Origin of the sequence: Streptomyces sp. NPDC052396 (assembly GCF_044593195.1) — a bacterium.
Lineage (GTDB): Bacteria > Actinomycetota > Actinomycetes > Streptomycetales > Streptomycetaceae > Streptomyces.
This window is the reverse complement of the sequence record NZ_JBIUAW010000024.1, coordinates 1-56,046: the sequence shown is the minus strand read 5'-3', so window position 1 is coordinate 56,046 and position 56,046 is coordinate 1. Positions and strand designations below refer to the sequence as shown.

Here is a 56,046-nt window from a genome sequence, read left to right as displayed (position 1 = left end):
CGGCCGACCCGGGGCCGGTCCACGAACTGGACCTGGACGCCATCCGAGCCGGTCTCCTCGACGACGCCGGCGTCGACCGAGCGGTCGAGGTGGTGTGGCCGCGGCTGGTACCCGGTGACCTCGTGAAGTCGCTCCTGACGGACGCCGGCGCTCTCGCCGAGCACCTGCCCCGCCTGACCGCGCAGGAGCGGTCCCTTCTGCAGCGCGGTCCGGACGACCCGTGGACCGATGCCGATGTGCCGCTGCTGGACGAGGCCGCGAACCTGGTCGACGGCTCCCCTGAGCGGACGTACGGGCACGTCGTCGTCGACGAGGCACAGGAACTGACCGCCATGCAGTGGCGGATGATCGTCCGCCGCTGCCCGGCAAGGGCGATGACGCTGGTGGGTGACTTCGCCCAGGCAGGCCCGGTGGCGACGGCACGCGACTGGAAGGAAGCACTGAGCCCCCACGTCGGACCGCGGTTCAAACTGCACAACCTGACCGTCAGTTACCGCACCACGCAGGAGATCCTGGAGAGCGTCCGGGACCTTCTCACGCGGATCGCTCCGGACCAGAAGCCCACACGGTCACTGCGAAGCGGTGACAGCCCTCGCACCGTGACCACACCTGCGGACGGGTTGGTCACCGCCGTCGTCCAGGAACTCCGCGCCCAGAGCACCGCGCACCCGGGCGAACTTCTGGGAGTGATCTGCGCGGACACCAGGGTGAGCGAGCTGACGGCCCAGGGCATCGCTCACCACGCACGCATCGTGCCGGCGTCCGAAGCACGCGGCCTGGAATTCGACGGGGTCGTCGTCATGAACCCCGAGGAAATCATCACGAACCGTCCCGGTGGGGAAAGGGACTTGTACGTAGCCCTGACCCGGGCCACCAAGCGCCTCTGCACCATCACCGTCCAGCCCGTCTGACGGCTCGGCGCCCGCGTCATCGCGGGCGCACCCGGCGCGGTATGGACCCGGCGTACACCGCTGGGTCGTGGAAGGCCCCACCGCACTACTGCACTGGCTCCGTCGCCTATGCATCCGCTGGGAGATGCCGGCGACGACTGAGGACCCCGCCCTGATTCCAGTCCAAAGTAGGGTGGAACCCCATGTCGCGAACTCGCGCCAAGAGCAAGGAGGCGGAATGCTCGCTACCTCGTCAGCGCTGGCGGCCGGAAGGCGTCATTCGGTCGGACGGCGCTGGGATGGAACCGTTCTCGCCGTGGGCGATACCGCAGCCGCTGAATGTCGTGTCGAGCGATGGGAAGACGTCGTCGCGTTGGCAGTTGGCAACGTCCATACCGCGACGAACACGGGCAGGTCTCATACGGTGGGACTCCGGTCGGACGGCACGGTGCTGGCAACGGGGTGGAATGGCGATGGGCAATGTGATGTCGCCGGATGGCGAGGCGTCACGGCCGTGGCCGCAGGCTGGCGCCGCACACTCGGGCTGCTCACCAATGGCCGCGTGCTGGCAGTTGGCCGGAGTTCGGAAGGACAGTGCGACGTGCAGTCCTGGCGCGAGATGGTCGTCCTCTCGTGCGGTGACTGGCACTCGGTCGGCGTCCGGTCGGACGGTTCTGCACTGGCCACGGGGAACAACCGACGACGGCAGTGCGCCGTTGAAGGGTGGCGTGACCTCGCCGCCATTTCGGCCGGGTATCTCCATACCGTCGGCCTCAGAGCCGACGGGCGGGCAGTAGCGACCGGAGATAGGGCAACCGGGGCGTGCGAGGTCGATGAGTGGGAAGAGGTGGTGGCACTCAGCGCGGGCAGCTACCACACCGTTGGAGTCACTGCGTCCGGACGGGTCCTCGCAGCGGGAGACAACAGCTACGGACAGTGCGAAGTCGGCGATTGGCATGACATCGTCGCTGTGGCGGCCGGTTCAACGCACACCCTTGGCCTGCGTGCCAACGGCACAGTCGTGACCGCAGGCAACAATGCCGACAGACAGTGCGAAGTCGATGACTGGTCCGGAGTCCGGCTTCCATAAGCCCTCCGGCCGCGCAAACGCGAACTGGCATGCCGTCACCCCGGACTCCAGAAACCCCATTCTGATTCCAGTCCTTAGCGTTCAATCCAGCAGCATTACTGGCGCGCCCCCTTCTCTGCGGCTTCAGCCGCAGCACCGTTGCGGCAGCGAGTCCGGCAACTCACGCACCCTCAGCGGTTGCTGGGTACGGGAACGCTGCCGGAGTCGTCCATGCGCTTCATGATGGCGGCGGGGTATGACAACGGGCCGTGCTGCTGGTGGAGTTGCCGCGGAAGCAAGCACGAGCCGGGCGCCCCTCGCGAGGCGCCCGGCTTCAGCCCGGTGTCAGGCGGCGATCTGCTGGCGGAAGTCGGTGCTGGCCTTCACGTCGTGGCCGAGGGCCACGGACTTGCGGGGCAGATTGGCCAGCAGGTCCAACAGGACTTCGTTCCCGGTGGTGTTGTCGGGCAGGAGGCCGAAGACGTCGGGGTAGCGGTCTTCGGTGCCGGGGGTGAAGAAGTCCCCGGGGACACCGTGCGGTCCTCGTCCACCAGGGCGGGTTCGGCGCCCGGGGCCAGGGCAGGACCCGCAGCCGGTCACCGTCGGGGCGGATGAAGACACGGCCGTTGGCCAACCACGCCGCGCCGGTATCGGTTCTCACCCGGTGCTTCAGTCCGCACCCGCCTGACCTGGGCACTGAAGCACAGTGTTGCCGTGCAGCCAGGGCGAATATCGAAAGTGCGTGCGACAGCGGACGTGCCGTAGTACTCCTGGGGAGACACAAGACAGGTTCGTTCTCGTTTGGAGTCATCGATGGCTGTTCGCCGTGTTGTACCCAACATCCAATCGGAGGCCGTGCAGGAGAGCCGGGAGTTCTATGGCCTGCTGGGCTTCGAGGAGGTCATGAACCACGGCTGGATCATGACGCTTGCTTCCCTGTCCGGCCCGGCAGCGCAGATCAGTGTCATGACCAGCGACAAGACTGGGCCTGTCGCCCCCGACATGAGCGTCGAGGTGGACGACGTGGACGCTGCTTATGCGGTCATGCGGGAGAGCGGTGCGGAGATCATTCACCCCTTGCAGGACGAGGAGTGGGGCGTGCGGCGGTTCTTCGTTCGCGACCCCAGCGGACGGGTGGTCAACGTGCTGGGCCACCGCTGACGCCCCCTCCCGCTCCCTGGTGAAAGTGCTGGTCACAGCGTGCGGCCGGTGCGCAGGCGCACCGCCCCGGATCGTATGCCTCGGCGACGGCCCGGATCCGGGCGGCCGACTCCGCCTGCGACCAGCCGCGCAACTGCCGGGTACGGACAAGCAGGTGAAGGATCACATGGTCCACGGCACACTCCCCCGGGTTCGAATCCGGCGCACGGTGGAGAGCACCGCCGCCGGCCCGGGCCGACGCCTGGGCCGGGACCGCACCCGCCGCTTCCGGGGCGCGACGCCGGACAGGGAACGCCGGCATGTCCTGGTACACCGGCGGCTCGAAACGCACTTCCTGCACGGGCCTTTGAACCGTTCCCTCCGCAGCCACGTAGGAGGACAAACGTCATTGCTGAGCGAAACAGTGGGGAGGGCCCGGGATGGCCTTTGTCGGGCTGCATGGTCGTGAAACCGAGACGGCGCGACTCGTCAATCTGATCGGCGCTACGCCCGCGGGAGTTCCCACCGTGGTGGTGGTCCGCGGGGAGCCCGGCATCGGCAAGTCCTTGCTGCTGGAGGCGTTCGGACGTCTCGCCGCGGACGCCGGGTTCCAGGTGGCCGCCGTACCGGTCCGCCGCGCTCCCGCCCGCCCCCTCGCGGCGGTGGACATGGCTCTCGCATCCCTGGAGTCCATGCCGCGAGGGCAGGCGGGGACCGGCGGTGCGCCATCTCCGTCTCCCCGCCGCCTGGACGGGCTGCTGGACCGGTTCTCCGCACACACCTCACGCGGTCCGACGCTGCTGTGCCTGGACGACGCGGCCTGCATGGACCAGTGGTCCACGCGGTGGCTGCGCGCGGTCTCGGAGACAGAGTCGGCATCACCCTTGATCATCGTGCTGTCGGAGACAGCCGTCGATGTCGGCCTCAGGTACGAGCCGGCCGGTGAACTCGCGGTAGCGGCCGAGCAGTTGAACCTCGACGGCCTGTCCCCCGCAGCTCTCGTCCAGCTGGCGGCCCAGCGAGGCATCGCCCTCGGGGAAGAGCCCGCGGCGGTCTGCTACGAGTTGACCGGCGGGAACCCCGGGCTGCTGCTGTCACTGCTCGACAGCTGTGCGGGTGGAGCGCCCTCCGCACAGGATCTGCGCGGGGCGGCGGAGTGCACCGCGATGCCGGGGAACTCACGCTGGCTGCACGGCCTCGGACCGGATGCGGTGGCGCTGGCCCAAGCCGTCGCCGTGCTCAGCCAGGACACCGAGATCTCGCTGGCGGCGCGGCTCGCCAACCTGACACGGGAACAGGCCATGCGCTCACTCGACGAGCTCGTCCGGTTCGGCGTGCTCGCCAATCGCGTTCCCCTGGTGTTCCGTCGGCCCCTGGTGGGAAGCATGGTGCGTGGTGCGATCCCGGTGGGCTCCCGCACCGGGCTGCATCTGCGAGCCGCCGAGATCCTGCGTGACGGGCACTTCGGCGCCACCAGGGTCGCCCAACATCTGCTGGCCGCAGGCCCGACCGACCTCAACTGGGCCGCGCGTCAGCTGTTGGTCGCGGCCCGGCGCCTGGCCCGTACCGGCCAGGCCGACGAGGCCGCGCAGCACCTACGGCGCGTACTGCGGGAGAAGTTACCGCCCAAGATCCGCTCCACCGTGCACTGCCGGCTCGCCGAGCTGGACGAGTTCGTCGACCCCACGGGGACCGAGCGCCGGCTGGAAGGTGCCCGGGTGGAGGCCGAGGCCCCGGAGTCCGTCGGCGACTACGCGATGGCCCTCGCGGGTCTCCTCACCCGAGGCGGGCGCCCGGCCGATGCGGTGGCGGTCCTGGACGACACCTTGGGCAGCCTGGGCGCGGAAGCGCCGGCGCAGGTGTGGCGGCTGCGAGCGCACAAGGCGTTGATCTGTCTCGGCGGCCCGGGCTGGCTGTCGGGCGCGTCGGAGTCGCCGGACGCGCTGGCCGGCGCCCGGCCGGCCACGCCCGCGGCCGGTGGGGAACTGGCCGCGCTGCGGGCCGCACATGCGGTGGCGGTGGGTGTGGACCGGCCGACGGCCGTGCGGCAGGCGGGTCTCGCGCTGGCCGAGGGCCGCGCCGGATGGTGCGTGTGGCACGGCTGTTCCGCCCTGATCCACGCCGATGAACTGGCCGAGGCGTGGACAAGCTGCAGCAGCGTCCGTCCGGTCGCCGGAGCCCGGCCCGGGAAGTGGGAGCACGTGATGGCCGAGTTACTGCGGGCCCGCGTCTGCCGGGCACGCGGCGACCTGCGGGGGGTGCTCGGCGCACTGGCCCCGGTCACCGACGTGCTCCGCCCGGCCGCCGCCAGGGGCCACCTGTTGGGGGCGCTCGGCATCGCGGCACTGGTCGAGGGGCACGCCCTGCGCGGCGATGCCGACACCGCCCTCGGTCTACTGGCCGACTGTGGCCTGGACGGCGACCTGCCGGTGCGACAGGACACGGTGGCCGTGCTGAGCGCGCGAGCGGTGGCGCGGGAGAGTGCCGGTGATCTGGCCGGCGCTGTGCAGGACTGCCTGGCGGCCGGCCGGCTGCTGGACGAACGCGGCGTGCGCAACCCCGCCGTGGCACCCTGGCGTTCGCACGCCGCGCGGATGCTGACGGCACTTGGGCAGCCGGCGGAGGCCACCCGGCTCGCGGAGAGCGAACTGACGGACGCGCTGCGGTGGGGCACCCCGCGCACCGTCGGTACCGCCCGGCACGCACTCGCGGTGGCGGCCTTCGCGGCGACGGACCACCTCGGTGCCTTGGACGCCGCCGTCGATGCGCTGGCCGCTTCGCCGGCGCGGCTCGAACTGGCCGTCGCCCGGCTGGACTTGGGTGTGGCGCTCAGCGGGGCCGGCCGCCACGACGAGGCACTGCGCGAACTCGATACCGCGCTCACCCTGGCCGAATCATGCGGGGCTCCGCCGTTGGCGGAGCGGATCACGACCGCGCGCAAGCAGGCCGACGCGGCCCGCCATGAGCCCGCCGTGGACCGGCTGCTGGCCGTCTTGACCCCGCAGGAGCTGAAGATTCTCACCCTTGCCCGGGACGGCTACACCAACCGGGAGATAGCGGGAGAGCTGTTTGTCGCGCTGCGAACGGTGGAGTTCCACCTGTCCGGCGCCTATCGCAAACTCGGCATCGCGGGTCGGCGCCAGCTTCCCGAGGTGGTACCCGCCGCCCGCCCCTCGCGGTCCTGACCACCGTACCCCGAGGACCGGGTGGCCGGGACGGACGAGCGGGACACCGCGGTCTCAATGGGCCTCATCCGCCCACTCCGCGCCGAGTCTGGCCCATTCGGGCTCCTCGTCCCCCGGTGCGGACATGACGTACCGCTCGAAGGCGTCGGCTGCCGAGACCGCGTGCACCGTCTCGACAGTACGTGCCGCCAGATGGCACAGCAGGGCACGGTCCACCGGCTTCAGGCCCATGCGGTTCAGGTGGACATACAGGTAGTTGACAACTAGGCGGAAGGAGGCGAACCACTGGTCGTCGGTCACAAAGTCCTCATGACCGTGGCCGGAGCGCAGCAGTCGGTGGAAGGCGCTGAGCTGACGGGTCGGCATGCGCGGGGCAACCGCCGCTCCGCGCATCGACATCTCGCCGGACGCCAGCAGCGGATGAGCCGCGCGCTGATGACGCCGCACCATCTCGGCCCATTCGGCGACGAAGGGTACGGCGGCCCCGTCCGGTGCCGTCCCCGCCAGCGTGGCCTCCACCGCGCCCAACCGGGCAGCGAGAGCGGGCCGTTGGCGCCGGTATCGCTCGTCGAACCGCTCCCGGTACGCATCCGGGTCCCGGGTACGGGAGAGGAAGGCGTCCGCGTGCGACCGGAGCGAGAGGATCCCGCGGGCGATGGGGGCCTCGTCCCTGCGGAAGGGGATGGCCGTTGCCGCGACGGTGGTCCACATCAGGTCCAGGGCGAGCACCGGCAGGGCGGCTGTCCCGCGCAGATCTGCGTACATACGGAAGGCCATGTCGTTGGTGTCGCCGAGGAAGTCGGCAAGCAGCTCACTGGCCCGCATCGACCCCAGGACGGGCAGTCGGTGGTCGTAGGGCTGCTCCCGCACGGTGTTGTCGGGTATCCAGGGGCGCACGGGGCCCGGTTCCATCTCGAGCAGCGCGAGCCGGCGGTGCACCGGTTCCAGCTCCGCCTCGTCCAGTCGGGCGCGGGAAGGATGCTCGCGCAGATATGCCTCCATCAGGCCGGTGACCGTGGGCCGTACGGTGCGTTCCCAATCCGCCGGCTCGGTGAGGAAGTTCAGGCGCAGATGCGGGCCGCGCAGCCAGTGCCGCCCGAACCAGCCACGGGTGATGACATCGCCGACCGCCTCGAACGCCGGGCGCACCGCGTCGAGCACGAGGTCGGGCTCGGCCGGCTCGTCGTGGTGGTGCACATGGATGCTGTGCCACCGGTGCTCGGCCGGGGTCATGTCGCGGTCGCCGCCTCGGGCAGATCGGAGAGCACCCGGCCCACCAGGAAGCGCAGTTGGTTCTCCTGCCACAGGGTCAGGCCGAGCCGGTTGTTGACCAGGTGGGCGCAGCGCAGCAGGACCAGGCTGGTGGCCGGGTGGGCGGTGCCGGTCAGGTTGAGCGGTCCGGCCAGCGGTGAGTCGGCCCACTGCGAGGCGAAGCCGCCGCCGTCCTCCAGGGTGTGCAGCTCCTCGCGCAACTGGCGCACGGATGCCGCCCAGTAGGCCCGCTGGCCGCTTCCTTCTCCGATGCGTGCCTCGTGCCAGGCGCGCAGGGCGCGCTGCCGCAGTTGCGGTCCCTGCAGGTGGTATCGCTCTTCGACGCCCGGGGCCTCGGGCCCGCTGCCGAAGGGCAGTGGAGGGCCGCCGTGCCGTGCCCACTGCTCGCGCACCTCGTCGCAGAGCGCGAACACGCCGACGACGAGGTCGAAGGCGAGCAGGGCGCGTTGATCCACGGTGGTTCCGGCGGCGACCATGGACAGGGCGAGCTCGCTCGACTCATGGAAGTGCCGTTCCACGGCGGCGATGGCCGGACCGTGGCCGTAGTCATCGTGCTCCCGCTCGTAGGGCAGGAGTTCCACGCTGTTGTTGGGGCGGACGCTCTGGTCGTGACCGGAGCGGCCTTCCAGGCCGGCCAGGTCGCGGGCCACTTCGGCGAAGCGCGTCCGGTCGACGACGTCTGCCGACGGCGTGCGGGCCAGATAAGTCCGGATCCGCTCCAGCAGGTGCTGCTCCACCTGCGCCCGGTCGTCCTGGTGCCGGGGCAGCAGCCTGAGCCGCAGGTGCGGTCCGCCTTCCCAGTAGCGCAGGAAGAACCAGCGTTGTACGACCCGGTCTTCGGTCAGTTCACGCACCAGGGGGCGTACGCAGTTGGTCAGCAGGGCGTCCTGGTCCGTGTCGTAGAAGACGTGTGCGCACACCCAGTCGGCGCCGTCGGCCGCCGCGGGGTCCAGCGGCTTATGCCCGTGGGGCATGGTGTCCTCCGTTGATCTCGATGATGTACTCGGTCGCCCTGGAGCCATGGGCCCCGTGGTGCGGGAAGTCGGATGGGTCGGGCAGCGCCTCCTGGAGGAAGAGCACCTGGTTCCTGTTGCCGAGGAGGCGTTCGAAGACGCCGGTCAGCAGCGGGTTGGCGAAGTCGGCATAGAGGGGCTTGCGTGACTTCACGCGCCAGATGCTCCCGTCCAGCACGGAGCCCGGATCCAGGGCCCGTACAAAGCAGCGCGGCGGAATGCCGTGCGCGCCCAGCCATTCGGCCAGCCGCAGCAGATGGCGGCGGTCGCTCTCGCCGGCGGCGCGCGCCGGCACCAGGCTTGCCGGGAACACCCACTGGCGGCGGCTGACGGTCACCTGGCCGATCATGACGCGGGGTTCGGCGAGCAGACCGTCCACCGCGTCCAGGGAGGTGTCCCCGAACATCCGCCGGCCGGGGATCAGCAGGTTGGAGGTCGTCCCGAACGCCTGCAGCAGCAGCCGGAGCACCGGGGGCAGCCACAGTTCGGCGATCAGGTTCGGGTGGACGGGTCGCACCTCGGCGTCGCGGCTGCGTGACCACAGGACCAGGAGCCCTTGTGCCGGATCGTGCCGCACCTCCAGGTCCGCCAGGGGTATGCGCCGGTCCGGGTCGCCCAGGCTGCGTCCCTCGGGGTAGTCGATCTCGAAGGGGACGAGCGAGGTGCGCAGTCCGACGTTGCTGCCGAAGTGACGGCAGGTGTCGGCGAGGAGCACGCCGTCGGCCGGCCCCGGCCCGTCCGGTGCGGCATCGGCACCGGCACCGGCACCGGCACCGGCCTGGACGAGCAGCCGGGCGATGCGGTCCCGGCCGCGGCCATGGCCGGAGTTCACCGCGTTCACCACAAAGCGGGGGGCTTCGCCGGTGCCATGGGGCTGCCCATAGAAGGCCACCGAGTCCGGTGCTCGCATCCATGACGGCCAGCCGGCCATCAGGGCGGCCAGGCGGCCGCGGTCCGCCTCGGCCGTCTCCTCTTTCCCGGGTGGTGCCGCGGCCGCGCACAGTTCCTCGCGGGCCCGGGCGAGGGTGCGGATGCGGGGCAGGCGGTGATCGGCGAGCGCACGGTAGCCATGGGTGCCCATGCTGAGCAGCGGTGGCAGACCGGGGTCCTCGCGCAGCCACTGCTGGACCGCCCGGTGGAAGGTCAGCAGCGGCACGGCGGTGCCGGGCGCGAAGTGCTCGGTGAAAGCGTCGGCCAGCGCGACCCGGCCGGGCAGCGCGGGGTCCAGGAGGGCGTACAGGCGGCGTACGGTGTCCAGGTCGCGCAGGACGGGGGCCCAGGTGCGCCGGTCGGGCCCGGGCGGTGCGGTGGTCAGCACGGCGTTCTCGACAAAGGTGTTCTTGGCGGGCAGGTCGAGGCCGCCGGTGGCGGTCAGTTCCGCGACCTGGGTGGAGACTCGCCGCAGGTCTGCTTCGACGGCGTGCAGGCGGCGCAGGCGTTCCTGGGGGTCGGTGAGGCCGGGGTAGCCGTCGAGGTGGGCGGCGACGGTGTCCAGTTCGGCGCGGACGCCGGCCAGTTGCGGGCCGGCGGCGTCGGTCCAGGCGCGCAGCGCGCCGAGCGGATCCATGTCCTGGTCGGCGAACGGCCGTATGGGCTCCAGCAGTCCGAGCTCCACCAGGCGCCCCACATAGACGGCGGCCTGGGTCGGCGTACTGCCGGTGCGGGCGGCCACCTCCGCTTCGGTGGCGGCCCGGGTGCGGCCGGTCTCGGTGACCACGTCCACACACATCTGAACGGCCGGGGAGGCGGCAAGCGTGCGCAGGGGTTCCTCGCCACCGGGACCGAGGAACTCCCAGCGGTCCGCGGCCCGTACGGCGCTCGGATTGAGGCGCAGCCCCAGCCCTGCCTCCACGGCGGGGTGCCGGCTCAGCCGGCGGACGATCTGCTGTACCAGCCAAATGTTGATCTCCACCACGCTGCGGACCGTCATCTCCGGGGCCGGCGCGGCCGGTTCACCGGTGCTCCAGCGCATAAGCCCGCTGACCGTGAAGGTGCTGAACGGGGTGGTCTTCACGGTGATCCGCGCCAGGTACTTGGCAAGGCGCAGCGCGAGGCTTCGGTCCGGGGGCGTTTCGTCGGGCCGGGCGAGCCACTTGTCCAACTGCTCATGGAGTACCGGGCTGCTGAGTACCAGGCCGTGGCGGACGGCCGGTTCGGCGACCGCCTTGCGGAGCACGGCGTGACCGGCCCGGGTGTGATGGTCGAGGAGTTCGTCCAGTCGCGCGGTCTGCCGGCCGAGTTCGGCGGTGCGCCGTAGCCAGTCGCGCACCGCCTGTTCCAGGGGTGGCGGCAGCAGCGCGCGAACCTCGTCGTTCCAGCAGCGGGCGTTGAGCGGCCGCCGGTTGTGCACCGCCCGGCGCAGTGCGACGAGTTGGGGTTTGCCGGTGTCGGCGGTGCCGATGAGGCGGTACAGCTCGTCCGACAGCTCCGTGGTGGCGGAAGTCAGGGTGCGCTCCCCCGCCAGGACCGTACCCAACTGCCGCCACAGGTCCGGGGAGCGCAGTTCGTCCAGGGTCGCCGACGGCAGTCCGCCGATGCGCACTCCCAGCAGGTCCGGGGTTGAAAAGTCCTCTGTCATGGCTCCAGCCACCGGGTTCATGGGAACGGATGGGGGTGGGGGTTGATGTCGGCCGGGTTCATCGGGGCGGGCCGGTAGCCCAGCCGGGCGGGCAGGTCGAGCAGCCGCGGCAGCCCGTGGGTGCGGCGCATCCGGTGGCCGAAGGTCATGGGCAGCAGTCCGGGGACGATCACTTTGGCGCAGGCCAGGCGGCCCGCCCGGTGTTCGTCCGTGGTCTGGTCGACGACGATGACATCGAGGCCGAGCGCGGTGAAGCGGTCTACGGCCTCGGTCAGATCGGTCCGCAGGTCATGGCCGCGAGGGCGGCAGTCGGCCCGCTGGAACGCCTCGGTGACGGGCCGGCCCACGGGGTCGGTCATCAGGAAGTCGAACCGCTCCAGGGTGTCGGGGTGGCAGTGCAGCAGGGCGTGGTCGCGCATGTCCCGGACCAGTTCGGGATCGGCCACCATGCGGGTGATCCGCTGGTGTTCGGTGCGATGGGCGGACCTGTTCCAGCCGAGGTTGGCGGTCAGCTCCAGCATCCCGTTCAGCAGGGCCCGTTCCGGGTCGAAGTGGGCCCCGGCCGCGCACACCACGGCGGGCTCGGCGCCGGGTGCCGGGTGCACCGCCATGACCCAGACCGTGGGGATGCCGTGGTCGGGAGTGGTGACGAAGGCCATGACGCGATGGCCACCGTCCTGCCGGATCCGCTCGGCCAGTACGGCGATCCGCGGGTCGGCGACGGTGGCGAGGTCGATCCGTGGCACGGGCAGCCGCGCGTACCAGGTCAGCAGGAACGCGTCGCGTTCGGCCAGCTCGACCAGCCCGTGCAGCGCCGCCTCCTCAAGACAGCCGCCCAGGGCGCACCCATTGGACACCTCATAGGCGAGCGGCCTGGCCAGGGGGTTGCCGTGCCGGGTGCGGTAGTAGGCGTAGTCCTCGGGGACGAGCACCGGGGCGTCGCGGCCGAGGGAGTGGCCCCATACCCAGGTCAGTTCGGCATCGGGCGAGAACGGCGGGTAGGGGAAGCCCGGTTCGGCGTATCGCTCGGGCGGGTAGAGCCCCAGGCCGGCCGGATGGACGGCCTGGTCGGCGACTTCCCGGTGGGCGGCCCGCACCATGGAGCGCCGGCCGCCCGGACGGGCCCCGCCGAGCCGCTCCAGTGCCTCGGCGAGCGCCGTGCGTGTGCAGCCGGCGTAGTCGAGGTCGCGGCCGAACCCGGCTTCCTCCTCCGCACCGGGCAGGTGCACGGGGGCGGACACCATCGGGTAGCGGTAGTCGGTACGCACATCGAGCTGCCGGATCACCCCGGTGCGCCCGTCGACATAGGTGCGCACCAGGAGGTCCCAGTCCTCGGTCAGGTCCCGTGTCCGGTAGGTGTCCGGGTCCGGTTTGGGGCGGGGGGCCGTCATAAGCAGCGGTGGCCGGTCCGGGGGGAGCCGGCCGCAGTGCGGGCAGAACGGGTCGGGCAGGAAGGGGTGAACGTCCAGTGTCATGCGGGTCAGGGACAGCACGGCGACGGCCCGGTGGGTCCGCGCGGTGTCCGGATCCGCGAGGTCCGCCATGACGAGGGAGGCCGCTGTCTCGCAGGCCCAGCCCGTCAGGACCGGTGTGGCGCGGCCGGCGAGCAGACCGGTGAACCGCCGGCGCAGCGCGGCCCGTGGACTGTCCGGGCCGAGGGCCCGCTCGCGCCGGGTGTCGGCGCAGTGGGCGCAGCCCGGCCGGTCCGGGAGCACCAGCGGGCCGACGACGAGGTTGCCGAGTTCGGTGCGGACCGCGAGACGGGGCAGGTCGGGTCGCGGGGGCGTGGTGCCGGGGCTCCAGGCGTCGTCGGCGGTGACGACCGCCGTGCAGGCGGGGTCCTCGGCGGGAACCAGGGGGTGGATCCCGCAGACGGCGGTCCGGAGCGCGTCGGCGAGCAGTCCCTTGCCCAGCACGGCGATGGCGCGCCGGGTGGGCGGTGCCGTGACGGCTTCGGTCAACTTCTCCTCCTGCGGCGGTGGGGGTCCTTCAGCGGTGCCGTGTCCGGCGGGCGTCAGCCCACCGGACACGGCGGTGCCGACCGAGGTCAGCAGCAGCAACAGGAGCAGCAGCTCGCCGGCGTGCCCCTGGAGGTGCAGTTGGACGCGCCGATCTCGACCATGGCGTGACCGACGTTGACCGACTCCAGGCTCTCGCCCGGCGAGGTGGGCAGTACCTGGAGCTCGTCCGCGCTCAGGTCGGCGAGGTCGAGTACGAGGTTCGGTTCCATCGGGTCTCCTTTCTCCACGAGTGGTGGCTGGACCGGTATCGGTCCATGAGCCACTGTCCATCGCCGGCGGGCTTGCGGTCTTCACGGTGCGACCGCAGATTCGACCGCGGGCGACCCCGGGGTGGACCGCAGGGTCACCACAGGAGCGGGGGGTCGTACTGGGCGGTGGCCCTGCGCCGTCCGAGGACCAGGGTGAACACGGGTACGGTGTCGTGGCCGGCTCCGATCAGGGCCCTGATCTCCGCGTCGTCGTAGCCGTTGGTGATCCGTGCGGAGGCCCCGGCCGCCGCGGCGAGGACGCTGATGCGCTGGGCCACGATGCCGGCCTCCTGGTGCAGTACGCGGTAGCCGCGAGCGCCGAACCACCGTTCCCCTGCTTCCCGGTTGACGCTCAGAAAGACAACCGCGTCGGCCTTCGCCGTGTTCACCGACGGGGTCCGCTCGCAGAGCATGGACACCACCGCCGGCCAGTCGCGCTCCGGCTGTCGCGCCAGTGCCGGTGACGGGTCCAGCCGGTAGAGGCCGGTGGACAGGCCGGCCACACCGAGCACCAGGACATGGCAGTCCACCAGGGGCCGCAGGTCGGCGGGGGCGTGGTCCGAAGCCACCGGCTCCAGGGCGTAACGGAGCAGCAACTGGAGGTCGGCGAAGGGCAGTTCGCCGTCTTTCGGCAGGAACATCCGGCCGCCGGAGTCGCGCGCCCGCAGTGCGTCGGCGAGTTCCACGTTCGCCGGGGCCGCCGCCTCGTCGAGCGGCACCCGTGCCGGACCGGCTGCCGCGACGGGGAGATGGAACGCGCCGTCGCCGAGGGGCGCGGCTGACAGAGCTTGCTCGGAGCGTGCGGCCCGGTCCAGCGCGCAAAGGCCCGTCCACAGACGGGAGTCCGTCCGGTTGCGGCGTAGCTGGTCGGGGTGGAGGGCGGGCAGCGGTTGGCGGTCGTCCTGGCGGGTCCGGGGCGCGGTGCGGGAGCGCCGGGCCGACAGGTCGAGGACCGCGAAGGCGGATTCCTCGTCCGCGTCCACGCCGATGGCCCGGTGCACCACGTCCGCGTCGAAGCGGTGGTGCACTCGAGCGCCGATGCCCAGTGCGCCGGCGGCCATCAGCAGATTGCCGGCCGTCATGCCCGCCTCCTGCGCACACAGCCGGTAGGCGTAGTCGCGGTAGCGGAAGGCCGTCTTGCGGAAGTCCACGGCGACGGCCAGGAGGGCGTGCGGGGGTGCGGCCGTGGTCCCGGTCGCCGCCCGCAGTTCCTCGGGGATCCCGCCCTCGCGCAGCCGGGTCAGCGCATGGTGTGCGGGGTCGTAGTGGTAGCAACCCGCGGGCAGGCCGGGCGAGTTGGTGGCCGTCCACAGGTACAGTTCCACCGGATAGAAGCATCGGGCGGAGGCAACCGTGCGGTGGTGGGGCCATACCGCATGCGGTCCCAGTTCGATGCGGGCGAGACCGTAGGAGTGGTGCAGCAGTGCCGAGACGGCGGGCTCGTCGAGGGCGTCGCGGCCAGGCGGGCAGGCGGAGTTGCCCCGGCGATGGCCGGCGAAGGACCAGCGGGCGTCCCCGAGGGTGCGCGACGGTGCGCTGAGCGGGTGCCGGGGCAGGCCGCGGTAGGTCTTGGTGGGCAGCGGGTCGTCGGGGCCGCCCTCCGCGCCCTGCCCCTCGGCGAACAGTTCCTGGACGTCTTCGAAGGTGCGCCGCCAGAAGCGCAGGCCGATCGGCGGTGCGGCCGTCGGGGTGTCAGGCATCGGCCAGAACCACCTTGAGGACAAAGGGCAGTACGTCATGCACCGCCGGGTCGCGGTCGAGCGGCACCACGACCGGGCGCCACCCGCGTGCCGCCAGTGCCCGCAGCATGGCCGCGCCGTCCGGCGGCACCGGTGCGCCCGCGCGGGGGTGAGGGGCGGGCGGCGGGCCGAGGCGGGGCGGACCGGCGGGGGCGTAGGGAGCGCCGCCGTCGAGGGCCGCCTGCCGGTGCAGCAGGGCCCGTTCCAGGCCGTCGGCGAGGGCACGGGGCCCGCAGGTTACCGCGACCGGTTCGCCGTTCTGCCACCAGCCGAGCACCGGAATGCCGAGGCCGGCGCCGATGTCGGCGAGGTCTGCCGTGCCGCCGGCGGCGGACAGCATGTCCAGCAGCCCACGCTCGCGGCCGCCGGATGCCATCTCGTCGACGGCCAGGGCGACCGGCCGCACCCTGCCCGCCGCTACATCCGCGAGGGCCAGCTCGGCGCAGTGCTGGGACAGGCCGTCGGTGACCGCGGCGTCCCAGCCGAGTTCCGCGGCCAGGCCGGTACCCGTCCCCAGCACATCGGCCAACGGCACCTCGACGGCAATACGGCGGTGCGGATCCCAGCCCCACGCCATGCGGCCGGGGGCCGCCGCGGCGGCGCTCGCCGCGTACCGGGCCAGTCCGCCCAGCGCCGCCCGGCCACGGGCCTGCGCAAAGCCAAGGCCGCTGCCGAACACCCGACCGGCCCCGGGCTCCCGGGTGAGGACTTCGGTCACATTCAACGGGACCTGAAGGAAGTCCTGTTCATCGAACTCCCGGAGCACACCGGCATACGGGTCGAAGCAGCGGGCCGCCCGGCGGGAGAACTCCTCCTCGTCCAACGGGCCGGCATCGGCGAGGAGTTCGACGCGCTCGGTGAACCGCTCCCGGCTCTCGGCAGGCGCGGGACGTTCCGAGGGGTGGGGTAAGGGGCTGTGCCGGGAGGTGCGCAGCGTTTCCAGGTCGATCCGGGTCACGGTGGAGTCCTCGGCGGTGGCGATGCCGGTGACCGCCTTGAACGCCGCGAGCCCGAGGTGGGAGGCGACCACGGCGGCGGCCGGACCGGTGCAGAACTCGCCGGTGCGGTACGGGGGCCGGGCCCCCAACCGCAGCCAGGCCGACCGCCATTCCTCCCTCGCCGGCCCGAGCCAGGCCACGTCGTCCAGGACCACGCCCTGCACCAGCAGGATGTCCCGCGCCCTGCAGTGGTCGTACAGCAGCGGCGCGCGGTCGGCCGCGGGCCCCGACGCAACGTGCAGCACCACCTCGGCCCCGTCGAGCGCGGAGAGCCATCCGGGCTGCCCGTCGGCAGTGACATGGTCCAGCCGCTGCCGCGGGTCGCGCCGGAGCACCTCGGCGGCGAGCGCGGCGAGCCGGTCCAGATCGGTCGGCGACTCCTCGGTCCGTACCGCATGGACCTGTCGGGCCCCGGACCGGAGGGTGGAACAGACCAGGGAGGTGAACACCGGCCCGGATCCGACGACCGCGAACGTGCGCTCGCGGTAGGTCTGGAACCGCCGCTCGGCCGAATCCGCGTAGTAGTCGATAAAGGCGATCTCCGCCGCGTAGGTGTCCCGTTCCCCGTCGGTGAGGTCGTGCGGCAGGTCGTCGGCCGCATCGGTCAGGCAGCCCGCCTCGTGCAGCCGATCGACCAGCGTCCGCACCACCGCGCTCTTGTCCGCCGGAAGCCCGCGCACCAGGTCGTCGAGGTCGGTGACGCCGTTCAGATGCGGAGCGAGCCGGTCCAGCCACTGGTAGGCGGCTGCTCCGGTGAGACTGAGATCGGCTCCGGCGCCGAACACATGGGCGCCGTCACGCATCGGAACGTACAGCACATCGGACTTGAGTTTCGGTCGCATCGCCCGCCTCGGATTCTGCTCGGCTCGGTGAGAGCCGAGTGTTTACGCGCCGGCCGGCACGCGTCTTCCGAGGACGGCCCCAGGGTGCACCACAGAATCTCCCGGCTCGACACTGCGGAGCCGTGCGCGCCGCTTACGGCGTGACCAGGATCTTGCGGCCCTTGCCCGCCTTGAACCGGTCGAGGGCGGTGGCGTATTGGGACAGCGGCAGCCGGTCGCTGATGAAGATCTCCGGGTCGAGTACGCCCGCCGCGAAGAGTTCGGCCGCACGCTCGTAGCTGTGCAGCACCGCCATCGAACCGGTGATGGTGATCTCCTGGTTGTAGATGCGGTATGGCTCGATGGTGGCCCGCGCCGCGTAGTCGGCCACGCCGAACTGGAGGTAGGTGCCGCCTCTGGCCACCCTGCCGATGGCGTCCTGAATGGCGCGTTCACTGCCGGTGGCGTCGATGACGACGTCCCAGCCACGCGGCCGCTCCACCTCGTCGGCCGAGGTGACCGCGTTGGTGCAGCCCAACTCCCTTGCGGTGAGCAGCCGTCCGGGATTGATGTCGACCACGTCGACCGTGGCCGCGCCGGTGCGCTTGGCGAGCTCCAGCAACATCAGGCCCATGGTGCCGGAGCCGTAGATCAGCACATGGCCGGCCAGGGAGGCGCTGAGCACGTCGTAGCCGCGCACCGCGCACGCCAGTGGTTCGATCAGGGCGGCGTCCTCGGTGCGAATGTGCTCGGGCAGCCTCACACAGTTCGCGGCGGGCACCACCACATACTCGGCCGCGGCACCCGGTGTGGTGACGCCGATCGCCGCGTACCGCTCGCACAGGTTGTTGCGGCCGATACGGCAGTAGTGGCATTCATTGCAGTACAGGGACGGATCGACGGCCACCCGGTCGTCGACGGCGAGTTCGTGCACCCCGGAGCCGACGGCCACGACCTCGCCGGCGAACTCATGGCCCGGCACGAGCGGCAGACGGGGCGCGAACTCGCCCTGGAGGATATGGAGATCGGTGCCGCACAGGCCGCACGCGGCGACCTGGACCACCACCTCCCGGGGCCCGGGCGCGGGATCCTCGACGGTTTCGACGGACACCACGCCGGGCTCGCTGATGAGGGCTGCTTTCACGTGATCACTCCGAGGTTGGCTCGACTGCTCCGGGGCGGCGAGGCGCCCCGGGTTCACTTGACCGCCCCGAGGGACAGACCCTGAACAAGCTTGTCCTGGGCGGCGAATCCGGCGATGAGCACCGGAAGGGACACACAGACGGCGGCCGCGCACACCTTGGCCAGGAACAGGCCCTGGCTGGTGACAAAGCCGGTGAGGAAGACGGGCGCGGTGCCGGCCACGACACCGGTGAGGACCCGTGCGAAGAGCAGCTCGTTCCAGCTGAAGATGAACGAGATCAGGGCGGTGGCCGCGATCCCGGGAGCCGCCACCGGCGCCACGATACGCACCAGCACGGTCGGCAGGCCCGCCCCGTCCAGGGAGGCGGCCTCCAGGATCCCGGCGGGGACCTCGGCGAGGAAGGAGCGCATCATCCACACCGCGACCGGCAGGTTCATGGAGGTGTAGAGGATGACCAGGAGCCACACATTGTCGAGCATCCCCACGTTCTTGGCGATCAGATAGACCGGCAGCAGGCCGGCCACGGCGGGCAGCATCTTCGTCGACAGAAAGAAGAACAGCACGTCGGTCCATTTGCGTACGGGCTTGATGGACAGCGCGTACGCGGCGGGGATGGACAGCGCGAGTACCAGGAGGGTCGACAGGACGCTCGCGGTCAGGGAGTTGAGGAGGGGCGGCCATGGGGAGACCCCGGTACTCGCGCCGAAGAACTCGCGGTATCCCTGCAGTGTGAGGGGGGCGGCGACGCTCGGCGGGTTGGTCGCCGCGTCGGACTCGCCATGCAGCGAGGTGAGCACCATCCAGGCGAACGGCAGGAAGAAGCACAGGCCGCACACCCAGGCCACCAGGCCCCATATCCCCCGGCGCAGCCGGACGTTCCTCATGTCTCCTCCTTGAACAGGGACGAGACCGTGCGCAGCGCGAGGGTGGCGACGACCATGGTGCAGGCCACCACGAGGACGCCCTCGGCGGATGCCTGGCCGTAGTCATGTGCCTGGTAGAAGGTCTCGTACACGGTGTAGGGCAGGTTGGCGGTGCCGAGGCCGCCGGAGGTGAGGGTGAACACGGCGTCGAAGTTCTGCACCACATAGACGGAGCCGAGCAGGGCGGCGAGTTCCAGGTAGCGGCGCAGATGCGGGAAGGTGAGGTGGCGGAAGACCTGCCAGGGGCCGGCGCCGTCGATGCGGGCGGCCTCCATGACCTCCGGCGACCGGCTCTGCAGCCCGGCCAGCAGGATGAGCATCATAAACGGCGTCCACTGCCAGATCAGCGACACCTCCACGGCGGTCAGCGGCAGCGCGGACATCCAGTCGGGCTGCGGTGCGTCCTCGCTGCCGAACAGGTGCCACAGCCAGGTCAACGAGCCGTTGATCAGCCCGTAGGCGGCGTTGTAGAGGGCGTGTTTCCACAGCAGCGCCGAGGCCACCGGGACGACCAGGAACGGGGCGATGAGCAGGGTCCGCACCATGCCGCGGCCGGGGAAGCGGCGGTCCAGGAGCAGCGCGAGACCGAGGCCGAGCAGCAGGCTGACAAGGACCACGACAACCGTGAGGGCGACGGTGGTCACCAGCGCCGAGCGCAGATCCGGGTCGGTGACGGCTGCCTTGTAGTTGCCGAGGCCGCCGAAACCGCGGTGCGCCGGGTCGAGCGCGTTCCAGCGCATAAACGAGATCACCAGCGTTCCCACGAAGGGAAGTTGGGTGACGGCGACCAGGAAGACCAGGGCGGGCAGCAGGGGCGCACGGCGGGCCCAGGCTCCGCGCGGCCGCCGTACGGTACGCGCCTGGTGCAGCCCTGGGTCTCGTCCTGTGCGGACGACGGGCGGGGCGGCCATCTCACTCTCCCCGGTGCTTGGCGGCAACCGCCTCGGCGCGCCGCTGGCCGTCCTTCAGGGCCCTCGCGACGCTGGTCTTCCCGGCGATGGCGGCGCTGATCCGGCGGGACACCCGCGTGCCGAGGTCGGTGAACTCGGGGATGCCGACGAACTGGATGCCCGGCGCGGGCCGTGGCTGTACCCCGGGGTGCAGCGGGTCGGCGGAAGTCAGTGCGTCCTTGGTGGCCGCGGCGAACGCACCGGCCGCGGCCGTGTACCGAGGATTGGAGTATGTCGAACTCCGCTTGCCCGCAGGCACCTTGGACCATCCGAGCCGGGTGCCGACGACATTCTCGTACTCTTTTCCGGAAGCCCACGAGATGAACTTCCAGGCGTCGTCCCGGTGACCGCTCGCCTTCTGTACGCCCCACGCCCAGGTGTACAGCCAGCCCGAGCTCTTGGTGCGGTCGACCGGGGCGGGTGCGTAGCCGACCTTGCCCGCGACGGGCGAGCCCTGGGCCTCCAGCGCGCCGGCGGCGGAGGTGGCGTCGTACCACATGGCCACCTTGCCCTGGGTCATGTTGTTGAGGCACTCGGTGAATCCGGCCTGCGGGGCGCCCGCCTCGCCGTGGTCACGCACCAGGTCCACATAGAAGGTGGCGGCCCTGGTGAACTCGGCGCTGTCGACTCGCGCCGCCCAGTCCTCGTCGAACCAGGTGCCGCCCATGGTGTTCACCACGGTGGTCAGCGGCGCCATGACCTCACCCCAGCCGGGCTGCCCGCGCAGGCAGATGCCCCGCATCCCGGGCTCGGCCCCGTCGGCCTTCGCGGCCAGGCCGGCGACCTGCTGCCAGGTGGGGCGGGCGGGCATGGTGAGATGCCGGGCGGCGAAGACGTCCTTGCGATACATCAGGAAGGACGACTCGCCGTAGAAGGGCTCGGCGTAGATCTGTCCGTCGACGGTGAGGGACTGCCGTAGCGCGGGCAGGACATCGCCCTGGTCGAAGGCGGCGTCGGTGTTCGCCGCCCGGGTGAGCGGGGCGAGCCAGCCGTTCCTGGCGTAGATCGGCGCCTCGTAGTTGCTGATGGTGGCCACGTCGTACTGGCCAGCCTGGCTCACAAAGTCCTGGCTGATCTTGTCCCGGACATCGTTCTCGGGCAGCACGGTGAAGTTGACCTTGATGCCGGTGGACGTGGTGAAGTACTCGGCGGTCAGCTTCTGCAGGTCCGTCATCTGCGGATTGTTGACCATAAGGACGTTGACGGAGCGGGACGCCGAGCCCCATCCCCTGCCCCCTCCGGAGCAGCCGGCGAGCAGGCTCGCGCACAGGAGTAAGACCACCCCCACCGTCACGGTGCGCCTGATTGTCGTCATGGCGGATCAGCCCTTCATGCGTGGTCGGCCGTGCCGGTATGCGCGGGAGGCGGCCTTGCCCGGGCCGGTGACGCGTTGCCTCAGACCCTGATGACCTGGGGGCCGAGCATTCCGTAGCGGTGGGCCTCGGCGGCGGACAGACCGGTGTCGGTGATGATCGTTTCGAAGTCGGAGACCTCGGCGAAGCGGCAGAAACTGTTGGCGCCGAACTTTCCGTGGCGGCCCATGAAGATGCGCCGGCGCGATACCTCCAGGGCCTTGGCCTTCACATCGGCGACCGCCGGGTCGGGCGTGGTCAGCCCGAACTCCCGTGAGATGCCGTTCGCTCCGAGGTAGGCGAGGTCGATGACAAAGCCCGAGAGCATGGCACAGGCCCAGGAGCCCACGCTCGCCAGGGTGCGGGCACGCACCCGGCCGCCGAGCAGCAGCACCGTCAGGTTGGCGGACTCCACGACCGCGGTGGCCGTCGCCAGGGAGGCGGTCACCACCGTCAGCGGGCGGTCGGTCGGCAGCAGGGCGGCGAGCAGCTGCGGCGTATATCCCTCGTCCACGAACACGGTCTCCGCGCCGCGCAGCAGCCTGGCGCCTTCCGCGGCGATCCGGCGCTTGTCCTCCACATGCAGGGTGACCCGCCGGGCCAGATCGGTCTCGAACCCCGCACTCTCCACCGGGTAGGCGCCGCCGTGCGTACGACGCACCAGGCCGCGGCGCTCCAGCTCGCTCAGGTCTCGCCGGATGGTCTCCCGCGCGACCCCGAAGTCCGCCGCGACATCGCTTACTTCGATCTTTCCCTGCTGACGCGCCAGGGTCAGCAGCCGGTGGTGCCGCTCCTCGGAACGCATGCCAACCCCCACCATCTCCCTGCCCGTTCGGGCCCCCGCCGCCCGAACGGGCCCGCCAGAGTTTTATACCGCCACTCCCCCGGCATTCTCCCGTCTGTTTCTTGCCACACCTCGCCCGCCTGCGCCCGTTCGTCAACCGGAGCGGAACCGGAAAACCGCAGGCCGACGGCGCAATGGGGCGATCGGGGCGGCGGGGCGGTACCCGACGACAGCGGATGGCGCGCCGAACCGGGCGGTTCGCGGGCGGCCTGAACCAGTGCTCCGACCGGTCCCTGAACCGGCGAGCGGACAGACCATTCGGCGCCCCGAACCCCTTGAAACGGGCCCGTATCCGGCCCGTACGGGCATCCGGGCCGCCCGGCCCGGGCTGACGCAGCACGTCGGCCGACCCTTCACTGCGCCATCGATCGGGCGCAGTCGGTCACTATTGGCAACAGAGCGGGCCCGTGCGAACCGCCGGTAAGGCCATAGAACTGCCTTTATCGCTCCAATTGACGGATGATCCGGTCAGTTCCGAGCGATTCCTGACTTCAGTTGTGCACCGCACGTACACAGGAGCCCGGAGGCGACGGCCGTGCCCGCACTGCATTCTCCCGCCCATCCCCACGCCCCCGCTCGTGACACCGCGTCGGCCGACGCCTTCGCGCGGGCACTGTACAGACTCCATGGAGCCGTGCTGCTGCGCTTCGCGGCCCGGCTGCTGGGCGGCGACTGGCACCGCGCGGAGGACGTCGTACAGGAGGCGGCGATACGCGCCTGGCAGCACGCCGCCGAACTCGGCCCGGCCACCGAGGCGTTGCGGCCCTGGCTCTTGCGCGTCGTGCGCAACCTGGTGATCGACGGCCATCGGGGACGGCGGGCGAGACCGCAGGAGCAAGTGGACCCGGACATCACACGCCTCCCCGTGGCCGACGGCGTGGATCACGCGCTCACCGCCCAGGTCATGGTCGACGCCCTGCGCGACCTCGCCCCCCGCCAGCGCGAAGTCCTGCTGCACGTCTACTACATGGGGCGCAGCGTCAACCAGACGGCACTCATGCTCGGCGTGCCGCCCGGCACGGTCAAGTCACGCACGCACTACGCGATGCGGGCCCTTCGTGACGGGCTCAACAGCCGGGGGATGGGGTCCTGACCGGGCAAGCTCCTCACCCGGACCGGCAGCCAGGACCGATTGTCAGTGGTGGGTGAGACGGTAGGAACATCGAGGCCGAGCCGGAAGCAGGGGGAACCGCCATGTCCGGAAACCAGAACTACATCAACCATGTTGCTCTTGTGCTGGATGCCAGCACATCCATGTCACACCTGAGCCGCAAGGTCATTGAAGTCGCCGACCAGCAGATTGCCTACCTTGCCCGCCGTTCAGGAGAACTGGACCAGGAAACCCGTGTCACGGTCTACGTTTTCGCCGACAAGGCGGAGTGCGTCATCTATGACAAGGACGTCCTGCGGATGCCGTCGCTGAACCAGTTGTACCGGGTCGGCGGAATGACCGCCCTGCTGGCAGCCACACTGAAGTCACAGCGGGAACTGGCGCAGACTGCTCAACTGTACGGCGACCACAGCTTCCTGACGTTTGTGCTCACCGACGGACAGGAGAACGCCAGCCACCGCTGCCCAGACGCCCCTGCCAGGGACCCGCGTCAACTCGTCGAGGCCGTGGCCGAAATGATCGAGACACAGCAGGACAACTGGACGCTGGCCGTCCTTGTGCCGGACCAGATGGGCAAGCGCGAGGCCATGAAGTGCGGATTCCCGAAGGACAACATCGCCATCTGGGACGCCACCAGCACTCAGGGCCTGGAAGAGGCCGGGCAGGTTATCCAGCAGGCCACCGAGAAATTCATGGTGGGCCGCAGCCAGGGCATCCGGGGATCACGGGCGGTGTTCTCCACGGGTGCGGAGGCGGTCAACAAGGACACCATCAAGGCCGCCGGCCTCACCCCGCTGAATCCGTCGGAGTACCAGCTGATCCCGGTGGCTCGTGACGCGGCAATCCGCGAATGGGTCACCGAGTCCGGGCACACCTATCGAACCGGCGGCGCGTTCTACCAGCTGAGCAAGACGGAGAAAATCCAGGCACGAAAGCAGATCGCGGTACTGGAGAAGAAGACCGACCGCGTGTACACGGGTCCCGAGGCCCGAGCCCTGCTCGGCCTGCCGGACGTAGAAGTCCGCATCAAGCCCGACCACAACGACGACTACACAATCTTCGTGCAAAGCACCAGCGTAAATCGCAAGCTCGTATCGAACACCCGGCTCCTGCTCATACTCTGACACCTTGGAAACCCCACCGGGCCCGGTGTCGTTCTGCCACTACCCGAGAGCAGTGGCCTCGCTGCGGAGCCCGCAGCCGGCGGAGGAGTGAGGCGTGGCGGCGGTCCGCCCTCCTCCCCGCAAGAGGGCGGACCGCCGGGTCCCGTTATGGCTCAGTAGTGGTAGGTGTACGCCTTGGCATACATGGAGTGCAGGTGCGGGCCTTGCTCCTGCAGGCGGATATAGGCCGCCTCGCCCGCCCGTACGCGGGGCACATCGAGCCGCTGCTGCTCGCCGTCGTGGCAGTAGACCCAGCCCGTCCAGCCCGTCATGGCGACCCGGCCAGAGGTGCGCACAACCTGCGCCCTGATCTTCTCGCCGTCGTGGCCGTAACAGCCGAAGTTGACCGAGAGGTTGTTCATGTCCGGGACGAAGTCAGGGGTCGACCAGGATTTGGCCTGGGCGTGGCTGCCGCTCCACAGCAGGTGCCAGCCCTGGTACTGCGCCGAGTCGGCCGAGGACTGCGCGGCCTGGGCCGGTGCCGCGACCGCCACCCCCGCGCCGAGCGCGAGGGTCGCCGCCGCCGCGGCGATGCTCTTGCGTACGTTCATGGTCCGGGTTCCTCCCCGTAGTGGTGACGGGCGGCGCGGGGTGGACCGCACCGCCCGGCTCGCAACCATGACGATGATGCGCCACATCCGCATCTGCCAGCGGAAGGCGGTGAGTTGGGCCATCATGGGACGTCCCACGCCCTGACCTGCGGAGACACCGGGGCTCGGGACGTCATGGTGGGACGGCGGCGGCAGTGGCGAGGTGGCCGGAACGGCCCACTTGGTACGGCTCGGCGAGCGCGGAGTCGCGTCGTGCCTGCCACAGACCCGCCAACTCCTCGGCCAAACCGCCGAGATATGCATGAAAGAGGCCGGTGAAGGCAGGATGGGGCAAGGCCGCACGGGCCCATTCCTTCGTCGTCACACGCAAGGAACCCGTGCGGCCGCCTCCGGAGATCAGGCCGTGGCGCTCATGATGACCGCGAACGGCGCCCCGAACGGGTCGAGCAGCATCGCGAAGCGCCCCACGCCCTCGGCGTCCATGGCGGGGATGATGACGGTGGCGCCCAGTTCCGAGGCCCGCGCGAGCGTGGCGTCACAGTCCTCGACCTCGAAGTACGGATGCCATTCGGAGGTCGATCCGGCGTCCAGGTTCTCCTGGGCCAGCTGCATGATGCCGCCGTGCATGCTCTGCTCGCCGCCGGCGGGACCGGCGATGGTGTAGACGACGTCTTCGCCCATGGGCCGGTCCCGGGTCTCCCATGACAGGACGCTGCCATAGAAGTCCTTCGCGGCCGCACTGTCGGTGGTGTACAGCTCGATCCAGCTGACGCTGCCCGGCTCATTGACAAGCTCCAGGCTGTCTGTGTCTCGCGGTTCCCACACGGCGAACTCGGCGCCTGTCGGATCGGTGAAGCCGGCCATCCGCCCGGCCGTGAAGACCTCCGCCGGCGGGAAACGGACGGAGCCGCCGGCCTGCTCAACGGCCTTGGCGGTGGCGTCGGCGTCCACGGTGCGGAAGTACACCGTCCACGCGGAGCTCGCGCCCTCCTCCGTCAGCGGGCCGACGGCGGCCACCGTCCGGCCGTCCTTTCGCAGGAAGCCGTAGCCCCCTGCCTCCGGCCCCGCGGAGACGAACTCCCAGCCGAACACGCCCTGGTAGAAGGCGGCGGCCGCGTCGGTGTCGGGGGCCCCAGGTCGAGCCAGTTCAGGCCGCCCGGTACCTGTGTGGAGGTCAGCATGAGGTGCTCCTGTCGCGTGCGTTGTCGTGGACGCGCTGCCCGGGACGTCGCCCGGGGAGCCTGCCTCCAGCCTGGCAGCGGACATCGCCCGAGGGGGTGTACCGGACAGTTTGCGTCCCACGATGAGGCTCGTTGATCAGTCGCTTGGGGCTGGCCGATACCGGGCGCCGACGGAATTCAGCGGGCGGGAACCGGCTCGGACGACGGCTGCCACTCCCGCCTGATCAGCCCGTAGACCCACGAGTCAGAGACCTCGCCGTTGACGACGCAGTCTTCCCGCAACGTCCCTTCACGCACGAAGCCGAGCTTCTCCAGCACATGGGCAGAAGCGACGTTGCGCGTATCGGTCTCGGCTTGGACGCGATTCAGGTCCAGCGTGTCGAATGCCCACCGCAGCAGAGCGCTCGCGGCCTCGGTCGCGTAGCCGTGGCCCCACGCTGCGGCGTCAAAGCAGTAGCCAAGCGACGCACTGCGGTAGTCCGGCTTCCACTTGGTCAGGCTGCACCAGCCGATGAACGCCCCGTCGGAGACACGATCTACGGCCAGCCGCGCCCCGGTGCCCTCCTGCGCCATCTGCCGGCAAGCCATGATGAACTTCTCGGCACGCACATGTTCGCTCCATGGTGGCGCGTCCCAGTAGCGCAGCACGTAGGCGCTGCTGTGCAGTGCGAAGAGGTCGTTCACATCCGCGTTTTCGAAGGCGCGCAGTCGAAGGCGAGCGGTGTGCAACGAGGGGGTGGGCAGCGGCGTCCTCATGTTCCCTCCCCCTGATCGGTGGCCGATCAATCAGACATCCGACGCGGGTCACTGGCAACGGGTTTTCTCAGCGGCCGGACAGTCCGGCAGCTTCGCGGCCGGCGGCACGGGCAATGGCGGATCGGGCAGCTCCAGCAGCGTCTTGCGAGTGATCCGGATCTCCTCGGCGGCGGTGTCGAACCCGTCCAGCAGTGTGGTCAGGAGCGAGTCCTCGATGCTCACGCCGGCAGGATTTCCTGACGACGGGAGTGCGTCAAGGTGTCTTGACAGCGGAAGGCATGAGGTATGAAGAGGGGCGGAAGTGACCCCTATGACAGAGGAGTTCGCATGAGCGAGCTGTCCATACCGGCCGACAGGACCACCGTCATCGAGACCGTCGACGCCATCTTCGACACGGTCGACGCCAAGGACTGGGCCGCCGTTGAGGAGCTGTTCACCCCGGAAGTGCGGGTCGATTTCACCAGCCTGGCCGGCGGTGAGCCGGCGGAGATCACCAACACCCAGCTGGTAGACGGCTGGCGGGTCGGCCTGCACGCCAAGAAGCAGAGCTTCCACCTTGTCAGCCACTACCGGGTGCGCATCGACGGCGACCGGGCCGACGTCCATGTGAAGGGCTACGCCTACAACCTCCTCGCCGCCGACCTGGGCGGCGGAATGTGGGAGGTGTGGGGCACGTACGAGATCCCGTTCCAACGGACCGCCGACGGCTGGAAGGCCACCGGGCTTGCCTTCTTCGCGCTGCACACCCGCGGCGACGAGGCCGTGCGCAGCCACACCCTGGACTGACAGACACCATGTCCGAGCAGTCATACGCACCGGAGGAGCAGACGGCCGCCGCGCCGGCCGGCGGTGATCGTGACCCGGCGTGGAACGCGCAGGTGGTCGACGCCCGCCGGGTGTCCACCCTGGAATGCTTCTTCGACCTCGTTTTCGTCTTCACGATCACCCAGTTGACCGTGCTGCTCGTCAACGACCTGTCGTTCGCCCGGGCCGGGCGGGTCCTGCTGATCTTCGCGGTGCTGTTCTGGATGTACGGCGGGTACGCCTACCTGACCAACCAGGTGCCGCCGGAGACAACAGCGCGGCGGGTGTTGCTGGTTGCCGCGATGGCCGGCTTCCTCACCTGCGCCCTGGCCGTGCCGAACGTGTCCGGGGCGGACGGCATCGCGTTCGGGCTGGGGTTCCTGGCCGTCACCGTGGTGCACAGCGTGCTGTACGCGCTGATCCACCGGCAGTATGTGCTGAGCTTCGCGTTGACCAACACGGCCGCGGCCGGTTGCGTCACCGCTGCCGGGTGGGTGGGAGGAGGCCCGCTCGCCGACGCGCTGTGGCTGGGCGCGGTGGTGCTGCAGAACATCACCCCGCTGGTCTCCAGCCGGATCACCGGCGACTACACCGGGGGCCGGGCCCGCGTCACCGAGAACCTCGGTGCTCTGGATCCGGCACACTTCGTGGAGCGTCACGGCCTGCTGCTGCTCATCGCCTTCGGCGAGTCGGTCGTCGCGATCGGCGCCGGCGCGTCGGCCACGCAACTGGACTGGGCACTGTTCACAGGCGCCGTCCTGGCGCTGACGCTGGCCGCCGCCCTGTGGTGGACGTACTTCGTCCGTGACGAAGCGGCGGCCGAGGCCGCGTTGCATCGCGCCAGCGGCGCCGACCGGTTCCGGATGGGGCTGACGGCCTACTACTACAGCTTCATCCCGATGCTGCTGGGCGTGGCGGTCCTGGCCGCCGGAGTGAAGAAATCCATCGGCGAGCTGGCTCACCATCTGCCGTTGGCGCCGGCGGTGGCGCTGGCCGGAGGCGTGGCACTGTTCCTGGCCGGAAACATCGCCTTCCGCGCGACTCTGAGCATCCGGCCCCTGCGTCACCGCGCCGTGACCGCCTTCGCCGTACTGGCCACGATTCCGCTGGGCACATGGTCAAACGCCTTGGCACAGTTCCTCGGCCTGACTCTCGCCCTTGTCGCCATGCTGATCGTCGAAGACCGAAGGGCGGCTCGGTGAGCGTTCGGAATTGCTCGCGATGCTACTCATCCCCACATCCCCTCATCCCCTCATCCCGGCGGCATGCGTCGAGCAGCGCACAGCCGCCTGGCAGGGGCGTTACGCAATGCGAGCGGAAGTGGGGGGAACCATCAACGAGTTCGTCCGCGGGCCGACTGCATCCTCCATGTCGAGCGGGCCGAGCGGGTGCACGGCATCGGCCTGCTCGGGCCGATCGTGGCCGACCACAATCGCCGTGCCGGACACCAGGGCACGGGCGTTCCGTCCCAGGAGAGGAAGCCGCCGGTGAGGCCGTCGTCCGGCAGCACGTCCAGGCGGTCCACCTGAGCCGCGGCCCGTTCGATGCCGTCGGGATCCGTCACGTCGAGGACCAGCAGCCAGGCGCCGGCACCGATCTCCTCGACGGCCCGCTGTCCGCGCCCCGGGTCGCGGGCGCCCACGTACACGGCGAGCCCCTCGGCCGCGAGCAGCCGGGCGATGTGCTTGCCGATGCCTTTGTTGGCCCCGGTGACCAGAGCTGTGCGATCGTTCATGGAAACCACGGTCCCCTGGCGGTAGGTGCCCTGCCAGGGACAACCTGTACCAGGCAAGCGGCAGGAGCTGGCCCGCTTTCTCCGGGACCGTCGGGCGGGCCTCCGTCCGCACATGGCCCGGATGCTGGAGCGGCTGCCGGAAACCAGCGCGATCGTCACTGACGCGGCATACGGCGTCGTCGCCTGGAACCCCTTGGCCCAGGCACTGCTCGGCAGGGACTTCGCAGCCGGGACGACAAACCTGGCCCGGCGCCGCTTTTTGGGCCAGGGGCGGATGTACGAGAGTTCCAGCGCCGAGGAATTCGGACACATCGTGGTGGCACGGCTGCGCCGGGCCGCTGACCGCTAGCCGCACGACCCGCAGTTGACCGAACTGCTGGCCGAACTGCACGTCGGCAGCGAGGAGTTCCGGCAGACCTGGCACGCACGTCCGGTCCACGCTCCCGGGCACCGCACCAAGACTCTGGACCACCCGGGAGCCGGCACGCTGCGACTGAACTGCGATGTCCTGCTCATACTCGAGGATGACCAGGAAGTCGTCCTGATCACGGCCGACCCCGGATCACCTTCCGCGCGGGCCCTGCACAGCCGGACTACGCCCAGCATGGCCTGGTGGGCTCCGTCGCCGCGCAGGCGGCAGCTCTCCCACCAGCGGTCAATCACTCGGCGCTCCACCGTAGTTGGGGCAGTCAGTACGCCGACCTGTCGGCCCGTCACTGCGACTGAACAGTCCTCCAACGGCAGGGCCCACGGCCAGCCACCAGCCGGCCGCCACCACCCCGACGCCGAACAAGCATGTAAGCAGCCGGCACTTCCGTGGCCAATGCCGAGGTAGTCGAAGAATCGGGTCCACCAAGTCGGGGGATTCTCGGGCGGGTAGTAGGAGACGAGGTCGCTGACGCCGTTGTATCGCGTCCAGAGCAGGTGCTCGGAGATGGCGACGTAACCGGGTGACTCGAGTTCGGCCTCGATGTGGTGGCGGTCGGTGCCCTGGAAGAGTTCACCTTCCTCTTCCTCGTGGAATGGGGCGGCTTCCCGGGTGGGGAACACAGCCTCGCACCCCGAGCCCACGTGATCACGCGGTCCCACGCAGCCGCCGGGGTGGCCCAGCAGGCAGCAGACCGGCCTGCTCGGTCCGCGCCCGGGCCACCTTGACCCACCGCTCTTCCAACGCCGGCCGGCCGTCGGTCTGTTCGTCACCACTTGGTGCAGGGCGAGCGCGCGGTGGGCGGTACCCGGGTCAAGCACAGGGGCCGGGCTGAGGGCCGGTACACACTAACCGCGCGGCCGGCCTGGCGCGGCCTTAGCCCCGCTACTGGCCCGCACTCCCCCTGTGGGCGTACATCCGTAGGAGGACGCCAGGTGGGCGGGGGGATGGCTACGATCCCGGTGTGGATCTAGCGACGCCGCGCCTTCCGTGGCTGATACGGCTACCGTCACCAGTGTGATGGCTGACGCTTCGAACTCGCTCGCGACGGCGGCAGCCGGTGTATCAGCGGCGTGGCCATGACTTGGACCGACGGCGACATGGACCTCCTGGCCCCGGCCACCGCGTCCCAGCCATAGTCACAGGCCTTCACCTGCGCCCAGCAGCCACCAGACTGTGAGAGATCAGAGGACTGTTCAGATGCGACGGGTCGGCTTAGATCGCAACGCGGTAAGCCTGTGCGGCAATCTCTTCCTGCTTGACACGCAGAGTGCCGTGCCCGGCATGGACCGTTGCGCCCAGTGCCTGGCTACGCACGGCCTGTCGTTCGACTTCACCGAGCACGAAGAATCCAAGGGAGAGCACCGGAAGTTCGAGGATCCCGAGCTCAAGGTCGCCGGCCTCGACAACGACCTGACCTTCCTCGTGAACCAGCCCGCCCTGGACACCCGGCAGTTGCGGTCACTCATCACCCCATGGCTGTACGACGCGGCGAACTACGAGGAGATCTACGGCGGTTCGGGAGGAGTGGCGGACAAGTTCCCGACCGGTCGCGACGGGCGCACAAGCGCGGCGGCCTGCCACGGCGGGGCAACCAGTTCGCCCCCATGGCCCGGGCCGGCCGACTCACCTTCGACGCCTTCGCCCTCGCGCCCCGGATCGAGGCACCGACCCTGCTGGTACGCGGCCTGCGGCATGCCCTCTGCAAACGTGCCATTTGGACCGAGGACACCCTGTTCGGGTTCAACGACCAGGAACCGAACGTGACCACTGCAGTGGAAGCCGCCGTCGGCCATTTCCGTACCCCCGCCTCTGACCGGCCAAGCCGCCCGTCACTCGCGGCGGTCCGGCCTTCAGGGCCCCTACACGTCCGCTGCCGCGCCCGATCCTGGCGCGTCCCGGATCCGCCGGGCTCCCGGCGGCTATATCTCGCACCATGGCACCTGGAAAGGAACGCGCATATGACCGGCTTCTCGGTTCTGCCGCACCGCGACGAGTTGGGGGTCCAGCCCGGCCGTCTCTATCTGGACGGCCAGTGGACGGATTCCACCGGCGACAAAGTGTGGCCGCACATCCACCCCTCGACCAACGAAGAGGTCACCACGATCGTCGACGCCACCACCGAGGACGTCGACCGGGCTGTACGCGCTGCCCGCAAGGCATTTGACGAGGGACCGTGGCCACGGCTCAGGGCCCGGGAGCGCAAGCTGCTCATCCAGCGGCTGGTGGAACTGCTGCGTGCGGAGGCACCCCGTATCAGTCGTCTCCAGACGCTGGAGAACGGAACACCCATCAGCTTCACCGACACCTACCGCCTGTCGGCCGATTTCGCCGCCGATGTCTTTGACCACCACGCGGGCTGGATCGACAAGCTCTCCGGCGAGACGTTCCCGCAATACACCGACCGCAACGACCTGCAGTTCCTCGGCTTCCGGGAGCCGGTCGGCGTGGTTGGCGTCATCGTTCCATGGAACGGTCCGGTCCTGCAGCTGGCGAACAAGATCGCTCCGGCGCTGGCGGCCGGCTGCACGGTCGTGGTGAAACCCTCGGAGTACGCCAGTCTCACCACCCTTGCCGTCACCGAACTGATCGACCAACTGGACCTGCCGCCCGGCGTGTTCAACGTGGTTACCGGCATCGGAGCCACCTCGGGCGAGGCCCTGATCACGCACCCGGGGGTCGACAAGATCAGCTTCACCGGCAGCCGGACCATAGGCGGGCGCATTCTCGAGGCAAGCGGCAGGGACATCAAGCGGGTCACGCTCGAACTCGGCGGCAAGAGCCCGAGCCTGGTCTTCCCAGACGCGCCCGACGTCCGCGCCGCCGGACGGGCGGTGATGGGCATGGTGGCACTCGGCATGACCGGACAGACCTGCACCGCGCAGACCAGGGCCCTGGTCCACGCCGACTGCTACGAGGAGTTCCTGGAGGGAGCGCGGGAGACGGTCGAGTCGGTCAGGTTCGGCGACCCGTTCGATCGTGCCACCACCTCCACCCCTCTGATAAACAAGCGGCAGGTCGACAAGGTCATGGACTATATCCAGGGAGCTCCCGCCGAGGGGGCCGCCTTGCTGATGGGCGGTGACCGTCCGGGCGGAGACTTGGCCGCGGGGAACTTCGTCAATCCGACAATTTTCACGGACGTGGACAACCGTAGCCGGCTTGCCCAGGAGGAGATCTTCGGCCCGGTGCTCGCGGTCATCCGCTTCAGCGACGAGGACGAGGCGGTCCGTATCGCCAACGACAGCGAGTACGGCCTGTCGTCCGGCATCTTCACCCGTGACATCGGCCGGGCCTTCCGCATCGGCCGCCGCTTGCGCGCCGGCGCCGTCGGCGTCAACGGCTATTCCTTTATGCCGAACTCGCCGATCGGCGGTTTCAAGGCCTCGGGCCTGGGCCGCGAGGGCGGCAGGACCGCGATCGAGGCGTACACCGAACTCAAAACCATCATGATCGACACCGGCGTCTGACACCCGGCTTCGGTAGGGCCGCCGCTCCGGGCAGACCGGCGGCCCCGCCGAGCGCACCGGATCCAGCGGAGGGCTCCGGCGTCACCCTGCCGGAATGAACGGTGCGCTTAATGTTCGGCGTTGTGGCGCAGCCGCCAGGAACGGACGGCAGTGTTGGGGGCGTTGCGCATGGTGGCGACGGCCCGGTAGACGGTGACGCGGACCTGGCCGGTCTTCTGCTGGGCGGTGGCCCCAGTCATCGATCCGCTTGGGGCACCGTTCCCGGAGTCGAAAGCGGCCACGCGCAACGGCCGTCTGCGCCAGGCCATCCCACAACTGATCACCTTCGCACGCGAGCGGGGCTGCGCGGGGATCGTGATCGAGAACCTCGGCTTCGACGACGCCCGCGCCACCGGCCGCGAAACCATGGGCCGTGGCAAGCGGGGCAAGACCTTCCGCCGCACCGTCACGGGTATCCCCACCGCACGCTTCCGCGAACGCCTGCGCGGCATGGCTCACCACGCAGGCCTCGTCGTCATCGCGGTCGACCCGGCGTACACCTCTCGCTGGGGCGCCCACCACTGGCACACCCCACTCCAGCAACAAGCATCCACCACTGTCGTCACGCGGCATCACGCTGCCGCCGTGGCAATCGGCAGACGCGGCCTGGGACATGGGATCCGGCGTCGGCCAGGTGTGACCGCCCACCACCAGAGGATGGCGGGACGGAGAGCTACCGGCCAGACCACACCCCGGCCCAGGCCACGCGGGAGCACCAGCCCACCCAGGACAACGGGCACACCGCACCAAGGTGACAAGACCCGGCCGCGCCGACGTGACCAGCTCGTGCCCCCGGCCTCGAAGACCGCTCGCGAGGCCACCGGATCACCGATCCGGTTTGCGACAGTCCGGCCAACCACGGCCAACATCGCCAGGAACGGTAGGTTGACCGCCAGTTGAGGAGTCTGGAGGAGGGGGCCGATGACCGGTTCTGATAGCGCGGACGGCGGCCGAAACGGAGGCAGCGACGGTGCCGGCGCGGGAAGTCAGCCGCCCTTGCCTCCGGCCTGCCCTCCCTCTTTGCCTCCCGGCATGGCGCTTGGCGGCTCGTCCGGCCTGCGGCCCATACCGGCCACACTCGAGGAAGCCCTGGAAATCGGCCGCATGCACTTTCCGCCGATCGGTTCGCCCGGCGGTCCCGTCAGTCTCTTCGTCCATGAATTCGACGTCGGTTATCTGATCCGCGCAGGCTGGCCTGTCCCCGAGCATCCGGGAGACATACCCATGGCCCCCGGCGGCGGCAATATCGCCATATCGAAGATCGACGGCGATGTGGCCTTCCTCCCCAACTTCCCGCCGGAATCGGCCATCGCGCTCTACCGCCGGAGTTACCGCCCCGGTTCCCCTTGATCGAGAGACTCATCGCGCCAGGCGCGCAGTGCGCTCAGGGACTCCTCGACGATCTCCGTCAGGGCGACCGGGCACCGCAGGTGCTCCACCGGTGCGTCCCGGCCTTCCCTGCGGCCCTGTTCATAGAGGGCCCGCCCGCCGGGGGTGGTCAGCATGATGCCGACCTCCGCGGCGGCCGGGCCGCTGCCGGGCGGGGGCGTGTGCCGGTCGTGGATGCACGAGACGCCGGCGTAGTGCGGCAGCGTCTCCTCCAGTGCCGATATGAGGTCGTCGATCGCGGATTCCCGCTGCTCGATGACCAGGTCGGAAACGGCGATCCAGGTCAGCGCCATGACAACAAGCAGGCATCCGGGGCGTTCCGCCGGGTCGGAGGTGCGGAGGACCGACGCATGGTAAGAGATCTCCTCGCCGATGTCGGTGCCCGGATCCGGGTAACCGTTGAGCAGCGCCGAGAGCCTGTCGATGGTGTTCTGGGCCCTCACGGGCAGGCGGGGCGGGATGTTCGTGGCCGAGCCGGGTTCGATGACGTCCATGGCGATCCGCGCAAACCCGGCCACGTTGCGCGGGCAGAGCCATTCCTCCCGGGGCCGGTCCTCGTCCCAATCGGCGTTCTCGTCGGGGAGTTGGCGCAACTGGTCGGCGAGATACTCGTCGTACTCGGCCTCATGCTCCTGGTACGGGTGCAATTCATGGTCGCAAGGCCGGTCACGCAGGGCGCCGTCGGTGGCCTTCAACGCCGCCATGGCTTCCGGCGCGACGTGGTCGTCCGCTCCCCATGCGACATAGGGGGCCATCATCATCAGCCCGATCGTCCACACATAGGCCGACTCCCCATCGGGGCCTGCGGCCAGCCGCGCGGCGCAGTCGAGGACTGTCCGGTTGTACTCGTCGTTGAACAGGTCGTCGTAGTCCTCGCGGATCCCGTCCCAGGCGCGGGTGAGTTCGTCGAGCGGCACATCTTCGATGATCACCGGGTGAGCCTAGCCGGTGGTCGTGTGGCATGAGTTCCACGCCCGGCTGGCCGGGAGGCGTGGTCCGGGGCGCGGAGTGCGGGCCCGCATCGACCGTTATAGCAAGGTGGACGCGGTCAACCGGGCGTTGTCGCAGGTTTACGCCTGGCGCGGAACAGCGCGCCGCTGGTGCCGAATTGGCGCTTCACCAGCCCGATGGGCGTCTCGAGAAGGTCTACGTCCTCTGACTTGTGCTGGTGGGCGGCTGCCGCCCGGTCATCCCTGCCGGGCGCCTCCCACGAGATGTTCCCGCATGAGCGTTCAGCGCTCACCTCAGGCTGAGAGCCGTACCGGCGATCTGCGGCAGCTCATTGGCGACTTCGCGATCGCCAACGGCATCGATCCCGGGGTCGTCGGCTGAAGGCATCCCTCATGTGCTGTGGCCGAGAAGGTTCACCGGGTTGGCATTGGCGAGCTGTCTGCCGACTGGAGGTCGCGCGACGTTCATCTCGAAGGAGCGAGGACACCGCCACATGATTGGCAGACCGGCGTCATCACCAGCGCCGCCCCAGGCAGATGGGCTCGATCAGGTAGGCGGCCCATGAGGCTGATGTCGGCTCCGTCCCCCTCCGGGCCCACGAGCTCGTTGTCGTACCTGCCGGGTAGCGTCCACGGGCAGCGTAGGAACTGCACGTAGACAGGAGTTCACTTGACCGAGAACGACACGCGGACCAGGCTCGGCGCCCTGCTTCTCGACGGCCTCTGGCCCGGCCTGGACGAAGCCGGATTGAACGTTGCGGAATACGACCCCGACTGGCAGTCTCCGTGCCAGTTGGGGGAGCCTACCCCCGAGGGCATGATCCGGTGGAAGCCCGTCCCGATGGAGCAAGCCCCGGACTTCGCCGAGCTCGAAAGCGCACTCGCCGGGATCGGCGCGACGCTGCATCCGGATGTGCCAGCCCTCTACGGCAGCTTGTGGTGTGGCCTGGTGGACGGGTTGGAGCACTCCGGGGAGACGGTGTTGCTCTGCACCGTGTGGAACGAGGACGAGCTACAGCGCACGGTGCATGATCTGGCCGAACACACGCGCCGTCAGGCGGCGGAGTTCGGCGGCGACATCACCTTCCCGGTCGCCGGCACCTATGGCGACCTGTTCTTCGTACTCGACAATGCCACCGGCAGCATCCTGCTCCAGGAGATCGGCCACCGGGGTGGCCGGAAGGTCGCGCCGTCGCTGGCGCAGTTCCTGACGGACCTGTGACCGGCGGAACGATCTCCTGCATGACCGGTCGTCCGATCTGCTGGACCGCCACCCGGTGAGACCGTATCCCGCCCCAGTGGAGCGGCGTCCGAGGGGTAAGTGCCCGTAGACTGCTGCGACAAGCCACGAAACGGGGGCCAGCGCACATGTGTGGGGAGGGGCTCACCGATGAATGCGCGAAGGCGCGTGCGGACTACCCGGCCGTTAATGGCGCGTGACACGACCGCACTGTGGCAGCAGTTGGAGACCAGACTGCACGACGCGGGCTGGGATGCTGAGGTGACATGCGCTGTCTCACCCGTCCAGATCGAGGGCTCCCTGCCGTCTGGTGAGCCGTTCTACTTCCGATGCCGCCGGCAGAACTGCGACCTCGGCGTGGGAGGCGAGGACCCCGTCTGCGCCCCGGAGTGGAGCGGAGATGTCGATGTCGAAAGCGAACACTCGGCCGGCTACCTGCACCCCGATGATGCACTCGACATCCTGCGTGAACTGCACGACCGCTGGCTCGCCGAGCGCATCAAAGAGAAGTTGGATGCGCTCTCGCGGATGACGGCCGAGCACATGGCCTTGCCTTTCCCGCCTGGCTTCCGCGGCCTGGACGCCGAAGGTCGGGACATGGTGATGCTCGACGCGGGCGCCTACGGCTACGCCACGAGCGTCCTCAAAGGACCTCTCACCGAACAGCACCGTGCAGGCCTCACACGGCTGATGGCGGTGTTCGGCGAGGTCCTCCCGGCGATCGAAGACGAGTACGCGACCAGGTACTACGCGCACGTACGCGATATGGCCGTGCTGGCCGCCGAGGTCGAGAACCTGCGCGAGAAGTAGTGCCCCTGACTGGGAACAGTCGGCGGGAAAGTCCCCGAGGCGGTTGGACGTGCGGTGACGTCTGTCTCATCGCTGGGGGTGTGATGGCTGAGCCGGTCCGTGTGCGCGGGTTGACCGACCAAGAGGGGCAGAAGCTGCGGCAGATCGTGCGCCGGGGCAGCACCAGTTCCGTGCGGTTCCGGCGCGCGATGATGCTGCCGGCCTAGGCCGACGGGAACCGGGTGCCGGTGATCGCGAAGCTGGCGCAGGCCGACGAGGACACCGTCCGGGACATGATCCATCGGTTCAACGAGATCGGCCTGGCCTGTCTGGACCCTCGGTGGGCGGGAGGCCATCCCCGCGTTCTCGTTCCTGACGACGAGAACTTCGTCGTCCAGGCGGCCACTTCCCGCCCGACCAAGCTCGGACAGCCCTTCACCCACTGGTCGATCCGCAATCTGCCCGCCCAACTGCCCCGGGTCCACGGCCGGGTGATCCGGATCGGCCGCAAAGCCCTGCGCTGCCGCACGTTCGCGTTCGCCGAGTTCGGCCCGCTCGGCATCCGCCCCACCGCAGGCACCTGCTGGCCGAGCAGGGCAAGCCGAACCGGCTGCCGGCGGCCTACAAGCGCACCCACGACGTCACGTAACTTCCACGGCTGCCGCTCGGTCGGCGACGACACCCTGTGGGGCGTCAACCGACGCCGCAAGGGCACCGCGAACACCCTGACCGCGCTCGGGTCGATCCAGGCCGCCCGCCCGGACGGCGTCCCGGTCTACGTGATCCTTGACAACCCGTCCGCACACAACGGCGAGAAGATCCTCCGCTGGGCGAATCCGATCGAAGCGCCCTTCGGACCGCTGCGGCAGTTCACCCTGGCGAACTCCAACCATCCGAACCACACGGTCCAGACCCGCGCACCGCACTCCTGCCTACACCGGCGCAACGCCAACGCCCGTCACCCCGATGTCCTGGCCGCTCAACGCCGCGAGCGCGCCCGCATCCGCAGCGAGAAGGGCCTGTGCTGGGGCGGCCGACGCAATTCGCCTGCCCGTCCGGCCTGGTCAGATGGGCTTGCTTGTCAGCCGGCGCCGAGGGGTCAGTTCTGGTTTACCGGCCAGACGGCGGCCGGGTCGCAGTGGGCCGGGCAGGCCAGCACATAGACCTCGTTGCCGAGGAAGAGTATGTAGGCGCCGGGGAAGCTGTGCGGCTGCTCGGGCTGGCCGGGGTGGACGGCGAATTCCGTGTCCTCCCGGATCTGGCAGAGGTACACCAGGTCCGCGCCGCAGGCGCATTGGTAGTGCTCGGGCCCCTGGCACCAGAAGGGTGCACCGCCCACCTTGGACGTCAGGGCGCCGTGCCCTCGATCGTCGGGGGTGTCGGTGAACGGCCGCAGTGTCAACGGCAGGGCGCGCACGGAGGGTTCGGCCTCCGCAGGCTGTGTCGCGCGGCGCTGGAGGAGGATGCGCCAGAACGGGCGCGGGTAGGGCGGTAGCGGAGCGTCCCAGTACTGGGGCACGAGCCGGCCCTCGGTCAGCTCGGGCAGGTCGGATGTTTCGTTGTGGGCACGGCAGTGGAAGACCAGGAGGTGATCCCCGCCGAAAGGCTCCACATCTGCGGGGATGTCGAGCTGGAAGTACAGCGCCAGGCGCTCACCGCAGAAGCACTCAGGCCATGGTTGGTCGTCGTCGAGGAAGGGCCAGCCGCCCACCGAGTTCCGCGCTGGCTGGTTCAGCGGCTCGGTCCCGACCTCGATTGCGTAGGCAGGCATCTCTGTCTGCATCTGTTCCGCAGCCTGTTCGATCATCCCTTCACTCTAGGGCTGTCCAATGACAGGTGGTCATGGGTGAGGTGACTCCGGAGCTTCTGGCGTGATCGCACTGCTGCTGGTCAAGGGACCGTGAGGGGCCCAGCACCGGTGAGTACGCCGGTCCGCCGATCCTGTGGCGGGTCCTGTCTCCTTCGAGTTGAACGTCTCGCGACATCCAACCGGCAGGCGACCCGCCAACGCCGACCCGGTGAACCTTCGCGGTCAAAGCACTCCGGCCCTGCGGACATCGCGCCTGCCCTCACGGCGCGACGCCCGGGCTTGTGGCTACGGCTTCCGGAACGTCGCGGTGTAGACGCCGCTCTCGTGGTTCAGCCCGCCGGGCTTGGCACATTGCGTCAAGTCCAGCTGGGCGACGTCGAGGACGGTTTCGACGGCGTCTCCCTGGAACTCGCCGGCTATCGCTGTGCCTGTGAAGGTGCTGAGCAGGTCGCTGCCGGACGAGCGCGCGACAAAGTTGCCGCTGACCGTGCTGGTGTTGCCGTTGTTCCAGTGGAACGTCAGAGTGGCGGGGCCGCTGAAGAACGGCGTCAGGCAGGACAGGGTGAAGGTGCCGCCGAACGACTCTGTCCTGCTGGTCAGCGTGGGCGGCGGTGGCCGGCCATCCCGACTTCCCACCACTCTCGACACGGGGCAGGGCCAGTTGCCGCCGTTACCCTGCGGCTGAAGGCGGGAGACCGGGCTTCCCTTCTGCCGCACCGGACAACCTCACCTCGGCTCGGCTCAGTGATGCTCGTCCAGCTCCATGAGCAGCGAGGGATTGACGATGCGCACAATGGTCTCGATGTCGTCCCGATTCACTGCCGGCCACAACACGGCACGCGCGGTGCGGTACTTCGCCGCGAGGCGGTCCCGCTTCTCCGGCGGCAGCTGGGCGGCGCGTTCGGGGCGGGAGTTGTGCGCGTTGTCGGCGATCTTCACCAGTGTCGCCTGCGCGTCGCCTGTGATCCGCCGGATCTTCTCGGCGTACGTCAGGCCCGCCTCATTGGTCACCGCCTCCACGATCCGGACGACCCGGGAAGGGACGCCGGCGGCACGCAGACGCTCGGCGGTCCAGTCGGTGTCCTCGATGACATCGTGCAGCAGTCCGGCCATGACGAGCTCGTCGCCGAACGGCACGAGCCCCGCGGCAACCGCCCGTACATGCTCGATGTATGGCACGCCGATCTTGTCGACCTGCCCGGTGTGCGCGTCGTGCGCCAGGGCCTCTACCTCGCGGACGGACTTCATCGTTCGCTCCTTCGTCTCGTGGGGTGCGCTGCACGGGTACGTCGTGTGGTCGCGGACGAGCCCGAAGGATGTCGGGGTGGCGCAAGCGGGCGCCTTCCACGAGCTGTTCCGCCTCCTCGCGGCCGGTGCGCCACATCGTCGCAGGCTCCCATGCGCCCGGTGTCGTACCCCCTCGAACACCCGCCGGGTCTGATCAGAGCCAAAGCGGCCCGAGGCTCGGCGGCGGGAGCGCGAGCCCCAACGCTGCATCGCGCCCTGTCCTTCTGGACCCGCCTGCACGGTGTGAGGCAGCCGTCGCCACGGGGGCCACCCTGCCAGGTCTGGAGGTTCAGGCCGGTGACGGTGCGGGTGCACCCGCGCCCAAGCAGGGCCGCCACACCGCGGTGGCCTTTACCCCCGCGGGCGTGCGGCACTCCGGCTGGGGGACCAACGCCAGTGCCTCGTACATCCACGAGTGCGGTTCCTCGCTGTGCGGTCCGGCCGGAAACCCGGTGTGCCGGAGACCGGCCCGCTCGATGATGTTCCGGGACCGGGATCTGGAGCATGTCTGTTGAATTGGGCGGCTGACGGCGGGACAAGCGGCTCTGGGACACTGGGCTGGTGGATGAAGCGACTGCTCTCGAATTGATTCGCCTGGCTGATCGCAGTCAGGCCGTCAGCGTCACGCTGGCTGATCGCATGCCTGCGTGGGGGCCGGACTACTACGCTGCTGACATCACCATCACCAGCGACTTCGTGAGCGCACAGCTTCGGATTCATGTGACGCTTGAAGATCTGGATCACTGGGCTGACGCTCTGGACCGCATCGAGTCGGACGAGCAACGGCCTGCTGAAGGAGACGCGCTCACCCTCGACTGGCCGCCCGCGGGCAATGAGGGGTACCTCCGCTTCATCGCAGACGACCCCTACGTGGTGGAGGTCCATGACACGCCACAGACGCAGATCTCGGTCAGAGTCCCGCTCGACATGGATGAGGAGTGGATCAAGGAAGGGCGTCAAAGACTCGGTGCCGTGCGCGGGTTCCTCAGACTCAACGGCTGAAGCGGGATGACTGCACGGATACCGCGCCGACGCAGATGTCCGCGGATCGCGCGGGAAGAGCAGGCGCGATCCTGAACCGCCTGAACCGGTTGTCGTCCAGGCTCCCGGGGCCGGGAGGGGACTTCCGCAGAGAGGGGAACGCACAGGGGATGTGGTCGGGGATGCCGCTGGTGTGGTTGAGCAGCATCCGAACAGTGATCCTCCTGCCCCGCTCCCCCGGTACCAGCCGCGGCAGACAGTCACCGACCGGCGCATTGAGCCGGATCCGGCCCTGTCCGACCCGACCTGCCGCATGATCGCTGCGGCGGTGAAGGTCTTGGTGATACTGCCGACGCGGTGGCGCATATCGGGCCGGAGGGGACGGCCGGTCCCGAGATCGGCGACCCCGGAGGCACCGTGCCATCTCCGGCCCGCGTCGCGGACCTCGGCGTACGACCTCGCGGAGCCCTAGACGGCACCCTCCTGAACGGGATCCAAGGATTCCGAGCGATCTGGATCACCGGCCGGGGCGACGGCACGCAGCGCCGCCTCAACCCGGCGGTCGCTGGTCATGGTTGATGTGACGGCGGTCATGGTGAGGAGGAGGCCGGCGGCGGTGTAGAGCGGGGTGCGTACGTCGTAGGCGGTGGCCAGCCAGCCGCCGAGGAAGGCGCCGAACGGGGCGGCGCACATGGCGAGCATGCGGGAGGTGGAGGCGACCCGGCCCATCAGGTGGGCGGGGACGATCGCCTGTCGGAGGGAGGGGCCGAGCACCATCGTGGCGCCCATGCCCGCTCCGCAGACGGCGAGCGCGAGGCCGGCGACGTACGGGTTCGGGGCGGCGGCCAGGCCCAGGATGGCGAGTCCCTCGACCGCGGCCGTGCAGGTCAGTGCGGTGCCGGTGCCCAGTCGTCGGCCGAGGAAGGAGGCAATGCCCGCGCCGAGCAGACCGCCGGTGGCCTCCGCCGTGAGGAGCAGGCCGAAGCCGAAGGTGCCGATGCCGAGACGATCGTGCGCGAAGAGGGCGAGTACGGTCTCCACGGCGAGGAAGGCGATGTTCCCGACGGCCGGACGCAGCGCGAGCCCGAGCAGCAACCGATCCCGGAATACGTACGAGGCACCGGCCCGCGCCTGCCGCAGCAGCGACTCATGGGCCTGCGGTACGGGCCGGGGTGCGGCAGGCAGCGACCGTACGAGCAGTGCGGACAGCGCGAAGGAGACCGCGTCGGCGAGCAGCGGAACCGCCCGCCCGAGTGCGAGCAGGGCGCTGCCCGCGGGCGGCCCGGCGAAGCCGGACGCGGCGGTCTGGGTGCCGCGCAGGCGGGAGTTGGCGCGCTCCAGGAGCGCGGGGTCGCGGCCGAGCAGATCCGGCAGATAGGCCGTGGCGGCCGTGTCGAAGAAGAGTCCGCCCAGGCCGAGCAGGAAGGCGACGGCCGCGAGCAGTGGAATGCTCAGCACGTCGACCGCGGCCGCTGCCGCCGGTATCGCGAGCAGCACCGCACGCGCCGCGTCCGCGACCCACAACGTGCGGCGGCGGTCCCAGCGGTCCACCAGCGCACCGCCGAGCACCCCGAAGAGCAGCCACGGCAGCGTTCCGGCGGCCGTGACGACGGCGAGCGCCATCGGATCCCGTGTCAATGTCAACGCGAGCAGCGGCAGCGCGGCATGGGTCACCCCGTCACCGAGCGAGGACACCGTCTGCGCGGTCCACAGCCGCCCGAACCCGGTGGGCAACAACTTCCGGACGCCTGAGGTCACTTGGCCTCCCCTCCGGCCTGCGCGCGCGATGCCGGGTGGAACAGCGCGAAGACGAGTGACGCGTCCGGCAGTGACGGATCGGACAGCTCCCGGTACTCGTCCGCCAGCGCCTGGAGCCGCGCCCCCAGCTGTGCGAACTGCTCCTCGGTGAGCCGCAGATGGGCCATCCGCACATGCCGCTCGCCATCCACCGGCGCTGCCTCCAGGTCCGCCACCGCATGCCGCATCAGCACATCCGGGCCTCCCTCGCCCGGATCCGGCAGCACGATCGCCCGCGCGGCCATTGCGTAGTACCGCTCGGTGACCCCCCGGACCTTCCGCGTTCGCACCACCTTCACCAGGCCGGCCCGTTCGAGTATCCGTACGTGGTAGCTGGAACTCCCCTTGGCAAGGCCCACTCGCTCGGCGATCTGCGTAATCGTCGCGGGCTCGAAGCGGAGCACGGCCATGATCCGGTGACGCGTGAGATTGGAAACGGCGCGTAGCTGGTCGTCAGTGGTGACGTGGAACGTCTCGGGAAGATCATCGGTAGGCATGCGCCCAATGGTCAACACTTCTTGACCATTGCGCAAGGGAGTTTGTTCGGGCTTCCGGAATCGGCTGTCCATCGCGGCCGGCGAGTCCGCCCGCCGGATCGCTCGCCACCGGGGGCGGTCACCGCCGACCATCTCGCGGAAGTTCGCGCGCAACGGCGGCCGCGAGCACTGCCGGGCCACCGTCGCGGACCAGGAGACGCGGCAGCGGTACCTCACCTACTCACCCCCGGCCCCAACCCCGTTGTAGGCCGCGAGCCAGCCGGCGGCGAAGCGGTCGCCGGGGGTGAAGACCGCTGCTCCCCGCCGGCCCGCCGAGGGATCGCCGGGGTCCGCGAGTGGGTGGTCCAGGCGGGCCGGTGTGCCGTCCGCCGTGTACCGGAGCATCGTCGCACCGTTCCACAGGCAGATCACCGCGCCATGCGTGCCTCGACACGCAGGGAGCCGGAGTGCGAGGTGAACGCGGTGCCGGTGGCCCGCTGTTTCAGCAGGGCCCGGTAACGCTCCGGTGAGAGGGCGCTGTCGCGCGGCGGGGCGGTGCCGTCCAGTCCGGGGCACCGACGCCCCGGTCCCGCGCCGCACGCCACATGCGCGGGACGAGGCGGGCGGCGAGCTGCGGGGTGGCCATCCGCCCGCACATCCACAGCAGCCGCCCGGCACCGCGGCCGGGCCCGAGTGTCCGCCAGCGGATGCGCTCGGCGAGGTCCGCGGCCACGACGGCCGCCCAGGGGTGGACGGTGCCCAGCTCGCCCTGGGCTCCCAGCCAGGCCAGGTAGCGCTGGGCCTCGTCCAGGATGCCGGTCAGGCTGTCGGCCGGGATGCCGAGGACATACCCGCCGCGTGCGGCGAACAGCCGTGGGCTCCTGGCGGCCAACAGCAGTACGGCCTGGGCCAGTTCACCCGGCAGCAGCCCTTCGTTTTTGTCCGGCAGCCCCTGGTCGTGCTCCAGCCGGTTCGCGTGGCCCTGATGGTGCAGCACCCGCCGCAGCGTGGCGCGCGCCCGGTCGCTGAAGGCCGCCTCCGCCAGTTCGGGGAGCTGGATACTCAGCAGCTCGGTCAGGAGGAACTCGGCGTGGTCGGGGTCCTCCGGCACCCGCAATCCGCCCAGGCCTTGTGCCAGTTCATGCGCCAGCTCGGCGTCGACCATAAAGCGGCTGGTCAGCATGCCCAGTTCGGTGGCTTGCAGGAACTCCGCGCCCTGCGGGCCCGGGGCGTTGCGCAGGAATCCCGCCTCCGCCAGTTGGAGCGCGGCGTCATGGAGCGGTTCGACGCTGTCGTGCCCCTGGTGGAAGGCGAAGGTGTCGGTCCACCAGTCCTCGGCCTCCTTCATCGAGCCCACGCGGTCCTGCACCACTTCGGCGAGAAGGTGGTTGGGCAGCCGGTCGCCGATGCGGGAGCGCACGGTGTAGTCGGCGGTCAGCCTGGCCTGCCACTCGGGACGCTCGGTCGCATCCGCCAACAGGAAGGCCCAGCCCTCCCGTTCTCCCGCGCCGACCCGCCCGGCGCGGCCGAACATCTGCTGCACCATGGACACTTCGATGCGGTTCCGGCCCAGCCGGACGTCGCGCACGACGACGGCGCGGGCGGGTAGGTTCACTCCGGCGGCCACGGTGGAGGTCGCGACCAGGACGTCGATCTCCCGGGCCCGGAAAGCTCGTTCGGCCTCGCGTTTGAACGGCCAGTCGCGGTAGTGCAGCCCCACGCCGGCGCTGGTGCACAGCCGCTCTTCGAGTTCTGTGTCGTCCGCGTCGACGCCGCGGGTCGGCACACCCCGGTCGGCCGCCAGGGCGAGTGCCGTCGCGCGCACCCCGCGCTTGCTGCTGCAGAAGACCAGCACGCTGCCGTCCTCGTCGGTGAAGGCCCGGGCCAGCCGCACGGCCGCGTCGGTGCGGGCGGTGACGGCCTGCGTGGACCGTTCGCCGCCCCGGGCGCGGGAAGCAGGGGGATCTGCCAGGTCAGCCGGGTGGGCCGCCATGAGGTCCGGATCAGCCGGGCCCCGGCCCAGGCGATCTGCCGCCGCGCGCAGTCGAGCGCCATCCGGGCCGCGTTCGTGCCCAGAGGCACGCGGGCGGGCCATCGACGGCGAACTCGGCCGCCTGGCAAGAGCCCAGGCCGGCGCTGCCGCCTACTCGGCCGCCGACGGAGGAGAACTGGACGACAATGCCGCCGCCCTGTGCCACAACGCTCACATCCGGAGAACACCGATCTCCATGCGCGCCCGGAGGCGCGGGGCGACGCCGGTCTTGCACCGGCCCCCGGCCTCCACCATCGCCAACAATCCCGACCTCACCTGAGATAGGCCCATGACCAAAATGACGAGGCCGAGAAGACGCACCCGGTGCCGGCGAAGGCATAGAAATCCCCAGTCAAGTGGAGGAAGCCCATGGATGTCCGCAAAACAAAAGACGGATTGGTTCGGGGCCGCCGGCCGGCCCCCGATATCGTGGCATTCCTCGGTATTCCCTATGCTGCCGCGCCCTTTGGGGTCAACCGCTTCAGAGAGCCGCGTCCGGTTCAGGCGTGGGCGGACGTCCGTGACTGCCAGGATTTCGGACCGGTGGCGCCACAGTCGGCGCGGCTTCCGGGGGCGCCGTCCTGGTCGCCCGGCGACGAGGACATCCTCACGCTCAATGTCTGGGCCCCGGGATCCGGCAGTGGCCCGTTGCCGGTCCTGGTCTGGATCCATGGTGGTGCCTATACCTTCGGCTCTTCCGCGCAACCCGACTTCGACGGCACCGCCCTGGCCGCTGCCGGGCTGGTAGTGGTGACCTTCAACTACCGGCTTGGTTTTGAAGGCTTCGGTCACATTCCGCCCGGTGCCGAGCCGCCGTACCCGGAGAACCGGGGCTTGCTCGACCAGATCGCCGCGTTGCGGTGGGTACGCGAGAACATCGCCGCCTTCGGTGGCGACCCGGCCAATGTCACGGTGGCGGGGCAATCCTCCGGGGCCACCTCGGCCGCCTGCCTGATGACGATGGACCGGGCACGCGGCCTGTTCCGCCGGGTCATCGCCCACAGCGTCGTCGGCCCCTGCTACTCGATGGAACTCGCGGCCGAGACCACCCGGAGGGTTGCCGCGGCGGCCGGTATCCCCGCCACCTCCGCGCACCTGATGTCCGCGACCCCGCAGGCACTGGTCGCGGCCACCGATCGTGTCGTCAATGGCTACCGGCAGAACCCGGATTCCGGGCCCCGCCACTACAACCCGGTGATCTACGGACCGGTCCTCGACGGAGACGTCCTGCCCAACGACCCCCTGTCCGCGACAGCGTCCGGAGCCTCAGCGGCGGTGGACCTTCTGGTCTGCCATACCGCTCAGGAGTACTGGCTGATGGACGCCGTCGGCAGCAGTCCAAAGGTCACCGCAGTTGAGCAACTGGCCGGATTCGCCCGGGACTTCCACCTCCCGGATGACCTGGTGCCGGGCTACCGGCGCCTGATGCCCCTTGCCCCCGTCCCCGACATCTACCTTGCGATCTCCGGCGACCTGCTGTTCAGCGAGTACACCAGCCGGCTGGCGGAACGGCACGCTCAAGCCGGTGGCCGGGCGTTCACCTCCCGCTTCGCCCGGCACCGCAACGGTCCCAACGGCGTGGTACGCGCCTGGCACTGCGCGGACATCCCCTTTGCCTTCGGCAACCTCACCCTCAAAAGCGTCGAGTTCCTCATCGGAGGTCCACCCGGTACCGCGGACCATGAGCTGTCCCAGCGCATGATGAGAGCCTGGACCGGATTCGCCCGCACCGGGGACCCCGGCTGGTCCCCCATCAACGGCCCGACGGCCGACCCCCATGTCTGGGACACCGCGGACAGCCCTGCCGGGGCGCCGGACACCGCTACCCGTGCCCTGTGGCGCCACATGGACTTCTCGCCCCTTCGGCCCTGAACCGAACTCGGGCCCATAGGCCGGCGGCTGGGGCTCCGCAGACCCGGACCCTGTCTTCGACGACCGGCCGCCAGGGCGAATGCGCTGCCCGGCACTGGGCTGAACCCTTGCGTTTGCCATGCGGATGAGCGGGAGTGCGCCGGGTGGGCCGGCGGACCCGGTCATTCCTCGGTGCGGTGCCCGGCATCCCCTGCCTGTTCACGGGTCCGTTCCATGGCCCGCTCGGCAGCGTTCAACCGGTCGCGGGTCTGCTGGAGTTCTTCCTGTGCCGCCTGGTGATGTTGCCGAGCCTGTTCGAGCTGCTGGGTCAGCTCCCGGACACGCTGGTCCGTCCGGTGCAGGGTGCGCTCGGCTTGTCCGGCTCGCCGCCTGAGCAGGCCGAGTTCCTTCTCGTGCGCTCTGGCGTCACGTTGTGCCTCCCGCGCTTCCTGCCGGGCACGGGCCTGCTGATCATGCCGATCACGCTGCGTCTGTCGCTGCGACCTCGACGAACCGGCCTCCGTGGTAAGGGGCTTGGGGCGACCGTGCGGTTGGACGGAACGGTGCGGTGTGCCCTGGGCTCCGGGGAAGGATGCGGGTGCGGTCAGTGGTTCGGCCAGACGGCCGGCGACCCAGTCACGGGCGGCTTGGTCGTCGGTAGCGGCCGCACGCAGGGTCTGTTCGAGGCCGTCCTCGACTTCGCCCGTGAAGGGGTGCCCGGTCTCCTCGACGATCCGGCGGGCGTGCTGGATGAGCTCGGCGACGACGGCGCGCTGCTGGTCGGTGATGTTGTCCGTCTGCCGGCTGCTTGGCTCGCGGTGGGCGCGGCGGAGGTCGTCCCCGAGGCCGGTGAGCTTGCGGACCTGGTCGGGGTGGCGGCGGACGAGCTGGTTGGCGGTCCAGGCCGACAGTGTGGGACGGTGCAGCGCGTCGATCCGTCGTGCGAGGTCCCGGAGCCCTGCTTCGCGTGCGGCGGCGGCGTGCTTGGTGCGGGCCGCGGTGAATTCGTCCGGGGGCAGGCGGTAGAGCTCATCGGCGACGGAGTCGAAGTCCATACGGTGCCTCCCACGGGCCGATCAGATTGTTCCTCCCACTATGCTCGGTTTAGTGGCAGATAGGGGACTTCCTCCGGGGTGGAGCCGATGCCGGCACGGGCCGTTCCGCGTCTCTCCGGCCCCGAAGCCCTGCCCGGCGGCATCACAGGACGGTCAGTGCGCGCATGACTGGCTAACCGGGCTCCCCCCATCAGGCCCCTTGGAACCGATCACCTAGGCTGGCGCGGTGACTGATGAGCAGGAGCGGGTGCAGCCGTCGGGAGTGTGGGCCACGGCGGTGGGGGTGGCCAGGGTACGGGCGCTGGAGACCGAGCGAGAGAACGCGCTGTTCCGCGACCCGCTGGCACAGGCCTTCGCCGCCGCCGGCGGCCTGTGGCCCTCCTCGTCGCCGCTGCCCGATGACGAGGCCGCGCGACGCCGCCGGCTGGCCGTGTCGCTCTCCATCGTCATCAGGACGAGGTTCCTCGACGACCTGTTGCGGCAGGCCTCCGCGTCCGGGGTCCGGCAGGTCGTGCTGCTCGGCGCCGGCATGGACAGCCGGGCCTTCCGGATCGACTGGCCCGAGGGCACCCGGCTGTTCGAGGTCGACACCGCCGCGCCACTGGACTTCAAGGCTTCGGTGCTGCGCCAGGAGCGGGCCGTCCCACGCTGCGAGCGGATCACCGTCGCCGTGGATCTGCGTGAGGACTGGCCCGGCGCACTGGCCGCCGCAGGGCACGACCCGGCCGTGCCGACCGCGTGGATCGCCGAAGGACTGCTGATCTATCTACCCGAGGACGCGGTGGAGCTACTGCTGGCCCGGATCAGCGCACAGTCGGTGGCAGGCAGTCGGATGGGGCTGACATTGGGCTCGCGCGGCGTGATCGAGCGCTTCGGCGCGGGCGCCGCGCCGGGATCGGCGGCGTCCATGTGGGTCTCGGAGATGCCCGACGACCCGGTGGGCTGGCTGGCCGGGCACGGCTGGGAGGCCGACAGTCACACCCTGCGCGAGTGCGCTGCCGCCTACGGCCGTCCGCTCAGCACCCCGCCGCAGCGCGAGGAGCGGCCCGGCGGACTGATCTCGGCGGTCCGCCGGTAGAGCGCCTCCTGGTTCCCTGGATGATCGGCTCCAAGGGGAGCTGATGAGTGGAGCCAGGTTTATGCACGGCCGGCCAGTCATGCGCGCACTGACCGCCAATGAAGTGCTGCCGCAGTTGAACGAGCTGCTGTTTTCCTCGGTCGAGGGCGTGTTGGCGGCATCGACCGAGGTGATCGAGACCATCGTCCGGGTCGAGACTCGTACGACCGCAGGGCGGGCGGCCTGTCCGGGGTGCGGGTGCTGGTCGGGGCGAATTCACGGCTCCTGCCTGCGATTTCCTCGTGATCTGCCGACGGCGGGCAAGTTCGCGTTGGCTCAAGCCCACTCCGTCTGCAGCCCGAACCGCTGCACGTGCTCCGCGCCCAGGAACGAGGTGATGCCTTCGACGAGCTCGCCGCGCAGGGTCAGCACCGTGATCGACCACGCGAGGTGCGGGGCCGACCGGCTCGCGCCCACATAGAAGGCCACCGCGGGTTGGCCGTTCGCCGAGGTGAGGTGGTAGCGCCAGCTCGGGCAGCGGGTGAGCGGGACCTCAACGGCGAAGTCCATGACGGCGGCCCGGCCCCGGTACCACTGGGCCAGCGGCGGCATCGACCAGGCGACGTCCTCGGTGAGCAGGGCGACCAGGGCGTCGGCGTCGCCGCGTTCCAGGGCGGTGGCGAAGGCGGTGACGGTCTCGCGGACCCGGGCGTCGCCGAGCTTGCGCAGGGTCTGCTGCTGCGAGCGCGCCGGGACCCGCTCGGCGAGCAGTCGACGGGCACGGGCCAGGGCGGAGTTCACCGAGGTGGTGGAGGTGCCCATCATGGTGGCGATCTCGGCGGCGGAGAAGCCGAGCACGTCGAACAGGAGCAGCGCGGCCCGCTGGTTGCCCGGCAGGTGCTGCATGGCCGCGACGAAGGCGAGTTCGACGGCCTCGCGCTGCTCGTACCGCGCGGCCGGTCCGGTCGGGCCGGCGGGCAGGCCCGCGTCGGGGTAGGGGCCCAGCCAGGCGACCTCGGTCAGCGGGGTGGCGTCGACCACCGCGTGGTCGCCGGCCGGGCCGAGGTCGATGGGCATCGCCCGCCTGCCGCGCCGGTCGACAGCGTCCAGGCAGGTGCGGGTGGCCACGGTGTACAGCCAGGCGCGCAGTGAACTACGCCCCTCAAAGCGGTTCAGGCCCCGCCAGGCCCGCAGCAGCGCCTCCTGCAGTGCATCGTCCGCGTCGTGGGTCGACCCGAGCATCCGGTAGCAGTGCGCGTGCAGCTCCCGGCGCAGCGGCGCCACCAGGCGGGTGAACGCGGCGTCGTCCCCCTCGCGCGCCCTGGCCAGGTCGCCCGTCGCGGATCCCGCCGAATTTTCCTCGCCCACGAGCGACGATTCTGCCCCACTCCGGGAGTCACCTCTTCGACAGATCGTTCCGACCTCCCGAGGAGACCCCGATGAGCAGTGCCGCCTGGTTCGACATCTCCACTCCCGATGCGCTGCGCGCCCGCCGCTTCTACCAGGAGCTGTTCGGCTGGCCGGTCCGCGTGCTGGACGACACCTACGCCCTGGTCGGCGACGAGGACGGCCGACCGGCCGGCGGGGTCGGGCAGGCGGGCCCGGACAGTCCGTACACCGGGTTCGTCGCTTACTTCCCGGTCGACGACGTCGATGCCGCGCTCGCCCGCGCCGAGCGGCTCGGCGCCACCCGCGTCCTCTCCCCGACCGACACGCCCGCCAGCCGCATCGCCGTCTTCACCGATCTCGACGGCAACCACGTCGGTCTGATCAGCCGCTGACCGGTCCCCTGCCCGCCCGACCACCGCACAGGAGCATCGCCCCCATGACGACACCCGCCACCGGAACCTGGCCACTGATCCACACCGAGCGGACCGCCCTGGCCGCCGACCTCGCGCAGCTGACCGACCATCAGTGGGCCACCCCGTCGCTGTGCGAGGGGCTCACCGTTCGCGAGGTGCTCGCGCACCTGACCTCGGCGGCCGGCCTCAACCCGGTGCGGTGGATGGCGGGCGTGATCCGCTGCCGCTTCGACTTCGACAAGCAGGTCGCCATGCGGCTGGCCGAACAGCTGGGCGCTACCCCGGCCGAGACGCTCGACCGGTTCCGCCGAGTGGCCACCCGCACGACGAAGCCGATCCCCTCGACCGTGGCCATGCTCGGCGAGACCATCGTGCACGGCGAGGACATCCGCCGACCGCTCGGCATCGAACGCGACTACCCCGTCCGCACGTTGACCACCCTGGCCGACTACTACCGGCGCACCGATCTGCCCGTCTTCACCAAGACCCGCATCCGCGGACTGCGCCTGACCGCCACCGACAGCCCCTTCACCACCGGCGAAGGGCCACGCCTGTCCGGCACGACCCTGGCCCTGATCATGGCGATGGCCGGTCGTGCGTCCTACCTCGATGCGCTCGATGGAGACGGCGTCGCCATCCTTCGCGAGCGCCAGGCACAACCACGGGCATGACGCCCTTTATCAAGGAAAGTCCACCATCTTGGTTTTCGCTGGTGAGGATACTGGTGTGGCAGGGTTCGCGGATGCTCGTAAGCTCACCGCCGGCCATGTAGCCGGTGATGACCACCGGGTTCTCGCCCTTGTCGCCGAGGCCGAGAAAGCCGAGGTCGGCCAGGGCGCCGAGGCCTGTGGCCTTGAGGCGGTTCCGGCCGACCGGCAGGTACCGCCACCGCGATCCGATCGTCTTCAGGCGCTTGCGCAGCAGGTCGTGCCCCGCACCTCGACCGGGAGCCCGGGCACCTCGCCGACCTGACGAACCGTGACCGCACCGGCCGTCTCCCGCACGATCACCAGCAGCCGCTGATAGTCCGCCGGCAGCACCTCGGCGTTTCAAGATGGTGGATCTTCAGTGTGGTCGGCCCATCAAATGAAGTCTCATAGGCGAACAGCCGCATGCCATTGGAGTGGTACGGCAGCGACTTGCGCCGGTGCAGCACTGGTGCAGCGCCGCGTTGATCCTTCGGGGGTTTATGCGGCTTTGAGTGGGCTGCCTTCGTAGGTCCAGCGGTAGGGCTTGGCGTCGTGTTCGTCGTAGGCCAAGACGAAGGTGGCGCGCTCGACGATGCCGGCGAAGGGAACCCCGCGCCGCACGACATACTCCCGGCGGATTACTCCGGTACCTCGCGGGGGCTACGAACGAGAACGACACCAGAATGCTTACGTCCACGGGCTGATTCGATACGGAGCTGCGGAACCTAGCGTCGATCCCATGAAACGCAATCGCCGTATCAGCGCCGTCGCGGCGCTGGCGCTCGCCGCCCTCGTCACCGGAACCGGCGCCGGGTTCGCCGCCACGACCACACCGTCGGCCACACCGGTGGCCACGCACGCGTTCGACACCGCACCGGCCAGGGCCTCCGCGCCCACGCGGTCCTTCCAAGGCACGCTCCCCGCGCCGACCGGCCGCTACGCCGCCGGCGAGGACGTCATCCACCTCACCGACGCGAGCCGTCCCGACCCGTGGGTGCCGTCATCCGGCCCCCGCCAACTGACCGTCACGATGGTCTACCCGGCCGTCCCCGGGACCGGGACTCCGGCCCCTTATATGACCCTCGCCGAGGCAGCCGGACACATCCAGCGCGCGAAGATACCGGCGAGCTCCGGCATCACCCCACAGAACGTTTCCAGCATCACCACTCACGCCTTCGACGGCGCTCGGCCGCAACGCGGCAAGTATCCGCTGGTGGTCCTCTCACCCGGGTTCGGGGACCCGCGCATGATGCTCACCTCGCTCGCGACCGAGCTGGCCAGTCACGGCTACGTCGTCGCGCTCGTCGGCCCCACCCACGAGGACAGCGGCGAAACGCTGGCGAACGGCCAGACACCGCCGTGCGCGATCTGCGATGACCCGAAACTCGACATGAACAAGGTCACCGCCAGCCGCGCGCTGGACGCGTCCTTCGTTATCGACCAGTTGACGCATGGCAATACCGCGTGGCGCCTGGCACACCTCATCGACAAGCACGAGATCGGCATGGCCGGACACTCCATCGGCGGAGCGTCGGCCGCCGCCACGATGATCGCCGACCCGCGAGTACGGGCTGGCGTGAACATGGACGGCAAGTTCTACCCGGTCCCGATGCCCGGCCAGATCAACCGGCCGTTCCTCATGCTGGGTGAGGCCGACAGCACCTCGCGCGACACCACGTGGGGGCGGACCTGGGCCGCCCTCGGCGGCTACAAGAAGTGGCTGACGGTCACCGGCGCCAACCACCCCAGCTTCACCGACGTGGACCTGCTCGAGCAGCAGGCCGGGTTCCCGACGCCGCCCCTCGACCCCGAACGTGGAATCGTGATCACGCGTGAGTATGTGACGGCGTTCTTCGACCGGACGCTGAAGGGGATCCACCGTCCGCTGCTGGACGGCCCCTCGCCGAACAATCCGGAAGTACTCTTCCAGCACTAGGACGTGTTGCGAAAGTGGTGGTAGTTGCTCCTGTGAGTGCTGATGCGGTCGACTGCTACCTTCCGGAGTCATGACCGACAGCGTGTATGTGGGCAATGCGGGCAGGGACGCAGCACTGGACCGGGGGTGGCTGCTTGGGCATTTCAAGGACGCCTCCGATCCTCGGCACAGCGAGGCCGTGGAGATCAAGTGGGGCGTCCACCCGCAGGGCGACGAGCGGGCTCAGTGGGTGACCGGCGAGGAGCGCACTGCACTGCTGGCTCTCATCAGCGGGCGCTTCCGGGTGGAACTGCCTGGGCGCAGTGTTCTCCTGACCCAGCAGGGCGACTACGTCGTGTGGGGCCGAGGCGTCGACCACTCCTGGTTCGCAGAGGAGGAATCCGTGGTGCTGACGGTCCGCTGGCCCTCTGTTCCCGGCTACAAGGTGATCGATGAAGGCGATTCCGCTGCTGGTCATAGCCATTCGTTCAGGACGGCGACCAGCACGGTGGCCTCGTAGCGGACGGCCAGCTTGTCATAGCGGGTGGCCACCGCCCGGTGGCGCTTGAGGCGATTGATCCCGCATTCGACCGCGTGGCGTTCGCGGCAGTCGGTCTTGTCGAATTTCGGCGGCCGACCGCCGCGAGAGCCGAGATTCTTGCGGTTGCGGACACGGTCCGCCGGGACGGGGATCGTTGCCTTGATCCCGCGTCGACGCAGGTAGGCGCGTTCTTGCGGGAGTCGTACGCTTTGTCGGCCCGCACCCGGTCCGGGCGCTTGCGCGGCCGTCCCAGACCGAGCCGGGGTACCCGAATTGCCTCCAAGACCGGCTCGAACTGCGGGGAATCCCCGCGTTGTCCGGCCGTAATCACGATGGACAGTGGCTTCTGGCCCTGCTCGACAGCCAGGTGAATCTTGGTAGTCAGGCCGCCTCGGGAGCGTCCGAGTCCGTGGTCGACCGGCTCGGCGCAGATGCCGCCGGGCGGCTCCTTCTGGAGGTCCCCCTTTTCGCCGCCCCGGCGGCATGCTGGTGAGCCCGGCAGACGGTGGAGTCGACATTCACGTCCCAGGTGATCAAGCCCTTCGCGTCCGCCTCGGCCTGCAGTTGGGTGACGATCCTCGCCCAGGCCCCGTCCCGCTGCCAGCGCCGGAACAGGTCGTAGACCCGGTCCCACGGCCCGTACCTTTCGGGCACGTCCCGCCACGGGGCGCCGGTCCGGGTCCGCCACCGAATGCCGTCTATCAGCTGCCGCCGCGTCCACACCTGCGGACGCCCCGCCTTGATGCCCCTCGGCAGCAAAGGCTCAAGCCGGGCCCACTGGCCATTCGTCAGATCCCCACGTCCCACAGGACGTGATCATCAACGATCAAGATCCACTTTCGCAACAGACCCTAGTCTGCCGAGTTAGGAATCCTGTTCAGATATGAGGCGAGGCGTTCGAGGATCTCGTCGGCGGTCTTGGTCCAGATGTAGGGCCTGGGGTCGGTGTTCCAGGCGGCGA

General features: G+C 69.9%; 49 protein-coding genes and 8 pseudogenes (1 of these 57 only partly in view). 24 read left to right on the top strand and 33 right to left on the bottom strand.

The annotated features are described in order from the left end of the window. A protein-coding gene (locus tag ACIHFE_RS33300; RefSeq protein ID WP_400112635.1) for a HelD family protein crosses the window boundary here: on the top strand, positions 1–911 show its final stretch. 1,171 nt of this gene lie to the left of the window's left edge; only the last 911 of its 2,082 coding nucleotides appear in the window; its start codon lies beyond the left edge, outside the window; the stop codon is at positions 909–911. Positions 912–1,128: 217 nt separating this feature from the next. Next, positions 1,129–1,980: an RCC1 domain-containing protein gene (locus tag ACIHFE_RS33295; RefSeq protein ID WP_400112633.1), complete on the top strand. Its 852-nt coding sequence runs from the start codon at positions 1,129–1,131 to the stop codon at positions 1,978–1,980. 324 nt (positions 1,981–2,304) lie between these two features. On the opposite strand, the gene ACIHFE_RS33290 is transcribed toward ACIHFE_RS33295, so the two are convergent. Then, complete coding sequence (locus ACIHFE_RS33290; protein ID WP_400112631.1) at positions 2,305–2,580, bottom strand: hypothetical protein; 276 nt, start codon at positions 2,578–2,580, stop codon at positions 2,305–2,307. 192 nt (positions 2,581–2,772) lie between these two features. Between ACIHFE_RS33290 and ACIHFE_RS33285 the strand changes: the two genes are divergently transcribed. Further along, positions 2,773–3,120: a VOC family protein gene (locus tag ACIHFE_RS33285; protein WP_400112629.1), complete on the top strand. Its 348-nt coding sequence runs from the start codon at positions 2,773–2,775 to the stop codon at positions 3,118–3,120. 419 nt (positions 3,121–3,539) lie between these two features. Beyond that, the gene (locus tag ACIHFE_RS33280) at positions 3,540–6,284 is read left to right on the top strand and encodes a LuxR C-terminal-related transcriptional regulator (RefSeq protein ID WP_400112627.1); all 2,745 of its coding nucleotides are present in this window, start codon (positions 3,540–3,542) and stop codon (positions 6,282–6,284) included. A 54-nt stretch (positions 6,285–6,338) separates the two neighbouring features. On the opposite strand, the gene ACIHFE_RS33275 is transcribed toward ACIHFE_RS33280, so the two are convergent. The 12 genes from ACIHFE_RS33275 to ACIHFE_RS33220 form a co-directional block, all read right to left on the bottom strand. After that, positions 6,339–7,517 carry a thiopeptide maturation pyridine synthase gene (locus ACIHFE_RS33275; RefSeq protein ID WP_400112625.1) on the bottom strand — a complete coding sequence of 393 codons (1,179 nt, stop codon included), beginning with the start codon at positions 7,515–7,517 and terminating at the stop codon, positions 6,339–6,341. Beyond that, complete coding sequence (locus ACIHFE_RS33270) at positions 7,514–8,530, bottom strand: thiopeptide-type bacteriocin biosynthesis protein (RefSeq protein ID WP_400112623.1); 1,017 nt, start codon at positions 8,528–8,530, stop codon at positions 7,514–7,516. The genes ACIHFE_RS33275 and ACIHFE_RS33270 overlap by 4 nt, the downstream gene beginning before the upstream one ends. Beyond that, a complete protein-coding gene (locus ACIHFE_RS33265) occupies positions 8,514–11,147 on the bottom strand; it encodes a lantibiotic dehydratase (protein WP_400112622.1) in 2,634 nt (877 codons plus the stop codon). The genes ACIHFE_RS33270 and ACIHFE_RS33265 overlap by 17 nt, the downstream gene beginning before the upstream one ends. 17 nt (positions 11,148–11,164) lie before the next feature. Next, positions 11,165–13,108, bottom strand: coding sequence for a TOMM precursor leader peptide-binding protein (locus ACIHFE_RS33260; RefSeq protein ID WP_400112621.1), 1,944 nt, complete (start codon positions 13,106–13,108; stop codon positions 11,165–11,167). Positions 13,109–13,194: 86 nt separating this feature from the next. Beyond that, positions 13,195–13,377 (bottom strand): hypothetical protein, encoded by a 183-nt coding sequence (locus ACIHFE_RS33255; RefSeq protein WP_400112619.1) that lies wholly within the window; start codon positions 13,375–13,377, stop codon positions 13,195–13,197. A gap of 134 nt (positions 13,378–13,511) precedes the next feature. After that, positions 13,512–15,116: a SagB family peptide dehydrogenase gene (locus ACIHFE_RS33250; RefSeq protein ID WP_400112617.1), complete on the bottom strand. Its 1,605-nt coding sequence runs from the start codon at positions 15,114–15,116 to the stop codon at positions 13,512–13,514. Then, positions 15,109–16,995, bottom strand: coding sequence for a hypothetical protein (locus ACIHFE_RS33245; protein WP_400112616.1), 1,887 nt, complete (start codon positions 16,993–16,995; stop codon positions 15,109–15,111). Before ACIHFE_RS33245 ends, ACIHFE_RS33250 begins: the two co-directional genes overlap by 8 nt. 133 nt (positions 16,996–17,128) lie before the next feature. After that, positions 17,129–18,118, bottom strand: a complete 990-nt coding sequence (locus tag ACIHFE_RS33240; RefSeq protein ID WP_400112614.1) for a zinc-dependent alcohol dehydrogenase family protein — start codon at positions 18,116–18,118, stop codon at positions 17,129–17,131. Positions 18,119–18,171: 53 nt separating this feature from the next. After that, complete coding sequence (locus ACIHFE_RS33235; protein WP_400112613.1) at positions 18,172–19,002, bottom strand: carbohydrate ABC transporter permease; 831 nt, start codon at positions 19,000–19,002, stop codon at positions 18,172–18,174. Next, positions 18,999–19,952: a carbohydrate ABC transporter permease gene (locus ACIHFE_RS33230; RefSeq protein ID WP_400112612.1), complete on the bottom strand. Its 954-nt coding sequence runs from the start codon at positions 19,950–19,952 to the stop codon at positions 18,999–19,001. Before ACIHFE_RS33230 ends, ACIHFE_RS33235 begins: the two co-directional genes overlap by 4 nt. A 1-nt stretch (position 19,953) precedes the next feature. Beyond that, positions 19,954–21,306, bottom strand: a complete 1,353-nt coding sequence (locus ACIHFE_RS33225) for an ABC transporter substrate-binding protein (protein WP_400112611.1) — start codon at positions 21,304–21,306, stop codon at positions 19,954–19,956. Between the two features lie 80 nt (positions 21,307–21,386). Continuing rightward, positions 21,387–22,148 carry a DeoR/GlpR family DNA-binding transcription regulator gene (locus ACIHFE_RS33220; RefSeq protein WP_400112609.1) on the bottom strand — a complete coding sequence of 254 codons (762 nt, stop codon included), beginning with the start codon at positions 22,146–22,148 and terminating at the stop codon, positions 21,387–21,389. Positions 22,149–22,731: 583 nt separating this feature from the next. On the opposite strand from ACIHFE_RS33220, the gene ACIHFE_RS33215 reads away from it, so the two are divergent. Together ACIHFE_RS33215 and ACIHFE_RS33210 are read left to right on the top strand one after the other, a co-directional pair. Then, a complete protein-coding gene (locus tag ACIHFE_RS33215; RefSeq protein ID WP_400112638.1) occupies positions 22,732–23,280 on the top strand; it encodes a sigma-70 family RNA polymerase sigma factor in 549 nt (182 codons plus the stop codon). Positions 23,281–23,381: 101 nt separating this feature from the next. Further along, on the top strand, positions 23,382–24,422 hold the full coding sequence (locus tag ACIHFE_RS33210) for a VWA domain-containing protein (protein WP_400112607.1): 1,041 nt from the start codon (positions 23,382–23,384) through the stop codon (positions 24,420–24,422). Positions 24,423–24,574: 152 nt separating this feature from the next. Here the strand turns inward: ACIHFE_RS33210 and ACIHFE_RS33205 are convergent, their stop codons facing one another. From ACIHFE_RS33205 to ACIHFE_RS33190, 4 genes and pseudogenes are all read right to left on the bottom strand, one after another. Continuing rightward, the gene (locus tag ACIHFE_RS33205) at positions 24,575–25,012 is read right to left on the bottom strand and encodes a hypothetical protein (protein WP_400112605.1); all 438 of its coding nucleotides are present in this window, start codon (positions 25,010–25,012) and stop codon (positions 24,575–24,577) included. A 396-nt stretch (positions 25,013–25,408) separates the two neighbouring features. Next, positions 25,409–26,193, bottom strand: a pseudogene (locus tag ACIHFE_RS33200) (VOC family protein). Positions 26,194–26,370: 177 nt separating this feature from the next. After that, entirely contained in the window at positions 26,371–26,949 is a 579-nt protein-coding gene (locus ACIHFE_RS33195) for a GNAT family N-acetyltransferase (RefSeq protein ID WP_400112603.1), read from the bottom strand. A 48-nt stretch (positions 26,950–26,997) separates the two neighbouring features. Continuing rightward, entirely contained in the window at positions 26,998–27,171 is a 174-nt protein-coding gene (locus tag ACIHFE_RS33190; protein WP_400112601.1) for a hypothetical protein, read from the bottom strand. A 105-nt stretch (positions 27,172–27,276) separates the two neighbouring features. Here ACIHFE_RS33190 and ACIHFE_RS33185 point away from each other — a divergent pair, with 105 nt between their 5' ends. Next, on the top strand, positions 27,277–27,735 hold the full coding sequence (locus tag ACIHFE_RS33185; protein WP_400112599.1) for a nuclear transport factor 2 family protein: 459 nt from the start codon (positions 27,277–27,279) through the stop codon (positions 27,733–27,735). A gap of 8 nt (positions 27,736–27,743) precedes the next feature. Continuing rightward, a complete protein-coding gene (locus ACIHFE_RS33180) occupies positions 27,744–28,955 on the top strand; it encodes a low temperature requirement protein A (RefSeq protein ID WP_400112597.1) in 1,212 nt (403 codons plus the stop codon). 302 nt (positions 28,956–29,257) lie between these two features. Here ACIHFE_RS33180 and ACIHFE_RS33175 read toward each other — a convergent pair. Further along, positions 29,258–29,488: pseudogene (locus tag ACIHFE_RS33175) on the bottom strand (SDR family NAD(P)-dependent oxidoreductase); the annotation flags it as partial. Between the two features lie 100 nt (positions 29,489–29,588). Here ACIHFE_RS33175 and ACIHFE_RS33170 point away from each other — a divergent pair. The 3 genes and pseudogenes from ACIHFE_RS33170 to ACIHFE_RS33160 form a co-directional block, all read left to right on the top strand. Then, positions 29,589–30,074: pseudogene (locus tag ACIHFE_RS33170) on the top strand (transcriptional regulator); the annotation flags it as partial. Positions 30,075–31,115: 1,041 nt separating this feature from the next. Then, complete coding sequence (locus ACIHFE_RS33165; RefSeq protein ID WP_400112595.1) at positions 31,116–31,682, top strand: hypothetical protein; 567 nt, start codon at positions 31,116–31,118, stop codon at positions 31,680–31,682. 194 nt (positions 31,683–31,876) lie between these two features. Beyond that, on the top strand, positions 31,877–33,385 hold the full coding sequence (locus ACIHFE_RS33160; protein ID WP_400112594.1) for an aldehyde dehydrogenase family protein: 1,509 nt from the start codon (positions 31,877–31,879) through the stop codon (positions 33,383–33,385). A gap of 107 nt (positions 33,386–33,492) precedes the next feature. On the opposite strand, the gene ACIHFE_RS33155 is transcribed toward ACIHFE_RS33160, so the two are convergent. After that, entirely contained in the window at positions 33,493–33,624 is a 132-nt protein-coding gene (locus ACIHFE_RS33155) for a hypothetical protein (protein ID WP_400112592.1), read from the bottom strand. A gap of 832 nt (positions 33,625–34,456) precedes the next feature. Here ACIHFE_RS33155 and ACIHFE_RS33150 point away from each other — a divergent pair. Then, complete coding sequence (locus ACIHFE_RS33150) at positions 34,457–34,774, top strand: hypothetical protein (protein ID WP_400112591.1); 318 nt, start codon at positions 34,457–34,459, stop codon at positions 34,772–34,774. Here ACIHFE_RS33150 and ACIHFE_RS33145 read toward each other — a convergent pair. Next, complete coding sequence (locus tag ACIHFE_RS33145) at positions 34,753–35,745, bottom strand: hypothetical protein (protein WP_400112589.1); 993 nt, start codon at positions 35,743–35,745, stop codon at positions 34,753–34,755. The two genes, ACIHFE_RS33150 and ACIHFE_RS33145, sit on opposite strands and share 22 nt — an antisense overlap. A 688-nt stretch (positions 35,746–36,433) precedes the next feature. Between ACIHFE_RS33145 and ACIHFE_RS33140 the strand changes: the two genes are divergently transcribed. From ACIHFE_RS33140 to ACIHFE_RS33130, 3 genes and pseudogenes are all read left to right on the top strand, one after another. After that, positions 36,434–36,985 carry a SecY-interacting protein Syd gene (locus ACIHFE_RS33140; RefSeq protein ID WP_400112587.1) on the top strand — a complete coding sequence of 184 codons (552 nt, stop codon included), beginning with the start codon at positions 36,434–36,436 and terminating at the stop codon, positions 36,983–36,985. Between the two features lie 207 nt (positions 36,986–37,192). Beyond that, entirely contained in the window at positions 37,193–37,813 is a 621-nt protein-coding gene (locus tag ACIHFE_RS33135; protein WP_400112585.1) for a hypothetical protein, read from the top strand. A 221-nt stretch (positions 37,814–38,034) separates the two neighbouring features. After that, positions 38,035–38,829, top strand: a pseudogene (locus ACIHFE_RS33130) (helix-turn-helix domain-containing protein); the annotation flags it as partial. A 62-nt stretch (positions 38,830–38,891) separates the two neighbouring features. On the opposite strand, the gene ACIHFE_RS33125 reads toward ACIHFE_RS33130, so the two are convergent. The 3 genes from ACIHFE_RS33125 to ACIHFE_RS33115 form a co-directional block, all read right to left on the bottom strand. Further along, complete coding sequence (locus ACIHFE_RS33125) at positions 38,892–39,599, bottom strand: hypothetical protein (RefSeq protein ID WP_400112584.1); 708 nt, start codon at positions 39,597–39,599, stop codon at positions 38,892–38,894. A gap of 288 nt (positions 39,600–39,887) precedes the next feature. Beyond that, positions 39,888–40,319 (bottom strand): hypothetical protein, encoded by a 432-nt coding sequence (locus ACIHFE_RS33120; protein ID WP_400112583.1) that lies wholly within the window; start codon positions 40,317–40,319, stop codon positions 39,888–39,890. 24 nt (positions 40,320–40,343) lie between these two features. After that, the gene (locus tag ACIHFE_RS33115) at positions 40,344–40,850 is read right to left on the bottom strand and encodes an HD domain-containing protein (protein ID WP_400112581.1); all 507 of its coding nucleotides are present in this window, start codon (positions 40,848–40,850) and stop codon (positions 40,344–40,346) included. Between the two features lie 600 nt (positions 40,851–41,450). Between ACIHFE_RS33115 and ACIHFE_RS33110 the strand changes: the two genes are divergently transcribed. Then, the gene (locus ACIHFE_RS33110) at positions 41,451–41,891 is read left to right on the top strand and encodes a DUF5959 family protein (RefSeq protein ID WP_400112579.1); all 441 of its coding nucleotides are present in this window, start codon (positions 41,451–41,453) and stop codon (positions 41,889–41,891) included. 73 nt (positions 41,892–41,964) lie between these two features. Here ACIHFE_RS33110 and ACIHFE_RS33105 read toward each other — a convergent pair. The 3 genes and pseudogenes from ACIHFE_RS33105 to ACIHFE_RS33095 form a co-directional block, all read right to left on the bottom strand. Continuing rightward, positions 41,965–42,323 (bottom strand): annotated as a pseudogene (locus ACIHFE_RS33105) (serine hydrolase domain-containing protein); the annotation flags it as partial. A 15-nt stretch (positions 42,324–42,338) separates the two neighbouring features. Continuing rightward, entirely contained in the window at positions 42,339–43,628 is a 1,290-nt protein-coding gene (locus ACIHFE_RS33100; protein ID WP_400112577.1) for an MFS transporter, read from the bottom strand. Further along, positions 43,625–44,164 (bottom strand): ArsR/SmtB family transcription factor, encoded by a 540-nt coding sequence (locus tag ACIHFE_RS33095; RefSeq protein ID WP_400112575.1) that lies wholly within the window; start codon positions 44,162–44,164, stop codon positions 43,625–43,627. The genes ACIHFE_RS33100 and ACIHFE_RS33095 overlap by 4 nt, the downstream gene beginning before the upstream one ends. Positions 44,165–44,192: 28 nt before the next feature. On the opposite strand from ACIHFE_RS33095, the pseudogene ACIHFE_RS33090 reads away from it, so the two are divergent. Further along, positions 44,193–44,318 (top strand): annotated as a pseudogene (locus ACIHFE_RS33090) (helix-turn-helix domain-containing protein); the annotation flags it as partial. A 62-nt stretch (positions 44,319–44,380) separates the two neighbouring features. Here the strand turns inward: ACIHFE_RS33090 and ACIHFE_RS33085 are convergent. The 3 genes and pseudogenes from ACIHFE_RS33085 to ACIHFE_RS33075 all read right to left on the bottom strand — a co-directional run. Next, entirely contained in the window at positions 44,381–44,548 is a 168-nt protein-coding gene (locus tag ACIHFE_RS33085; protein ID WP_400112573.1) for a hypothetical protein, read from the bottom strand. A gap of 97 nt (positions 44,549–44,645) precedes the next feature. Further along, positions 44,646–46,136: a helicase-related protein gene (locus ACIHFE_RS33080; protein WP_400112571.1), complete on the bottom strand. Its 1,491-nt coding sequence runs from the start codon at positions 46,134–46,136 to the stop codon at positions 44,646–44,648. Between the two features lie 64 nt (positions 46,137–46,200). Continuing rightward, a pseudogene (locus ACIHFE_RS33075) lies at positions 46,201–46,338 on the bottom strand (short-chain dehydrogenase/reductase); the annotation flags it as partial. A gap of 206 nt (positions 46,339–46,544) precedes the next feature. Between ACIHFE_RS33075 and ACIHFE_RS33070 the strand changes: the two are divergent. Next, a complete protein-coding gene (locus ACIHFE_RS33070) occupies positions 46,545–48,047 on the top strand; it encodes a carboxylesterase/lipase family protein (RefSeq protein WP_400112569.1) in 1,503 nt (500 codons plus the stop codon). Between the two features lie 161 nt (positions 48,048–48,208). Here the strand turns inward: ACIHFE_RS33070 and ACIHFE_RS33065 are convergent, their stop codons facing one another. Beyond that, positions 48,209–49,081 (bottom strand): hypothetical protein, encoded by an 873-nt coding sequence (locus tag ACIHFE_RS33065; protein WP_400112568.1) that lies wholly within the window; start codon positions 49,079–49,081, stop codon positions 48,209–48,211. Between the two features lie 226 nt (positions 49,082–49,307). Between ACIHFE_RS33065 and ACIHFE_RS33060 the strand changes: the two genes are divergently transcribed. After that, on the top strand, positions 49,308–50,159 hold the full coding sequence (locus tag ACIHFE_RS33060) for a class I SAM-dependent methyltransferase (RefSeq protein ID WP_400112566.1): 852 nt from the start codon (positions 49,308–49,310) through the stop codon (positions 50,157–50,159). A gap of 315 nt (positions 50,160–50,474) precedes the next feature. Here ACIHFE_RS33060 and ACIHFE_RS33055 read toward each other — a convergent pair whose 3' ends face one another. Then, positions 50,475–51,506, bottom strand: a complete 1,032-nt coding sequence (locus ACIHFE_RS33055) for a sigma-70 family RNA polymerase sigma factor (protein WP_400112565.1) — start codon at positions 51,504–51,506, stop codon at positions 50,475–50,477. A gap of 71 nt (positions 51,507–51,577) precedes the next feature. On the opposite strand from ACIHFE_RS33055, the gene ACIHFE_RS33050 reads away from it, so the two are divergent. Genes ACIHFE_RS33050 through ACIHFE_RS33040 form a run of 3 tightly spaced genes read left to right on the top strand, consistent with a single transcriptional unit; the run spans position 51,578 to position 52,912 of the window. Beyond that, entirely contained in the window at positions 51,578–51,919 is a 342-nt protein-coding gene (locus ACIHFE_RS33050) for a VOC family protein (protein WP_400112563.1), read from the top strand. 44 nt (positions 51,920–51,963) lie between these two features. After that, entirely contained in the window at positions 51,964–52,611 is a 648-nt protein-coding gene (locus tag ACIHFE_RS33045; protein ID WP_400112561.1) for a maleylpyruvate isomerase family mycothiol-dependent enzyme, read from the top strand. 55 nt (positions 52,612–52,666) lie between these two features. Further along, entirely contained in the window at positions 52,667–52,912 is a 246-nt protein-coding gene (locus tag ACIHFE_RS33040) for a hypothetical protein (RefSeq protein WP_400112559.1), read from the top strand. 215 nt (positions 52,913–53,127) lie between these two features. Here the strand turns inward: ACIHFE_RS33040 and ACIHFE_RS33035 are convergent, their stop codons facing one another. Then, positions 53,128–53,250: a hypothetical protein gene (locus ACIHFE_RS33035; protein ID WP_400112557.1), complete on the bottom strand. Its 123-nt coding sequence runs from the start codon at positions 53,248–53,250 to the stop codon at positions 53,128–53,130. 118 nt (positions 53,251–53,368) lie between these two features. Here ACIHFE_RS33035 and ACIHFE_RS33030 point away from each other — a divergent pair, with 118 nt between their 5' ends. Together ACIHFE_RS33030 and ACIHFE_RS33025 are read left to right on the top strand one after the other, a co-directional pair. Next, positions 53,369–54,565, top strand: a complete 1,197-nt coding sequence (locus ACIHFE_RS33030) for an alpha/beta hydrolase family protein (protein ID WP_400112555.1) — start codon at positions 53,369–53,371, stop codon at positions 54,563–54,565. 70 nt (positions 54,566–54,635) lie between these two features. Then, a complete protein-coding gene (locus tag ACIHFE_RS33025) occupies positions 54,636–55,064 on the top strand; it encodes a signal peptidase I (RefSeq protein ID WP_400112554.1) in 429 nt (142 codons plus the stop codon). On the opposite strand, the pseudogene ACIHFE_RS33020 reads toward ACIHFE_RS33025, so the two are convergent. Continuing rightward, a pseudogene (locus tag ACIHFE_RS33020) lies at positions 55,019–55,892 on the bottom strand (IS5 family transposase). The gene ACIHFE_RS33025 and the pseudogene ACIHFE_RS33020 sit on opposite strands and share 46 nt — an antisense overlap. Between the last annotated feature and the right edge of the window lie 154 nt (positions 55,893–56,046).

Bases quoted from the DNA above. Each gene is read 5' to 3' on its own strand.
- ACIHFE_RS33050 (WP_400112563.1), top strand. From the start codon at position 51,578: ATGAGCAGTGCCGCCTGGTTCGACATCTCCACTCCCGATGCGCTGCGC.
- ACIHFE_RS33185 (WP_400112599.1), top strand. From the start codon at position 27,277: ATGAGCGAGCTGTCCATACCGGCCGACAGGACCACCGTCATCGAGACC.
- ACIHFE_RS33220 (WP_400112609.1), bottom strand. From the start codon at position 22,148: ATGCGTTCCGAGGAGCGGCACCACCGGCTGCTGACCCTGGCGCGTCAG.
- ACIHFE_RS33210 (WP_400112607.1), top strand. From the start codon at position 23,382: ATGTCCGGAAACCAGAACTACATCAACCATGTTGCTCTTGTGCTGGAT.
- ACIHFE_RS33160 (WP_400112594.1), top strand. From the start codon at position 31,877: ATGACCGGCTTCTCGGTTCTGCCGCACCGCGACGAGTTGGGGGTCCAG.
- ACIHFE_RS33025 (WP_400112554.1), top strand. From the start codon at position 54,636: ATGACCGACAGCGTGTATGTGGGCAATGCGGGCAGGGACGCAGCACTG.
- ACIHFE_RS33080 (WP_400112571.1), bottom strand. From the start codon at position 46,136: ATGGCGGCCCACCCGGCTGACCTGGCAGATCCCCCTGCTTCCCGCGCC.
- ACIHFE_RS33295 (WP_400112633.1), top strand. From the start codon at position 1,129: ATGCTCGCTACCTCGTCAGCGCTGGCGGCCGGAAGGCGTCATTCGGTC.
- ACIHFE_RS33030 (WP_400112555.1), top strand. From the start codon at position 53,369: ATGAAACGCAATCGCCGTATCAGCGCCGTCGCGGCGCTGGCGCTCGCC.
- ACIHFE_RS33250 (WP_400112617.1), bottom strand. From the start codon at position 15,116: ATGCCTGACACCCCGACGGCCGCACCGCCGATCGGCCTGCGCTTCTGG.
- ACIHFE_RS33205 (WP_400112605.1), bottom strand. From the start codon at position 25,012: ATGAACGTACGCAAGAGCATCGCCGCGGCGGCGGCGACCCTCGCGCTC.
- ACIHFE_RS33275 (WP_400112625.1), bottom strand. From the start codon at position 7,517: ATGACCCCGGCCGAGCACCGGTGGCACAGCATCCATGTGCACCACCAC.
- ACIHFE_RS33245 (WP_400112616.1), bottom strand. From the start codon at position 16,995: ATGCGACCGAAACTCAAGTCCGATGTGCTGTACGTTCCGATGCGTGAC.
- ACIHFE_RS33085 (WP_400112573.1), bottom strand. From the start codon at position 44,548: ATGCTCCGGTACACGGCGGACGGCACACCGGCCCGCCTGGACCACCCA.
- ACIHFE_RS33070 (WP_400112569.1), top strand. From the start codon at position 46,545: ATGGATGTCCGCAAAACAAAAGACGGATTGGTTCGGGGCCGCCGGCCG.
- ACIHFE_RS33280 (WP_400112627.1), top strand. From the start codon at position 3,540: ATGGCCTTTGTCGGGCTGCATGGTCGTGAAACCGAGACGGCGCGACTC.
- ACIHFE_RS33150 (WP_400112591.1), top strand. From the start codon at position 34,457: ATGGCGCTTGGCGGCTCGTCCGGCCTGCGGCCCATACCGGCCACACTC.
- ACIHFE_RS33285 (WP_400112629.1), top strand. From the start codon at position 2,773: ATGGCTGTTCGCCGTGTTGTACCCAACATCCAATCGGAGGCCGTGCAG.
- ACIHFE_RS33095 (WP_400112575.1), bottom strand. From the start codon at position 44,164: ATGCCTACCGATGATCTTCCCGAGACGTTCCACGTCACCACTGACGAC.
- ACIHFE_RS33165 (WP_400112595.1), top strand. From the start codon at position 31,116: ATGCGACGGGTCGGCTTAGATCGCAACGCGGTAAGCCTGTGCGGCAAT.
- ACIHFE_RS33065 (WP_400112568.1), bottom strand. From the start codon at position 49,081: ATGGACTTCGACTCCGTCGCCGATGAGCTCTACCGCCTGCCCCCGGAC.
- ACIHFE_RS33115 (WP_400112581.1), bottom strand. From the start codon at position 40,850: ATGAAGTCCGTCCGCGAGGTAGAGGCCCTGGCGCACGACGCGCACACC.
- ACIHFE_RS33255 (WP_400112619.1), bottom strand. From the start codon at position 13,377: ATGGAACCGAACCTCGTACTCGACCTCGCCGACCTGAGCGCGGACGAG.
- ACIHFE_RS33270 (WP_400112623.1), bottom strand. From the start codon at position 8,530: ATGCCCCACGGGCATAAGCCGCTGGACCCCGCGGCGGCCGACGGCGCC.
- ACIHFE_RS33180 (WP_400112597.1), top strand. From the start codon at position 27,744: ATGTCCGAGCAGTCATACGCACCGGAGGAGCAGACGGCCGCCGCGCCG.
- ACIHFE_RS33135 (WP_400112585.1), top strand. From the start codon at position 37,193: ATGGCGCGTGACACGACCGCACTGTGGCAGCAGTTGGAGACCAGACTG.
- ACIHFE_RS33230 (WP_400112612.1), bottom strand. From the start codon at position 19,952: ATGGCCGCCCCGCCCGTCGTCCGCACAGGACGAGACCCAGGGCTGCAC.
- ACIHFE_RS33045 (WP_400112561.1), top strand. From the start codon at position 51,964: ATGACGACACCCGCCACCGGAACCTGGCCACTGATCCACACCGAGCGG.
- ACIHFE_RS33155 (WP_400112592.1), bottom strand. From the start codon at position 33,624: ATGACTGGGGCCACCGCCCAGCAGAAGACCGGCCAGGTCCGCGTCACC.
- ACIHFE_RS33125 (WP_400112584.1), bottom strand. From the start codon at position 39,599: ATGATCGAACAGGCTGCGGAACAGATGCAGACAGAGATGCCTGCCTAC.
- ACIHFE_RS33195 (WP_400112603.1), bottom strand. From the start codon at position 26,949: ATGAGGACGCCGCTGCCCACCCCCTCGTTGCACACCGCTCGCCTTCGA.
- ACIHFE_RS33225 (WP_400112611.1), bottom strand. From the start codon at position 21,306: ATGACGACAATCAGGCGCACCGTGACGGTGGGGGTGGTCTTACTCCTG.
- ACIHFE_RS33235 (WP_400112613.1), bottom strand. From the start codon at position 19,002: ATGAGGAACGTCCGGCTGCGCCGGGGGATATGGGGCCTGGTGGCCTGG.
- ACIHFE_RS33265 (WP_400112622.1), bottom strand. From the start codon at position 11,147: ATGACAGAGGACTTTTCAACCCCGGACCTGCTGGGAGTGCGCATCGGC.